The sequence below is a fragment of the Salinigranum sp. genome (genome assembly GCF_041641895.1).
In the GTDB taxonomy this organism is placed as follows: domain Archaea; phylum Halobacteriota; class Halobacteria; order Halobacteriales; family Haloferacaceae; genus Salinigranum.
In genome coordinates this window covers 1-40,714 of sequence record NZ_JBEPXO010000027.1, presented here as the reverse complement: position 1 = coordinate 40,714, position 40,714 = coordinate 1, and the positions used below count along the sequence as shown (strand labels likewise).

Annotated in this window: 42 protein-coding genes; 28 read left to right on the top strand and 14 right to left on the bottom strand. The window is 68.5% G+C overall.

Going from position 1 to position 40,714, the window contains the following annotated elements:
* Nucleotides 1-255 precede the first annotated feature (255 nt).
* The 3 genes from ACESK5_RS07880 to ACESK5_RS07870 form a co-directional block, all read right to left on the bottom strand.
* On the bottom strand, nt 256-447 hold the full coding sequence (locus ACESK5_RS07880; protein WP_372911007.1) for a UPF0175 family protein: 192 nt from the start codon (nt 445-447) through the stop codon (nt 256-258).
* 270 nt (nt 448-717) lie between these two features.
* Nucleotides 718-2,565 carry a helicase C-terminal domain-containing protein gene (locus ACESK5_RS07875; RefSeq protein ID WP_372911005.1) on the bottom strand — a complete coding sequence of 616 codons (1,848 nt, stop codon included), beginning with the start codon at nt 2,563-2,565 and terminating at the stop codon, nt 718-720.
* A gap of 30 nt (nt 2,566-2,595) precedes the next feature.
* Entirely contained in the window at nt 2,596-2,817 is a 222-nt protein-coding gene (locus ACESK5_RS07870; RefSeq protein WP_372911004.1) for a hypothetical protein, read from the bottom strand.
* A gap of 78 nt (nt 2,818-2,895) precedes the next feature.
* Here ACESK5_RS07870 and ACESK5_RS07865 point away from each other — a divergent pair, with 78 nt between their 5' ends.
* From ACESK5_RS07865 to ACESK5_RS07855, 3 genes are read left to right on the top strand one after another with little or no spacing between them, the layout of a single operon-like run.
* On the top strand, nt 2,896-3,774 hold the full coding sequence (locus tag ACESK5_RS07865; protein WP_372911003.1) for a YkgJ family cysteine cluster protein: 879 nt from the start codon (nt 2,896-2,898) through the stop codon (nt 3,772-3,774).
* A gap of 26 nt (nt 3,775-3,800) precedes the next feature.
* Nucleotides 3,801-4,817 carry an NAD(P)H-binding protein gene (locus ACESK5_RS07860; protein ID WP_372911002.1) on the top strand — a complete coding sequence of 339 codons (1,017 nt, stop codon included), beginning with the start codon at nt 3,801-3,803 and terminating at the stop codon, nt 4,815-4,817.
* Between the two features lie 16 nt (nt 4,818-4,833).
* Complete coding sequence (locus ACESK5_RS07855) at nt 4,834-5,544, top strand: hypothetical protein (RefSeq protein ID WP_372911001.1); 711 nt, start codon at nt 4,834-4,836, stop codon at nt 5,542-5,544.
* Nucleotides 5,545-5,556: 12 nt separating this feature from the next.
* Here the strand turns inward: ACESK5_RS07855 and ACESK5_RS07850 are convergent, their stop codons facing one another.
* Nucleotides 5,557-5,730 carry a DUF5786 family protein gene (locus ACESK5_RS07850; protein WP_372911000.1) on the bottom strand — a complete coding sequence of 58 codons (174 nt, stop codon included), beginning with the start codon at nt 5,728-5,730 and terminating at the stop codon, nt 5,557-5,559.
* A gap of 142 nt (nt 5,731-5,872) precedes the next feature.
* Here ACESK5_RS07850 and ACESK5_RS07845 point away from each other — a divergent pair, with 142 nt between their 5' ends.
* A complete protein-coding gene (locus ACESK5_RS07845) occupies nt 5,873-6,862 on the top strand; it encodes a DUF5784 family protein (RefSeq protein WP_372910999.1) in 990 nt (329 codons plus the stop codon).
* A gap of 116 nt (nt 6,863-6,978) precedes the next feature.
* On the opposite strand, the gene ACESK5_RS07840 is transcribed toward ACESK5_RS07845, so the two are convergent.
* Entirely contained in the window at nt 6,979-7,263 is a 285-nt protein-coding gene (locus tag ACESK5_RS07840; protein WP_372910998.1) for a DUF2795 domain-containing protein, read from the bottom strand.
* Between the two features lie 186 nt (nt 7,264-7,449).
* Between ACESK5_RS07840 and ACESK5_RS07835 the strand changes: the two genes are divergently transcribed.
* The 3 genes from ACESK5_RS07835 to ACESK5_RS07825 all read left to right on the top strand — a co-directional run bounded on the left by ACESK5_RS07835 (nt 7,450) and on the right by ACESK5_RS07825 (nt 9,899).
* A complete protein-coding gene (locus tag ACESK5_RS07835) occupies nt 7,450-8,259 on the top strand; it encodes a PHP domain-containing protein (protein WP_372910997.1) in 810 nt (269 codons plus the stop codon).
* Between the two features lie 88 nt (nt 8,260-8,347).
* On the top strand, nt 8,348-8,512 hold the full coding sequence (locus ACESK5_RS07830) for a DUF6757 family protein (protein ID WP_201740311.1): 165 nt from the start codon (nt 8,348-8,350) through the stop codon (nt 8,510-8,512).
* 184 nt (nt 8,513-8,696) lie between these two features.
* Entirely contained in the window at nt 8,697-9,899 is a 1,203-nt protein-coding gene (locus ACESK5_RS07825; RefSeq protein WP_372910996.1) for an anion permease, read from the top strand.
* Between the two features lie 6 nt (nt 9,900-9,905).
* Here ACESK5_RS07825 and ACESK5_RS07820 read toward each other — a convergent pair whose 3' ends face one another.
* On the bottom strand, nt 9,906-10,337 hold the full coding sequence (locus ACESK5_RS07820) for a universal stress protein (RefSeq protein WP_372910995.1): 432 nt from the start codon (nt 10,335-10,337) through the stop codon (nt 9,906-9,908).
* Between the two features lie 53 nt (nt 10,338-10,390).
* Nucleotides 10,391-10,927, bottom strand: a complete 537-nt coding sequence (locus tag ACESK5_RS07815) for a DedA family protein (RefSeq protein WP_372910994.1) — start codon at nt 10,925-10,927, stop codon at nt 10,391-10,393.
* Between the two features lie 189 nt (nt 10,928-11,116).
* Here ACESK5_RS07815 and hemB point away from each other — a divergent pair, with 189 nt between their 5' ends.
* The 8 genes from hemB to ACESK5_RS07775 all read left to right on the top strand — a co-directional run bounded on the left by hemB (nt 11,117) and on the right by ACESK5_RS07775 (nt 19,590).
* Nucleotides 11,117-12,097, top strand: coding sequence for a porphobilinogen synthase (gene hemB, locus ACESK5_RS07810; RefSeq protein WP_372910993.1), 981 nt, complete (start codon nt 11,117-11,119; stop codon nt 12,095-12,097).
* Between the two features lie 310 nt (nt 12,098-12,407).
* Complete coding sequence (locus tag ACESK5_RS07805) at nt 12,408-13,790, top strand: ammonium transporter (RefSeq protein WP_372910992.1); 1,383 nt, start codon at nt 12,408-12,410, stop codon at nt 13,788-13,790.
* The gene (locus tag ACESK5_RS07800; RefSeq protein WP_372910991.1) at nt 13,787-14,140 is read left to right on the top strand and encodes a P-II family nitrogen regulator; all 354 of its coding nucleotides are present in this window, start codon (nt 13,787-13,789) and stop codon (nt 14,138-14,140) included. The genes ACESK5_RS07805 and ACESK5_RS07800 overlap by 4 nt, the downstream gene beginning before the upstream one ends.
* A gap of 412 nt (nt 14,141-14,552) precedes the next feature.
* Nucleotides 14,553-15,881, top strand: a complete 1,329-nt coding sequence (locus ACESK5_RS07795; protein WP_372911006.1) for an ammonium transporter — start codon at nt 14,553-14,555, stop codon at nt 15,879-15,881.
* Nucleotides 15,878-16,231 carry a P-II family nitrogen regulator gene (locus ACESK5_RS07790; protein WP_372910990.1) on the top strand — a complete coding sequence of 118 codons (354 nt, stop codon included), beginning with the start codon at nt 15,878-15,880 and terminating at the stop codon, nt 16,229-16,231. Before ACESK5_RS07795 ends, ACESK5_RS07790 begins: the two co-directional genes overlap by 4 nt.
* 122 nt (nt 16,232-16,353) lie before the next feature.
* Nucleotides 16,354-17,691 carry a glutamate-1-semialdehyde 2,1-aminomutase gene (locus tag ACESK5_RS07785; protein ID WP_372910989.1) on the top strand — a complete coding sequence of 446 codons (1,338 nt, stop codon included), beginning with the start codon at nt 16,354-16,356 and terminating at the stop codon, nt 17,689-17,691.
* Nucleotides 17,692-17,793: 102 nt separating this feature from the next.
* Nucleotides 17,794-18,822: an amidohydrolase family protein gene (locus ACESK5_RS07780; RefSeq protein ID WP_372910988.1), complete on the top strand. Its 1,029-nt coding sequence runs from the start codon at nt 17,794-17,796 to the stop codon at nt 18,820-18,822.
* 150 nt (nt 18,823-18,972) lie between these two features.
* A complete protein-coding gene (locus ACESK5_RS07775) occupies nt 18,973-19,590 on the top strand; it encodes a hypothetical protein (protein WP_372910987.1) in 618 nt (205 codons plus the stop codon).
* Between the two features lie 16 nt (nt 19,591-19,606).
* Here ACESK5_RS07775 and ACESK5_RS07770 read toward each other — a convergent pair whose 3' ends face one another.
* On the bottom strand, nt 19,607-20,032 hold the full coding sequence (locus ACESK5_RS07770) for a hypothetical protein (protein WP_372910986.1): 426 nt from the start codon (nt 20,030-20,032) through the stop codon (nt 19,607-19,609).
* A gap of 133 nt (nt 20,033-20,165) precedes the next feature.
* On the opposite strand from ACESK5_RS07770, the gene hemC reads away from it, so the two are divergent.
* Genes hemC through ACESK5_RS07755 form a run of 3 tightly spaced genes read left to right on the top strand, consistent with a single transcriptional unit; the run spans nt 20,166 to nt 22,815 of the window.
* Nucleotides 20,166-21,248 carry a hydroxymethylbilane synthase gene (gene hemC / locus ACESK5_RS07765; protein WP_372910985.1) on the top strand — a complete coding sequence of 361 codons (1,083 nt, stop codon included), beginning with the start codon at nt 20,166-20,168 and terminating at the stop codon, nt 21,246-21,248.
* Nucleotides 21,245-22,075: a uroporphyrinogen-III C-methyltransferase gene (gene cobA / locus ACESK5_RS07760; RefSeq protein WP_372910984.1), complete on the top strand. Its 831-nt coding sequence runs from the start codon at nt 21,245-21,247 to the stop codon at nt 22,073-22,075. Before hemC ends, cobA begins: the two co-directional genes overlap by 4 nt.
* The gene (locus ACESK5_RS07755; protein WP_372910983.1) at nt 22,072-22,815 is read left to right on the top strand and encodes a uroporphyrinogen-III synthase; all 744 of its coding nucleotides are present in this window, start codon (nt 22,072-22,074) and stop codon (nt 22,813-22,815) included. The genes cobA and ACESK5_RS07755 overlap by 4 nt, the downstream gene beginning before the upstream one ends.
* Before the next feature lie 91 nt (nt 22,816-22,906).
* On the opposite strand, the gene ACESK5_RS07750 is transcribed toward ACESK5_RS07755, so the two are convergent.
* Nucleotides 22,907-23,296 carry a hypothetical protein gene (locus tag ACESK5_RS07750; protein ID WP_372910982.1) on the bottom strand — a complete coding sequence of 130 codons (390 nt, stop codon included), beginning with the start codon at nt 23,294-23,296 and terminating at the stop codon, nt 22,907-22,909.
* A 167-nt stretch (nt 23,297-23,463) separates the two neighbouring features.
* Between ACESK5_RS07750 and ACESK5_RS07745 the strand changes: the two genes are divergently transcribed.
* From ACESK5_RS07745 to ACESK5_RS07700, 10 genes are all read left to right on the top strand, one after another.
* Nucleotides 23,464-24,981 (top strand): MarR family transcriptional regulator, encoded by a 1,518-nt coding sequence (locus tag ACESK5_RS07745; RefSeq protein WP_372910981.1) that lies wholly within the window; start codon nt 23,464-23,466, stop codon nt 24,979-24,981.
* 63 nt (nt 24,982-25,044) lie between these two features.
* On the top strand, nt 25,045-25,767 hold the full coding sequence (locus ACESK5_RS07740; protein WP_372910980.1) for an enoyl-CoA hydratase/isomerase family protein: 723 nt from the start codon (nt 25,045-25,047) through the stop codon (nt 25,765-25,767).
* Between the two features lie 181 nt (nt 25,768-25,948).
* Nucleotides 25,949-27,376 carry a DHHA1 domain-containing protein gene (locus tag ACESK5_RS07735; RefSeq protein ID WP_372910979.1) on the top strand — a complete coding sequence of 476 codons (1,428 nt, stop codon included), beginning with the start codon at nt 25,949-25,951 and terminating at the stop codon, nt 27,374-27,376.
* 83 nt (nt 27,377-27,459) lie between these two features.
* Nucleotides 27,460-28,368: an extracellular solute-binding protein gene (locus ACESK5_RS07730; RefSeq protein ID WP_372910978.1), complete on the top strand. Its 909-nt coding sequence runs from the start codon at nt 27,460-27,462 to the stop codon at nt 28,366-28,368.
* Nucleotides 28,343-29,152: an ABC transporter permease gene (locus ACESK5_RS07725; protein WP_372910977.1), complete on the top strand. Its 810-nt coding sequence runs from the start codon at nt 28,343-28,345 to the stop codon at nt 29,150-29,152. Before ACESK5_RS07730 ends, ACESK5_RS07725 begins: the two co-directional genes overlap by 26 nt.
* Nucleotides 29,153-29,155: 3 nt before the next feature.
* Nucleotides 29,156-30,184: an ABC transporter ATP-binding protein gene (locus ACESK5_RS07720; RefSeq protein ID WP_372910976.1), complete on the top strand. Its 1,029-nt coding sequence runs from the start codon at nt 29,156-29,158 to the stop codon at nt 30,182-30,184.
* Between the two features lie 189 nt (nt 30,185-30,373).
* Nucleotides 30,374-30,703, top strand: coding sequence for a DUF5783 family protein (locus ACESK5_RS07715; RefSeq protein WP_372910975.1), 330 nt, complete (start codon nt 30,374-30,376; stop codon nt 30,701-30,703).
* 96 nt (nt 30,704-30,799) lie between these two features.
* Nucleotides 30,800-31,159: a NifU family protein gene (locus ACESK5_RS07710; protein ID WP_372910974.1), complete on the top strand. Its 360-nt coding sequence runs from the start codon at nt 30,800-30,802 to the stop codon at nt 31,157-31,159.
* A gap of 245 nt (nt 31,160-31,404) precedes the next feature.
* A complete protein-coding gene (locus ACESK5_RS07705; RefSeq protein WP_372910973.1) occupies nt 31,405-32,955 on the top strand; it encodes a sulfatase in 1,551 nt (516 codons plus the stop codon).
* Nucleotides 32,956-33,023: 68 nt separating this feature from the next.
* Nucleotides 33,024-33,428, top strand: coding sequence for a tautomerase family protein (locus tag ACESK5_RS07700; protein ID WP_372910972.1), 405 nt, complete (start codon nt 33,024-33,026; stop codon nt 33,426-33,428).
* Nucleotides 33,429-33,460: 32 nt separating this feature from the next.
* Here the strand turns inward: ACESK5_RS07700 and ACESK5_RS07695 are convergent, their stop codons facing one another.
* The 5 genes from ACESK5_RS07695 to ACESK5_RS07675 form a co-directional block, all read right to left on the bottom strand.
* A complete protein-coding gene (locus tag ACESK5_RS07695; RefSeq protein WP_372910971.1) occupies nt 33,461-33,778 on the bottom strand; it encodes a hypothetical protein in 318 nt (105 codons plus the stop codon).
* A gap of 93 nt (nt 33,779-33,871) precedes the next feature.
* Complete coding sequence (gene polC / locus ACESK5_RS07690) at nt 33,872-38,956, bottom strand: DNA polymerase II large subunit (RefSeq protein ID WP_372910970.1); 5,085 nt, start codon at nt 38,954-38,956, stop codon at nt 33,872-33,874.
* A gap of 13 nt (nt 38,957-38,969) precedes the next feature.
* Entirely contained in the window at nt 38,970-39,389 is a 420-nt protein-coding gene (locus ACESK5_RS07685) for a PPC domain-containing DNA-binding protein (RefSeq protein ID WP_372910969.1), read from the bottom strand.
* Between the two features lie 62 nt (nt 39,390-39,451).
* On the bottom strand, nt 39,452-40,204 hold the full coding sequence (locus ACESK5_RS07680; protein WP_372910968.1) for a TrkA family potassium uptake protein: 753 nt from the start codon (nt 40,202-40,204) through the stop codon (nt 39,452-39,454).
* Between the two features lie 102 nt (nt 40,205-40,306).
* Nucleotides 40,307-40,471, bottom strand: coding sequence for a hypothetical protein (locus tag ACESK5_RS07675; RefSeq protein ID WP_201740309.1), 165 nt, complete (start codon nt 40,469-40,471; stop codon nt 40,307-40,309).
* Nucleotides 40,472-40,714: the final 243 nt, after the last annotated feature.

The window sequence follows — 40,714 nt, the reverse complement described above, 5'->3', positions numbered from 1 at the left end:
AGGTGCTCGACCCGGAGACGTACGAGGCCAAGACCGTATCACGCCCCGACTACTTCGACCCCGCGGCCGAGACGGTTCCCGTGCTCAAGAGTCGAGCGGGACTCCACATCTTGCCGGCCGACGACGGTGAGGCGAGCGAGTAACGGGACGGGCTGCGCAGGCGAGCGCGTGGCGTGGCGAAGAACGGGGAGAGACGGGGACGGAGACGAGGAAGAACGACGGAGTCTGGACCGGAACCGCTGTCGGACGGGACGGTCAGTCGGCGCTGGCGGAAGGATTGTTAAGGGATGTGTGGGAGGCGAACGGTTCACGAACGACGATTCCGTGCCTGCCGAGGGTCCGCACCATCTCGCGCTCCGAGCAGCCGGCCCGGTGGGCGGCCTGTGAGAGGGAGAGCGTTCTGCTGCGGTACAGGGTGAGCGCCGTGTTGAGGGCGTGTGGGTTCATCGTCGTACACTCACCCATACAGGTAGCTAGTTGTTAAGTATACCGTGAGATACCGTCACAGAGCAGTGGTTATTGGCGCACTTACTGCGTCAAATCCCAAATTTTTTCGCGCTTGTGGTGGACATACACGCACAGTAATTAACGTTCGTGTTAGTTACGTCGAGTCCGGTCGAGCAACGCCGACGATTCGTTCTATTCCAGAGAACGTTCGACACGGAGTAGCGTGGGTCTCCGTCACGAAACCGCACGGTAGCGCCGAGACGGAGAGGGTCACTCGCCCCAGACGTCCGAGAGCGGGTGGCGGTCGTCGCGGTCACCGCCAGTCGACGAGGCGGACGTCGATGGGGACGAACGCGACGCTCGGGAGGGAGTGGACGACCCCGACGAGTTTGTGGTCGACGTCGCGGATGTGGACGCCGACCGGGACGAGCGGTCGACGCGACCCGGGGTTGGGGTCGCGTCGACACCGGCGAGCGCGGCCGCCGGGTCGAAGTCGGGGAGGGCCGGCGACCGCATCGCGTCGACCTGCTCGCGGAACCACGGCGGGAGGTCGCTCCGGGCGCGGTCGAACAGGTCCAACAGGCTCGAGTCCGCGAGATACGTCGCCCCGTGGTCGTCGGGCGCGCGGACGACGCGCCCACACGCCTGGATGACCGTCCGGAGCGCGGCGCGGTGGTACCACGACCACTGGCCGTCCTCGAGGCGACGCGCCACGCGCGAGTCGCTCGTGTTGAGGTACGGCGCCTTGCAGAGCACCTGCCAGCGACACAGGTCGCCCTTCAGGTCCAGCGCCTCCTCCATCTTCACCGAGAGGAACAGCGTCGGCTTCGAACTCGCTTTCCACGCGTCTAGCGCGTCGTTGCGGTCGTCGCGCCCGTGAGCGCGGACGCGGGCCCCGACGCCCATCCCCGCGAGTCGCTCGTGGAGGCGCTCCTGGATGCTGTAGGAGTGACAGTGAACGAGTCCCTTCTCGTCGGGGTGTTCGGCCATGAGACGGACGAGCAGGCGAGCGATTTTCGGAACCGTCTCGTCGCGGTGGTCGTACGTCATCTTCCCCTGGGTGACGTCGAACAACGGGCGGTGTTCGAGCGGGAAGGTGTGGGGGACGTCGACGAGCGCGACGCGCGCCGGGTTCAGCCCGACGCCGCGGCAGAACGCTTCCTTGTTCAGAATCGTGGCGGAGAGCAGGGCGAACCGGTTGCCCCGGTCCCAGACGGTGTGTTTCAGGTAGCGCGCGGGGTCGAGCGGCTTGATCGACAGCGAGGTGCCGGCCCCGTCGGGCTGGTCGACGACCCACGTCGTCGGCGACTGGGGGTCGCGGGCGTCGTCGACGAACCACTTCAGCTCCGAGACGAGTTCCTGCAACCGGTCGCGACGGGCCGCCTCGTCGGGCGAGAGTTCGTTCTTCGCCAGGAGGTCGTCCTTGGCGTTCTCACAGACGCCGACGAGCGCGTCGGCGAACCGGACCGTGCGCTCGAGGGGGTCCTCGGCGTCGGCGACGGCGGGTACGCGCAGGTCGTCCCAGACGGGGACCGTGCGCGGGGTCAGGTCGATGGTCGCGTACATCTCGGCCCACTCGGCGAGGCCGTGTGCCTCGTCGACGACGACGACGTCCCGCTTCCGGAAGACGTCCGACCCGGCGGTCTGCATGAAGTACGCGAGCGTCATCGCCGCGATGCGGCGGTTGGAGGCGATGGCGCGCGCCGAGTAGTACGGACAGCGGTGTTTGACCGAGCAGTCGAAGCCGCGCTGGCGGGCACACGGGGCCTGGTTCACTGGCGTCTCCTCCTCGCCGTTCAGGATGCAGGTGTAGTTGCGCTTGCCGCGGATGACCTGGAAGTCGTCGAGCAGAGAGTCGGCGGCGACGTCGTCGAGTTGCGACACCTGCGGCGTGGTGTAGTACGCGTCGGTCGCGTCCCGGGGGCGGGACTCTTCGACAGTCGCCGCCGCGCCGCAGATGGCTCGGGCGAGCAGCGACTTGCCGCTCCCGGTCGGTGCCCGGACGAGCACGACGTCGTTGCCGGCGGCGAACGCGTCGCGGATGTCGACGAGAGCCTGCTCCTGTGCGCCCCGGTGGGAGGGAGCGGGGAACTCGTCGACGATGCGAGCGGGGTCCACACCGGAGCGTCGTCGCTCCGGCGGGTAAATCTAGCGTTCGTCTCCGTCCCCGAGTGCGGCGACGTCCGCGCTCGTCACGTCCCGGTCGTCGGGGAGGCGCTCGATGCAGTCGAAGCAGAGGAAGTGGTCGGTGCCGTCGGCGAGTTCGAGGTCGATGCCGCCCGACGTCTCGCTCGAGAACGTCCAGAAGTCGCCGATGCCGCCGGCGATTCTGACCGTCGACCCGCAGCCGTCACACCGTTGGGAACCCATCGACGGGAGTACGGTGGGACGGCGGATAAGCACGGCGGGAGGGAGAGGAGCTATGTCACGTGACAGCGAACAGCAACTATGGAGGTGAACTGCGCGGGCTGTGCGGGCTGTTGTCTCGACTGGCGGCCCCTCTCGCCCGAACCGCTGGACCACGAACGCCGCGGGGGGCGCGTCCCGCTGGACGACGCGTACAACCTCGTCCCGCTCACCCGCGACGAAGTGAAGCGGTTCGTCGACGCGGGTTACGGCGACGCGCTGACGCCGCGGCTGTTCGAACCGGGCGAGGGGGACGACCGGGTCCGACTCGGCGGCCACGACGTGGCCGCCATCGAGGGGCGCCCGGCCTTCTTCGTCGGCCTGCGGAAGCCGCCGAAACCGGTCACACCGTTCGGGGGTGACCGGCGGTGGCTCCGCGCCTGCGTCTTCCTCGACCCCGAGACGCTGCAGTGCCGTATCCACGGCGCCGACCACTACCCCGGCGAGTGTGCGGACTACCCCGGGCACAACCTCGTCCTCGACCAGGAGACGGAGTGTGAGCGGGTCGAGCGCGTCCACGGCGGGAACCGTCTGGTCGACCGAACCGAGCCACCCACGGGGACGCTCCTCCTGGGACCACAGGCAGTCGGGACGAAGGTGTTCGTCCACCCCGTACCGGACCGACTCGACGACACCGTCGCCCGTCTCGTCCGGGGAGTGCCCCGGGACGCGGACAGGGCGGAGTTCGTCGCGAGCGCCGTCGCGTCGTCGGCCGGGTCGCTCGCCGTCGACGAGTCACGGGTCGCGGCGGTCCGCGACCGGGTGGTGGCGGCGGCGTCGTGGGTCGGACGGGCGTTCGCGGAGTGGGAGTCGGTGGCGGCCCCCTGTGGCGAGGACGCGACGGAAGCGGACACGGGTGTCGAGGACCGCCTCGGCGCGCCGTCGACGCCGGGGTGGGGGGCGGACGGCGGCAAGGGTTAATTCGTTTCGGCCCCGTCGAGCAGTGTATGAAGGTATTCGTGACGGGTGCGAGCGGCTTCGTGGGGAGTCAGCTCGTCCCGGCCCTCCTCGATGCGGGTCACGAGGTGGTCGTCCTGACCCGCGACGCGACGCGGTACGAGGGGCCTCCGGTGGGGCAGGTGATCGAGGGAGACCTGCTCGACCCGGGGTCGTTCCACCTCGTCGACAGGGCGTCTCCGGAGGCGGGAGTCGAGGGGCAGTCGCTCGGCGCACTCCTCCGCGAACTCGGCGTCGAGGCGGCGTACTACCTCGTCCACTCGATGGGGTCGGACGGCGACTTCGAGGCCAGAGACCGGACGGCGGCACGGACGTTCGTCCGCGGACTCGCCGAGGGCGGCGTGCGGCGCATCGTCTACCTCGGCGGGCTGGGTGGCGAGCGCGACCGGTTGTCGCCGCACCTCCAGTCCCGGCGAGAGATCGAACGCATCCTCGCGGAGGGGGAGGCCGAACTGACGACGCTCCGCGCCGCCATCGTCATCGGCGAGGGGAGTGCGAGCTTCGAGCTCATCCGTCAGCTCTCCTCGCGCCTGCCGGTGATGGTGACGCCGCGGTGGGTCGAGACGCCCTGCCAGCCAGTCGCCATCGACGACGTCGTCGCCTACCTCGTCGGCGTGCTCGACGTGGAGGAGACGGTGGGCGGGACGTACGAGGTCGGCGGGCCGGAGGTGCTCACCTACCGCGAGATCATGCGCCGGACGGGCCGGCAACTGGGCCGGGAGCCACGCATCGTCTCGGTGCCCGTGCTGACGCCGCGCCTGTCGGCGTACTGGCTCGACCTCGTGACCGACGTCCCGCGGTCGGTCGCACGACCGCTCATCGAGGGGCTGAAGAACCCCGTCGTGGTGACCGACACCCGCATCCGCGGGCTGGTCGACGTCGACCTGACGCCGTTCGACGTGGCGGTCGCTCGGGCGCTCGGCCGCGATGCCGACGAGGAGACGGTGTCCATCGAGGTGCGCACGCCAGTCGAACCGGACCGGGCAGTCGGGACGGAACCACAGTGACGACCATCGTGAGGCGATGACAGTCGCGAACGAAGACGGCCCGCAGTACGGCGAGACGTGGGTGTACGAGAGCATCGTCGGGGCCCTGCCGGGGGCGTCGCTGTCGGGGACGGCCGCCGTCGCCCTCCAGGTGGCCATCTTCCAAGTCAGCCTGTTCGTCCTCGCGTGGGTGTACGACCTCTGGTCCGTCGTGCCGGCGGGGACGGCCGCCATCGGCGTCGCGGCGGTGGGGAGCGTGCTCATGCTGCGGTTCAGCGCCGCCACCCGACGGCTGGACCTGCCGCCCACGTACAGCCGCTTCCTGTTCGCGTCGGGTGTCGAGGTGGTGCTGGGCGTGCTGGCGTTCGTCGCGCTCGTCACCCACCTGTTCGTCTTCGCCCCCCGGACGGGCGAGCCGACGCTCCTGACGGTGCTGTTCGGACCGGAGCCACCGGTCGTCGTCGTCTACCTGATGCTGCTCGTCCTCTGGGACCTCTGCTATCGCATCGGGACATCGTGGTGGGCGGCGGTGGTCGCCGCCTGGCGCTCTTACCGGTACACGTTCGACGCCGAGACGGGGGCGGCGCTCCGGCGGACCGACGCGACGAACGTCGCGTTCGGCCTGACCCAGGTGGTGCTCCTGCCGTTCCTCACGGGCGAGCCAGTCCTCTTCGCGGCCGTGGCGGGACACGTCGTCGCGGTGACCGGCGTCTCGACAGTCGCGCTGCTGACGGTCGGAACCGAGTGAGGAACGGTCGCGTTACTGCTCTTTGATGCGCTTGAACTGGTCGAGAAGTGCCTCTGTGGACTCGCCGGAGTCGTACTCGAGGGTCCCCTGATACACAACTCGCTCGTCGTCGAAGGCGGCGTCGACCTGCGAGGTCTTCTGTTCACGTCGCTCGTGTTCGTCCTCGTCATAGGCACCCATTGACATGGTACGTTTTGTCTTGGAAAGTTGCCAATATATAGGTTCCGGTGACCATTCGAAACGATAATGAAGATTGCGGTGTCGGCGAACGGTTCGGGCGGACCCGTAGCACGGAACGCATAACCGTCCCGGTCGAGTAGTCACTCTCGTGGCACGACCGCTCCGCTTCCGACACGCCCCCGGTCGCTGGACACTCGACCGGGTCCAGCGCGACATCCTCGCCGACCTCGACGGGAACCTGGGTGCGACGATGTCGCACCCGTGGTACCGCCACCCCGACGGTTACGACGCCCGGCGGTTCGACATGGACAACGGCGACACGGCGCTGTTCGCCTGGACCGGCGACGAGGCCTACTGGGTCGGCAACACCGAGACCCCCTCGGCGCTGTGGCGGACGGACAAGATCGCGCTGGAGGAAGCGCCCGGAGACGTCACCGAGTGGGTGGAGCGGGAACTCCTCGCCGAACTGCACGACCAGTCGCCGTGGCTGGAGCCGTACGACCACCTGTCGTGGTTCTTCCTCCCCGTGTTCTGCTCGAAAGACGGCCGGGAGACGACACGACAGTTCTTCTCCGAGCACGCGGCGGGCTTCCCCGACGCCACCGCCGAGGCGGCGCTGGAGTATTACGAGTCGTTCCTGTCGACCGGCGTGCTGGACCCGTACCGGGAGCTGATGGCGGGGAAACTCGGCACGTCGAGGTCGCTCGACCTGGTCCGGATGACCGCGGCGATGGGGGAGTTCAACGCCGCAAAACTCCTCCACGACGCCGGCTACGCCCTCGAACCAGAAGCGGAGGTGACGACGGGTCACTCGCTCGACTTCCGGGTCGAGAAGCGAGAGACGGTGACGCTCGTCGAGGTGACGCGCCCGCTCCCGCCCAGTCGGCGCACGGCGAACAGCCCGGTTACCGCGGTCCGCGACACGGCGCAGACGAAGACCGACGGCCAGCTGGAGAAACACGCCGGAGGTGCGGTGCTGTTCGTCGACTGTTCCTCGTTCCCGGACGACGACTGGCACGCGGTCCGCGGGGAGCGGCCGGAGGTCAGACATCGGCCGGCCGTCGTCTTCCGGGTGCGACCCGACGGCCGCGTCGACGGCTACACGAAGGGGAGCGCCCCGCTCGACCTGCCGTTCTGACCGTTCATCGCTGGGCGAAAACGCCCACGGAGGGAGCGGCGGTCCCGTAGCTCCGCGGTCGGTGGTCGAAACCGGGGAGCGGCCCCGGGTCCAGAAGAGTCAGGACGAGTGTCGTCTCAGAACGATTCGGGGGTCGGGCCGTCCTCGCCGATGGTGTACACGTCGCGGTCGCTGTAGAAGCGTCGGCCGATGCCCTTGTGCGAGACCGCAGAGTAGAGGGAGGTGGTGACGTCCTCGGCGGACGCGAAGGTCTCCGGACCCAGTCGACCGAGTACGTCGGCGACCGTCTCCGTCCCGTTGGCGAGTTCGATGGTGTGGTCGCCGTGCTGTGTGATGAACTCCTCACTGCTGAGCGGGTACTCGGCCGCGTCGATTGCCTCTTGGGTGCCGTTCAGGCGCATTACATTCATCCCGAACTGCCGCACAACTATAATGGTTTTCCATGTACGACCTTAGTCGCTTGCAAGCCCCTTTGAGTGTTAAAATGCCATGGACTGTCATGACGTAGTTTCTCTCACCCCCCGTCGGGGACGAGATTATGCGAGGCCGACACAAGCGCTTTGCGTCGTGGCACCTCACGGCCGGGTATGACGCGTACCGAGGGGCCCGGAGAGGTCGACGCCGACCTCCACGTCCACACGACGGCGTCGGACGGGACGCTGACCCTCGACGAGGTGCCGGCGGCGGCACGGCGGGCCGGTGTCGACACCGTGGCCATCACCGACCACGACCGGGTCCACCCCGGCCTCAACGCGCCCGTGACCGTCACCGAGGACGTCCGACTCGTCCGGGGCGTGGAACTCCGGGTCGACGCCGGTGACCTCCGCGTCGACCTTCTCGGCTACGCGGTCCGCGACGACGGGGCGCTCGAGCGCGAGTTGGACCGGCTCCAGCGGGACCGCATCGAACGGGCCCGCGCCATCGTCGACTGCGTCGAGGACGAACTGGACGTCACGCTCGCCATCGACCCCGCCGAAGGCGTCGGCCGGCCGCACATCGCGCGGGCGGTCGAGCGGAGCGACGCGCCGTACGACTACCAGGGAGCGTTCGACCACCTCATCGGGAGCGACTGCGCCTGTTACCGCGCCCGCGACCTCCCGACGTTCGAGACGGGGGCCGCGCTCCTCCACGACGCCTGCGCCGTCGTCTCGCTGGCCCACCCGTTCAGATACCGGAACCTCGACCGGGCGCTCGACCTCGCCCGCGACTTGGGCGCGGTGGAGCGCTACTACGCGTACGGACGCCCGGTGGACGCGGCGCGAGTCGAACGTGTCGTCCGCGAGGCCGACCTCCTCCGGACGGGGGGGAGCGACGCCCACGACCGGACGCTCGGCCGAGCAGGGCTCTCCGGCGAGGAGGCGGGGTCGTTCCTCGCGCGCATCGACGGCGACTCGTGACCGACGCGGGGCCCGGACGACGCGCCCGCGGACCCACCAAGCGTGCCGGAGAAGGCAGGCTTATCCCGCCGGGGTTCGGAGTGCAACTATGCGCTGTCACTACTGCGACCGGGAGGCCGCGTACGCCGCCGAGAAGGACGGGGTGAAGGTCGGCCTCTGCGACACACACTTCCACGAGCGGCTTGAGACGCTCGCGGAGTCAGAGGAGCTCTCGGCCCTCCGGGAGCAACTCGACATCGACCGCACCGAGTAGCGGCCCCACTCTTCTCGTCGACACGTCCGACGGAACGCTTATCCCTCGGCCGATGAGTTACCGCGTCAATGGAGACCGGAAGTGGCGTCCGCTGCCGGTCGGGCGGGAACGACGACGACGGCCAGCGCCGTGACCGGACCGGGCGGAGCACACGTCGACAGCCGATGGAGCGTGGGCAGCCGTGATGAGCGTCACCTTCTGGGTGCTGGTCGTGCTCGCGACGGTGACGGGGCTGGCAACGGCGTGGGCCCTCGGGGCGAACAGCAACTCACCGCCCTTCGCGCCCGCCATCGGCGCCAACGCCATCTCGACGATGCGTGCCGCCTTCCTCATCGGCATCCTGGCGGCGCTCGGGGCGCTCGCACAGGGGGGGAGCATCTCCGAGACGGTCGGCGCCGGGTTGATAGACGGCGTCGCCATCACGTCGCTCGCGGCGACGGCGGGACTGCTGACCGCGACGGCGTTCATGGCGTTCGGTGTCTACACCGGCTACCCGGTCCCCGCCGCGTTCGCCACGACGGGCGCGATGGTCGGCGTCGGGCTGTCGCTGGGTGGGACGCCCGCGTTCGACACCTACCGGCGCATCGCGACGTTCTGGATACTCGTCCCGCCAGTGTCGGGCGGGCTGGCGTACCTCACGGCGACCGTCCTCCGGCGGGACGACATCCCCGAGACGGTCGGGGTACCGCTTCTGGCGGCCGTCGTTGGCGGAATCGTCGCCAACGTCCGGCTGAGTGTCATCCCGGACCCCGCCGGGGGTGACCAGGGGTCGCTCGCGGCGTTCGTCGGGAGCGCCGTCGAGACGCCCCCGGTGCTGGGCGTGGAACTCGACGTCCTCGTGGTGACGCTCGTCGCCGCGGCCCTGAGCTTCCGGTTCATCCAGCGCCGCACGCAGGAGTCGGTCGACCGCGGCGTCCGGACCTTTCTGGTCCTCCTGGGGAGCGTCGTCGCGTTCTCCAGCGGGGGGAGTCAGGTGGGACTGGCGACCGGCCCCCTCGAGAACCTCTACCGGGCCGAACTCGGCCTCCCGGGCATCGCCCTGTTGGCGGTGGGCGCGACCGGAATCCTCGGCGGGGCGTGGATGGGTGCACCGCGACTCCTCCAGGCGACTTCCCGCGAGTACGCCCAGCTCGGGGTGCGGCGCTCCATCGCGGCCCTCGTCCCGGGTTTCATCATCGCGCAGGCCGCCATCGCGCTCGGCATCCCCATCTCGTTCAACAACATCATCATCTCGGGCGTCATCGGCGGCGGCCTCGCCGGCGGATCGGCGGGCGTCTCGCGCCGGAAGATCGGCGTGACGCTCCTCTTCTGGGTCCTGACGCTCGTCACGTCCGTGGCTGTGGGGTTCGGCCTCTACCGCGCCTTCGCCGTCGCGCTCGGCGGCTGAGCCGGGTCAGCGGACGACCGTCACCGTCACGGGGGCCTCACCCACGACGACGGTGGCGACGGTTCCGAGCAGTCGGCGCGCGAGGTCGCTCTTCGTCCCGCCGTGGCCGCCCATGACGACGTGGTCGACGTCGTGCGCCTCGACGTACGCGAGGATGGTCTCGGCCGGGTCACCCGTCTCGACTGCCGTCTCGACCACGCCGTCGAGTTCGGTCGCCCGCTGCTCGGCGCGGGCGACGAGCGTCTCCGCGCGGTCACGCGCGTCGGCCAGTCGCTCGTCGTCGGGGGTGAGTACGCCCCCCTCGCTCATCCCCGAGTCGAGCGGCTGAACCACGTTCAACACGGTCGTCCGACAGTCGAACGTCTCCAGCGCGTGGACCAGCGCCTGGTCCGCCAGGGGAGAGCCGTCGAGCGGGACGAGCACGTGAGAGGGAGGCATCGACTCACACGTGGGCGGGCGCGTGCAAGGAGCGTTTCGGTTCGTACACCCGTTCAGAACAGGAGTGACGACCCGGCGAAGTAGAGTGCGGCCAGTACCGACTCGAAGACCAGGGTACCAGCAGCGGAGTAGACGACGAACTGTCGGTCGTCCATCTCGGCGAACCCCGCCGGGACGGTGAGCATACCACGGGTGAACAGCAGCGCGTTGCTCACCGGCACCGCGACGGGGCCCCAGCGGTCGAACCAGCGGTCGAAGCGGTCCAGCCGTTCGGGGGAGATACGGAACCAGCGCTTCTCCTCGAGGTACGCCCGGCCGCCGCGCTTTGCGGCGAGAAACAGCGCGTACTGCCCGAGCGTCGCGCCGAGGACGGCGACTGCCAGTACGGGGAGCAGCGCGTCGGCGCCGAGGAGGACGATGGAGCCGGGGACGATGAGTTCGCTCGGCATGAAGTACATCAGCATCGCTCCCTCGAGGACGAACACGCCGAACAGCGCGACGAGCGCCCACTCCGAGTCGAGGAGCGCACGGAGGGTCGGGGGCATCTCGCCGACGAACTGGGCGAACACCGGGGGCGAGATGAGTTCCATCGTCCGGTGCTCACAGTGGCGACGGTCAAATCCGTTGTGGTCCGGGTCGCGGATGCGAGAGCGAGAACGGACGGGAGAGGTGAGGACGGGCGCGTTAGGGACGAGCGGGGAGCGAGTCTACGACACGACGGGAGGAACGGGGCGGCGCGGAACGATGCGTCTTTGACACGCACCGTCTAACCCACGCGCATGAACCTCACCGACCGCCCGCGACGGCTCCGGACGGACGGCGTCCGGCCGCTCGTCTCCGAGACGAGCGTGGAAGCCACGGACCTCATGGCACCGGTCTTCGTCGACGCCACCGCCGACGAGCGCGTCCCCATCGAGTCGATGCCGGGACACGAGCGTGTCCCGGTGGACGAGGTGGTCGCGCGGGTCCAGGAGGTACGAGACACCGGCGTGCGGGCGGTGATGCTGTTCGGCATCCCCGAATCGAAAGACCCCGAGGGGTCACGGGCGTGGGCCGAGGACGGCGTGGTTCAGGAGGCCACGCGGCGCATCACTCGCGAGACGGACGCGTACGTCGTCACGGACGTCTGCCTGTGCGAGTACACCGACCACGGTCACTGTGGGCTACTGGAGCCTCACGCACGCGAAGAGGGGAACCTGACCGTCGACAACGACGCGACCCTGGAACTGCTCGCACGCACCGCCCGGTCACACGCCGCGGCCGGCGCGGACATGGTCGCGCCGAGCGGGATGATGGACGGGATGGTCGGCACGATTCGCGAAGCGCTCGACGCGGCGGGGCACCAGGACGTCGCGGTCATGTCGTACGCTGCGAAGTACGAGTCGGCCTTCTACGGGCCGTTCCGCGACGCGGCGGACGGCGCACCGGCGTTCGGTGACCGCCGCCACTACCAGATGGACCCCGCGAACGCCCGGGAGGCGCTCAGAGAGGTCAGACTGGACGTCGAGCAGGGTGCAGACGTGCTGATGGTGAAGCCCGCTCTGCCCTACCTCGACGTCGTCCACCGCGTCAGGACGGAGTTCGACCACCCGGTGGCGGCGTACAACGTCTCCGGAGAGTACGCGATGCTGCACGCCGCCGCCGAGAAGGGGTGGCTCTCGCTAGAGGAGACGGCCCTCGAGTCGCTCCTCTCTATCAAGCGAGCGGGCGCGGACCTCATCCTGACCTACTTCGCCGAGGACGTCGCCGACCACCTCTGAGCGGTCTCCCACACTCGTCCAGCGAGGGGTGGCGGCGCGGGCGCGCACAGCGTCCCGTCGGACGGGAGAGCGCGTCGATGAACGTCCAGATTCTCGTGCAACATTTGCGTTCGTTCGCAACGAATCCGGACCTTATACACATATTATTGTTCCCCATATTAGACGTTCGTATATTAATCGGAGAATGAATGGACGTTTGTCAACACTATGATTTATGTATTCCCTGTTCATGACGATGAGGCGTGATGCAGATGTCCAATCCACTGTGTATCGGACCAGAAATAGACGTTCGTCCAGGAGGTGAACGGGCGTGACCGTCGACCTGCTCCTCCAGCTCGACGCGGGCGCCATCGCCAACGGCGTCAACAACGTCTGGATCCTCGTGGTCTGTTTCCTCATCTTCTTCATGCAGCCGGGGTTCGCGCTGCTCGAAGCGGGACAGGTCCGCGCGAAGAACGTCGGGAACGTCCTGATGAAGAACATGACCGACTGGACGCTCGGAGTCCTCGTGTTCTTCGCCATCGGGGCCGGCGTCAGCTCCATCGTGGGGATGCTGACTGCACCCGGCACGGCACTCGACGTCGGGAGCGCGTTCGCGTACATCAACGACCCGACGGCGTACATCGGCTGGTTCTTCGGCGCGGTGTTCGCGATGACCGCCGCGACCATCGTCTCCGGGGCCGTCGCCGGGCGCATGAACTTCTCGGCGTACGTCTTCGTCGCGGCGGCGATGACGGCGTTCATCTACCCCGTCGTGACCGGGATGACGTGGGCCGGCGGCCTCCTCTCGGGGAGCGGCTACGTCGGGCAGGCGCTCGGGACAGGCTACCTCGACTTCGCGGGTGCGACGGTCGTCCACATGGTCGGTGGCATCGCCGGCCTCGTGGGCGCGAAGATGGTCGGCCCGCGTCAGGGCCGGTTCGACGAGAACGGCAACTCCACGCCGATTCCCGGTCACTCCATGCTGCTCGCGGTGCTTGGGACGCTGTTCCTCGCGTTCGGCTGGTACGGCTTCAACGTCGGCACGCAGGCGACGGTCCTCTCCGCCAACGACGGGACGCTCACGTTCATGGGCGGCGCGCTCGGTCAGGTCGTGCTGAACACGACGCTGGGCATGGCGGCCGGCGGCGTGGCCGCGATGATCGTCTCCGCGGCCTGGCAGGGCAAGCCCGACCCGCTGTGGGCGGCGAACGGACTCCTCGCGGGACTGGTCGCAGTCACCGGCGCGGTCCCGCACGTCACGTGGTGGGGCGGCGTCATCCTCGGCGCCATCGCCGGCGCGCTCGTGCTGCCGACGTTCCGCTGGGTCGTCGACTCGCTGAAGATCGACGACGTCTGCGGCGTCTTCGTCGTCCACGGGAGCGCGGGTGCCATCGGGACCGCACTCATCCCGGTGTTCGGTGTCACCGCGTCCGGCGGCTACACGTTCCTCGGCGTGAACCAGCTCGTCATGCAGGTCGTCGGCGTGCTCGTCATCGGCACCTGGACCGTGCTGGCGACCATCGTCGCGTTCAGCGTCGCCGGCGCCCTCTTCGGCCTCCGCGTCTCGGAGGAGGAGGAGGAACTCGGCCTCGACGAGAGCGAACACGGCGTGTCGGTCTACCCCGAGTTCGTCCCCAACCAGTCGTCGTCCGAGCGGCCGACCGTGACCGCCGACGGGGGCGTCCGCACCGACGGAGGTGAGCACGAATGAGCGACTCGGACATCGAGATGGTCGTCGCCGTCGTCCGCCCCGACAGACTGGGCGAGGTGAAGAAGGCGCTCGCGGAGGCGGGAGCGCCCTCGCTGACGGTCACGAACGTCTCGGGTCGCGGCTCTCAGCCGGCGAAGAAGGGCCAGTGGCGCGGCGAGGAGTACACCGTCGACCTCCACCAGAAGGTGAAAGTCGAGTGCGTCGTCGCGGACATCCCCGCCGACGACGTGGTCAAGGCCATCGCCGACGCGGCCCACACCGGCGAGAAGGGCGACGGGAAGATATTCGTCCTGCCCGTCTCCGACGCCGTCCAGATTCGCACCGGGACGGCCGGCACGGAAGCCGTCTGAGCGGGCCAGTCACCCGCACCCGTCGACGACGATTTCTTCACCGACACCGACTGCGGAGCGTCGTCCGTCCGCTGTCGGCGCGCGCGCCGCTCGCGCGACGGCTCGTGTCCTTCGACGCCGCCGCGAAGAGGGTCGACGTACGTCCAGTTCCGTGGCAACATTTGTGATCGAAAGCTCATAGATACGACCTTATATACCATATATCTGATTTCAGATTAGACGGATGACCATTAAGGCCACCGTATTTCCGCGTTTGTAAAGACCAATCATTATATACTCGGATGTAGATACGTACTCTCGTGTTCCGCGGTACAAATCCGCGGAAATATTGGAAAATCATGACCAATTGTCCAAGCCTTACGATCGACGCACCACCCGCGGAGGTATCGTCCCAATGAACGTGAACGTCCTGATGCAGTCGGACCTCGCAGCCATCGTCGAGGCGGTGAACCTCGTGTGGGTCCTCACCGTCACGTTCCTCATCTTCTTCATGCACGCCGGCTTCGCCATGCTCGAAGCCGGGCAGGTGCGCTCGAAGAACGTTGCGAACCAGTTGACGAAGAACCTGCTCACCTGGTCGGTGGGCGTGATCACCTTCTTCCTCGTCGGTGCCGCCATCTCGACTATCGTCGGTGGTGCCACCGGCGGTGGCTCGTACTCGGTCGGCGGCGCGTTCACGGACATCTGGTACCCCGGTGAGTCCACGGCGTGGGTCGGCTGGCTCTTCGGCGCGGTGTTCGCGATGACCGCCGCGACCATCGTCTCCGGGGCCGTCGCGGGCCGCGCGAAACTCCGCGCGTACGTCGCGTACACCATCGCGCTCGCCGCCGTCATCTACCCGGTCGTCGTCGGCTTTACCTGGGCCGGCGGCTTCCTCTCGAACTTCCACGACTTCGCGGGCGGCATGATCGTCCACGGCATGGGCGGCATCGCCGGCCTCACCGCGGCGTGGATCATCGGCCCGCGCATGGACCGCTTCAACGAGGACGGCTCGGTGAACGTCATCCCCGGCCACTCGCTGACCTTCGCCGTGCTCGGCACCCTGGTACTGGCGTTCGGCTGGTACGGCTTCAACGTCGGCACCGCCGCCGCGCCGCTCGCCATGGCGGACGACGGCAGCGTCACCCTCGGCTCGTTCAGCTACGTGGGTCGCGTCGCGCTCACCACGACGCTCGCGATGGGCGCGGGCGCCATCGGCGCCGCCGCGCTCTCGGTCGTGAAGACCGGCAAGGTCGACACGCTCTACGTCGCCAACGGTCTCCTCGCGGGCCTCGTCGGCATCACCTCGGTGACCGACGCCGTCGTCTGGCCGGGCGCGCTCGTCATCGGCCTGCTGGCCGGCGCACAGCTGCCCATCGTCTTCGAGTTCGTCGAGAAGCGCCTCAAAATCGACGACGTCTGTGCGGTGTTCCCGGTCCACGGCTCCGCCGGGGTGCTCGGTGCGGTGCTGTTCCCGTTCTTCAGCGTCGACGGGTTCACCGTCGGCTCGCTGGTGAACCAGGTCGTCGGCGTGGCCGTCATCGCGCTGTGGACGTTCGCCGCGACGGCGACGGTGTTCACCGTCCTGAAGGCCATCGGCCAGGCGCGCGTCACCCCCGAACACGAGCGGGCCGGCCTCGACACCTCCGAACACGGCGTCGACACCTACCCCGAGTTCGGCAAGCCCGACGTCGCCGCCGACGGCGGCATCAGCTTTGAGTCGGACGACGTCGTCCGGACGGACGGAGGCTCCGAAGAATGACAGACAGCGAAATCGAGATGGTCGTCGCGATGATTCGTCCCGAGAAACTCGGCGAGGTGAAGAAGGCGCTCGCGGAGGTCGGCGCACCGTCGCTGACGGTCACGAACGTCTCGGGCCGCGGCTCACAGCCGGCGAAGAAGGGCCAGTGGCGCGGCGAGGAGTACACCGTCGACCTCCACCAGAAGGTGAAGGTCGAGTGCGTCGTCGCCGACGTCCCGGCCGACGACGTCATCGACGCCATCAGCGACGCCGCCAACACCGGCGAGAAGGGCGACGGGAAGATATTCGTCCTGCCCGTCTCCGACGCCGTCCAGATTCGTACCGGGAAGCGCGGTCCCGAAGCGGTCTGAGGCGACGGCCGACCCGACTCCGTTCTCGACATCTTTCGACACGCTGCCCGACAGTGGCGACACTACCAAGTCAGGGCCAACCCAAGCGGGGTCATGAACTACGCTCGCTCCGGTGGTGACCCATGAACCACGACCGCTCCCGCGCCCTGTACGACCGGGCGCTCTCCGTGATGCCCGGCGGCGTCAACTCCTCCGTCCGTGCGACCCGTCCGTACCCGTTCTTCGTCGAGCGCGGCGACGGCGCCCACGTCGTCGACGCCGACGGCAACCGCTACATCGACTACGTGATGGGGTACGGCCCGCTGCTGTACGGCCACGACATGCCCGACCCCGTCCGCGCGGCCGTCCAGTCGTACGCCTCCGAGGGCCCGATGTACGGCGCGCCCACGGAGATCGAGGTCGACCACGCGGAGTTCGTCGCTCGCCACGTCCCCTCGGTGGAGATGATCCGGTTCGTCAACTCCGGCACCGAAGCCACAGTCTCCGCCGTCCGACTCGCCCGCGGCTACACCGGGCGGGACAAAATCGTCGTCATGCAGGGCGGCTACCACGGCGCACAGGAGTCGACGCTCGTCGAGGGCGGCCCCGAGAACCCCCGCCCCTCCACCGCAGGAATCCCCGAGTCGTTCGCCGAGCACACCATCCCGGTGCCGTTCAACGACGAGGAGACGGTCGAGGACGTGTTCGAAGAACACGGTCACGACATCGCGGGCGTCCTAGTCGAGCCAATCCTCGGGAACTACGGCATCGTCCAACCAGTCGAGGGCTACCACGAGACCCTGCGCGAACTGTGTGACGACCACGGCTCCCTCCTCGTGTTCGACGAGGTCATCACCGGCTTCCGGGTCGGCGGCCTCGGCTGTGCGCAGTCGAAACTCGGCGTCACGCCCGACGTGACGACGTTCGGGAAGATCATCGGCGGTGGGTTCCCCGTCGGCGCCATCGGCGGCAAGGCGGAGATACTCGAGTCGTTCACCCCGTCCGGCGACGTCTTCCAGTCCGGCACCTTCTCCGGCCACCCGGTGACGATGGCGGCGGGCCACGCGTACCTCACCTACGCCGCCGAGAACGACGTGTACGACCACGTCGACGAACTCGGGGAGACGCTCCGGGCGGGCATCACCGACATCTGCGAGGAGCGCGCGCCGGAGTACACCGTCGTCGGCACCGACTCGATGTTCAAGACTGTCTTCACCAGGCGGGCACCTAGCAGCCTCGGCGACCAGTGTTCCAGCGGCTGTGAGCAGCGGACCGACTGCCCGCGGTTCGACCACTGCCCGAAGACCGGTCACGACGTCGCCGACGCCGAGACCGAACGCTGGGAGCGCGTCTTCTGGCAGGAGATGAAGGACCAGGGCATGTTCCTCACGGCCAACCAGTTCGAGTCGCAGTTCGTCTCCTACGCCCACACCGAGGAGGACGTCGAGGCGACGCTCGAAGCGTACAAGGAGGCGCTCTGATCGGCCGTCTCCCGGGACGCACCGTCCGACCGCGTTCCGAGGTCGGACCGCTCCGGGCCGTGTGACGAGAACCTATATCGGTACAGGCGCGTGTGACTCGGCATGGAGCAGTTCGAGGGAACGATACTCGCCGGGGAGTCGTTCGAGCCGATTCGCGGCCGCGTCGTCGTGGAGGACGGCCGCATCGAGGCCGTCGAGCGAACCGACACGACGTCGACGGACATCGTCCTCCCGGCGTTCGTCAACGCCCACACCCACATCGGGGACTCGGTCGCGAAGGAGGCGGCGGTCGGTCTCTCTCTCGACGAGGCCGTCGCGCCGCCGGACAGTCTGAAACACCGACGGCTGGCGGCCGCGAGCAGGACAGAGCTCGTGACCGCGATTCGTCGGACCCTGCGGTTCATGGAAGGGACGGGGACCACCGCGTTCCTCGACTTCCGCGAGTCGGGCGTCGAGGGCGCCCGCGCGCTCCGCGAGGCCGCACGGGGGCAGTCCATCGACGCGTTCGTCTTCGGGAGCGACGACCCGTCGGTGCTCGAGGTGGCCGACGGCTTCGGCGCGAGCGGCGCGGCCGACGACGATTTTACCGAACGGCGCGCTGCGGCCCGCGAGGCAGACGTCCCGTTCGCCATCCACGCCGGCGAACCGAACGCCGACGACATCCACCCCGCGCTCGACCTGGAGCCGGACCTCCTCGTCCACATGGTCCACGCCGGACCGGAACATCTGGCCCGCGTCGCCGAGGGCGAGATACCCATCGCGGTGTGTCCGCGGGCGAACCTCGTGCTCGGCGTGGGTCGGCCACCGCTCCGGGACCTACTCGACCACACGACCGTTGCCCTCGGGACGGACAACGTCATGCTCAACGCGCCGTCGATGTTCCGGGAGATGGCGTACACCGCCAAGTCCTTCGACGTGACGTCCCGGGAGGTGCTCCGGATGGCGACGACGGCCGGGTGCGAGGTCATCGACCGGAACGCCGGTGTCGTCGAACCCGGTCGAGCCGCGGACCTCCTCGTGCTCGACGGGGATTCGGACAACCTCGCGGGGTGTACCGACCCACTGCACGCCGTCGTCCGCCGTGCGGGGGCGAGCGACGTCGAGACGGTCGTGTCGTCATCGGGCGACTGAACGCCCAGTCTGTGGGGGCGCACTCGTGATCTACGGCCGTCGGCGGGGCCCGTCGACCGACGCGTCCGTCACGGAATCGGAGTGGGTGGTCGTGCTGTACGGGACGACCCGACCGAGAGAGTTGAGTTCACGGACGCCCTCCGACCCCACATGAGCCCTCCACGCGACGAAGACGGTGACCGAGACGACGTCGACGAACCGTCGTCGGTCGAGTTCGACCCGCCCACGGGGACCGACGCCGCGAACGGCGACGAGAGAACCGAATCCGGTCGGGGCGGCGGGACGGTCACCCCGTCGGAGGGGTCCGCAGACGCCTCCGAGACGACGAGCGAGAGCCTCCGGCGGACGCTCGACGACCTGCTCCCCGAGGCGAGCGTCGACTCGAAGTGGTGGTACTGGATCGCCGCGGTGCCGCTGTACTTCGTCGTTACCCTCGTCGGAGGGGCAGTCGCCGCCGGCCTGTTCGTCTTCGCGGGCCTGCTCGACGTGGTGGGGTTCGGCGGACTGGCGAGTCTCTCGACGTTCGTCCTCCTGGGTGGCGTCGCCGCACTGTTCGGTCTCGTCGGCGTCGCAATCGCGTTCGCGTTTCCCGTCGCGATGTACGTCGACGCCCGGGCGGTCGAACGAGAGGGTCGAGAGTGGGCGCCGGACCCCGTCCTCTGGGGGCTGCTCGCCGTCGTCGCCGTCCTCGTGACGAACTTCGTGGTGAGCGTCCCGCTCGCGCTGTACTACCTCTACAGGCGGCACGAGGAACTCGGCACCCCGTGAGGAGAACCCGGGCGCGCTACGAGCGCGACCGGAGGAGAACCCGGGCGCGGAACGCCCGCCACAGCGTCGGCGACGTGAGCGCGACACCGACGCCGACCGAGAGGAGCCACCAGCCGGTTGCGGCCGCGACGGAGACGAGCACGGCACCGTCGTCGAGCGGGAGGAAGACGAAGCCGACGACGGACCCCACCGTGACGACGACGCCGCAGAGCCACGCGCGGCCGACCAGTCGCCAGGAGAACCGGCCGACGGACCAGTAGACGACGCTGGTGAGGACCGCGGCGACGGCCGGGACGAGCCACGGCGGGAGTCGCTGGCCGGTGGCGGCCGAGAGGACGGGACGGAGCGGGCTCGTCACCGAGCCGAGGCCGGCCCAGAGCAGGACGAATCGGACGAACTCGCCGACCGCACCGGCGAGTCGGTCGAGCGGGTCGGCCGTCATCGGAGGGGACGGCGGCGGACGTGAGGGGAGGGTGCGCGGGACACGAGGGCTGGTCGAGACGGGCAGACAAGAGCGTGACGGCGGCGAGCGGCGAAGTGGTGGGCTTTTCACCGTCGGTCGCGCATCTTCGCGTATGACTACACGGACGCTCCGACTGGCGACGCGCGGGTCGGACCTCGCCCTCCGACAGGCGGCGAGCGTACGGGAGGCGCTCGAGGACCGCCGGTACGAGGTCGAACTCGTCGAGGTCGAGACGGAAGGAGACCGCATCACCGACGAACTCATCCACCGCCTGGGGAGGACGGGAGCGTTCGTCCGCGCGCTCGACGAGCGCGTCCTCGACGGAGAGGTCGACGCCGCGGTCCACTCGCTGAAGGACATGCCGACCGAGCAGCCCGACGGCCTCGTCGTCGTGGGCGTCCTCGAACGCGCACCGGCGAACGACGTCCTGATCACGCCCGACGGCGCGACGCTCAACGAACTCCCGGAGGGCGCGACGGTCGGCACGTCGTCGCTGCGGCGACAGGCACAGCTACACCACGCCCGACCGGACCTGACGGTCGAACCGCTCCGCGGGAACGTCGACACGCGAATCGAGAAGGTGCTGGCGCCGTCACTTCAGGCGGAGCACGAGGCGCGCGTCGAGGCCGACAAGGAACGGAAGGGTCACATCGGCGACGACGACTACGAACCGGAGTACGACCAGCGGCCCGAGGAGTGGTTCGACTCGCTGACCGAAATCGAGCGGAACGCGCTCAGCCGCGAGGAAAGCGTCGAGTACGACGCCATCGTCCTCGCGGAGGCGGGGCTGCAGCGAAGCGGCCTCGACCACCACGTCCCCTTCACGAGACTGTCGACGACGGAGTTCGTCCCGGCCCCCGGACAGGGAGCCATCGCCGTGACGGCGACGGAGAACATCACAGAGCTCAACGAGGTGCTCGACTTCCCACGGACGCGCGTCGAGACGACCGTCGAGCGGACGCTCCTCGCGGAACTCGGCGGGGGCTGTATCGCCCCCATCGGCGTCCACGCCGTCCTCCAGGGGTCGTACGTCCACGCGACCGTCCAGGTGTTCGGCCCCGACGGCGACCTCGTCGAGGCGTCGCGCGACCTCCCGGTCGAACAGCACGGAACCGCCGCGGCCGACTTCGCCGCCGACCTCCGTGACCGCGGCGCGGCGGAACTCGTCGAACGGGCGACGGAGGCGGCCGAATGAGCGACACGACGGGAGACGGGGACGACGTCGGCCACGTCTCACTCGTCGGGTCAGGGCCAGGCGACCCGGACCTGCTGACGGTGAAGGCCCGGCGCCTGCTGGAGGAGGCCGACGTCGTCCTCCACGACAAACTCCCCGGCCCCGACATCATCGCGCTCGTCCCCGACGAACGCCGCGAGGACGTGGGGAAGCGCGCCGGCGGGGAGTGGACGCCGCAGGAGTACACCAACCGTCGCCTGGTCGAACTCGCCCGCGAGGGCAAGCACGTGGTGCGACTGAAGGGCGGGGACCCGTTCGTCTTCGGTCGGGGCGGCGAGGAGATGGAACACCTCGCGCGCGAGGGCGTCCCGTTCGAGATCGTTCCGGGCATCACCTCGGCCGTCGCCGGGCCGGCGGCTGCGGGTATCCCCGTGACTCATCGCGACCACGCCTCCTCCGTGTCGTTCGTCACGGGTCACGAGGACCCGACGAAGGAGGAGTCGGCCGTCGACTGGGCGGCGCTCGCGGCGACCGGCGGGACGCTCGTCGTGCTGATGGGGGTCGGAAAGCTCCCCGACTACACCGCCGCACTCCGGGCGGCGGGCATGGACCCCGAGACACCCGTCGCGCTGGTCGAACGGGCCACGTGGCCGGGGATGGACGTGGCGACGGGGACGCTCGACACCATCGTCGACGTCCGCGACGAGGCCGGAATCGAACCACCGGCCATCACCGTCGTCGGCGACGTCGCGTCGACGCGCGACCGGGTCCGGACCTTCCTCCGGAGCGGCTACGAGGACGGTGAGACCGAGGACGGAGCGGCCGTCGAGAGCGGAGGGGACGAATGACCCGGGAGGTCCGGGTCGCCGTCTTCCGTCCCGACGACGAGCGACTCGCCGACGCGGTCGAACTGCTCGACTCGCTGGGCGCGACACCGGTTCCCGACCCCATGCTGGCCGTCGAACCGACCGGGGCCGTCCCCGACGCGGCGTCGTACGTCGTGCTCACGAGCAAGACCGGGGCCGAACTCCTCGCGGAGTCGGGGTGGTCGCCGGGGGCGGCGACGCTCGTCTGCATCGGCCCGACGACCGCCGAGGCCGCACGGACAGCGGGGTGGACGGTCGACCTGCTGCCGGAGAAATACTCCTCGACGGGACTGGTCGACCTCCTCGCCGACGACGTCGCGGGCGAGACGGTCGCCGTCGCGCGGTCGGACCACGGGAGCGACGTGCTCCTCGACGGCCTCCGGGCGGCAGGCGCGACGGTCGAAGAGACGGTCCTCTACCGACTGACGCTCCCCGAGGGGGCGGGGCAGTCGACGGTGATGGCCGCCAGTGGCGACCTGGAGGGGGTCTGCTTCACCTCGTCGCTCACCGTCGAGAACTTCCTCGCAGCGGCGGCCGACCGCGACGTCCGTGACGAGGCGGTCGCCGGACTGAACGACGCCGTCGTCGGCGCCATCGGTGACCCGACACGCGAGACGGCCGTGGCGAACGGCGTCGACGTCGACGTCGTCCCCGACCGGGCCGACTTCGAGGAACTGGCGTGCCGCGTCGTCGAGGCGGCGGCACCGACGCACCACGACTAGAGTGGTCACTGGCGTCGGGGGTGGGTCACAGAAAAGGGTGAACGTCGGCGAGACCGTCGTCAGTCAGAGGCGAATCGTACGAGACCGGTAGTTACGCCGACTCCTCGTCTTCGGTCGTCGTCTCGTTGGTCAGCGTCTCGTTAGTCGTCGTCTCGTTGGTCAACGACTCGTTCTCCATCGAATCCGTCTCGTTGGTCAACGACTCGTTCTCCATCGAGTCCGTCTCGGTCATCATCTCCGTCTCGGTCTCCGTCTCCATCTCCGTCTCGGTCTCCGTCTCCATCTCCGTCTCTGTCTCCGTCTCGGTCACGGCCTGGTCTTCCTCGGCCGTGTCCGTGACGCCTTCTGCGCCCTGACTCTCTGTCGTTCCGTTCGCCGCGGCACTGTCGCTGCCCGAACCCGAGCAGCCTGCAATCGCTGCAGCGAGTGTCGTCGTTGCGCCGGCTACGAACTTCCGTCGAGAGTAGCTGTCGTCAGTCATGTCGCAGTCGTCTGCGACGGGCGACGGGTGCAAAAACCGGGGCGACCGTCCCGACTGTTGGTTCGTGGGAGCCGGATTGTTTCGACTGTTTCGAACGGAAACTCAGGTTAAGTAGACGAATAACAAAGCGTTAAACCGCCGGTACGAGTAGGTGTCGCGACAGAGTCATGAGCGCACGTTTCGCCGCCCCTGCCGGTGTCGTCGTCGCCGTCGTCGTCGTGCTCGCGCTCACCGGCGGCGCCGTCGCCGCCGGCTCCAGCGCTGTGGCCGTGAACAGCGTCACGCTATCGGGGCCGGGCGTCGTGGCGGACGGAGAACGGCCGACGATCGCCGGATGGCGTACGGTGAACGTCACCACCTCGGTCACGACGGGGACGGACACGTACGACGTCTGTGCCGGCGTGGGCGGTGACGCGGCCGGGTCGCCCACCTGTCGACAGGTGGATGGGACGAACGCGACCACGAACGTCACGCTGACGCTCGACCGCTTCCCGGAGAACGCGACAGGGGAGCAGGACCTGACCGTCACCGTGCGGGCCGCGAACGCCACCAACACGAGCGGCGAACCGCTGGCGAGCGAGACGGTCGGCGTTCGGGTGCTCGGGGCGGCGGGCGATGTCGACGACGACGGACTCACCAACCGGGAAGAGTTCGAGCGCGGGACGGCGTTCAACGCGATGGACACCGACGGCGACGGCCTCGCCGACGGCCCCGAGGTGAACACCCACGAGACGGACCCGACGAGCACCGACACCGACGGTGACGGCCTCGCGGACGGTGTCGAGGTGAACAAACAGCAGACCAACCCGACAAAACCAGACACCGACGGTGACGGCCTCGACGACGGCGTCGAGGTGACCACACACGGGACCAACCCGACGGACACGGACACCGACGGTGACGGCCTCGACGACGGGGCCGAAGTGAACGAGTACCAGACCGACCCGACGGAGGTGGACACCGACGGTGACGGCCTCGACGACGGGCCGGAGGTCAACGTCCACGAGACGGACCCGACGAACCCCGACACCGACGGTGACGGCCTCGACGACGCGGCGGAGGTCCGCCGATACGACACCAACCCGACGCGAGCAGACACCGACGGCGACGGCCTCGCCGACGGGCGTGAAGTGAATCAGCTCGGGACGGACCCGACACGAGCCGACACTGACGGGGACGGGGTCGACGACGCCGCCGAGGACGCGAGCGGAGGGGCCGTCCCGACAGGCGACTCGGGACTGGTCGGTTCGCTCACGCCCACACCGAGCGTCGCCGTCGGCGCGCTGGTCGGCGTCTCACTCGCGCTCGGCCTCGGAGCCGTGTTGTTCTATCGGACGCGCGGGTCGCCGTGGACCGACTCGTCCAACGACGGGACGACCCGGGTCGACGTGGAACCGAGAGCACACACCGACGGTGAGACGGAAGGCGAGACGCCTCCCGTCGCGACGGCGGTTACCGACGAGCAGCGGGTGCACGAGGTAATCGACGACCACGGAGGACAGGTGCGGCAGTCGGTCGTCGTGAGCGAGACGGGCTGGTCGAAGTCGAAGGTCAGCCGGGTGCTCTCGCGGATGGCGGACGACGGCGCAATTCAGAAGATACCCATCGGACGGGAGAACATCGTCGCCCACCCCGACAACGTTCCCGAGGGTGCGGAACCACCGTTCGAACCGTCCGACGAGTAGCGAGAGAGCGCCACCGGGTCGGTGGCCCGAGCGTTCTTGCCGCGGACCGACGTGTGTCAGAGCATGATCAGCGCAGAGACCCGCGGCGACGCGCGCTGGGTGACCATCGACCGGCCCGAGAAACGGAACGCTCTCCATCTGGAGGGGTGGCGTCGGCTCGGCGAGGAACTCGCGCGGGCGGAGGCGGAGTCACGAGTGGTAGTTCTCACGGGCGTCGAGGACGTCTTCTGTGCGGGCGACGACATCGCCGTCATCGACGAGGCGGAGTCGGCCGCCGAGGTCGAAGCGCTGGCTGACGCGCTGTACGAGGCGTTCTGGGGTATCGAACGGCTCTCGGTGCCCGTCGTCGCCGCGGTCAACGGTCTCGCGTACGGCGGCGGGTTCGAGCTCGTCTGCGCCGCCGACCTCGCGGTGGCTGTCGACGACGCGGTACTCGCGCTTCCCGAGACGACGATCGGCGCGTACCCGCCGTACGCCGTCGAGCGCGTCGGGGACATCTGCGGTCGGAAGCGCCTCATGGAGCTGGTGCTCACGGGTGACCCCATCGACGCGGAGACGGCTCACGAGTGGGGACTCCTCAACCGCGTCGTCGAGCCCGGGGGCCTCGAACCGGCCGTCGAGGCGTATGTCGACCGCATCGGGAGGTCGCCGAAGCGAGCGACTGCGACCGCCAGGCGGTTCGCACGGTCGACCGACGGCGGAGCACGGGACCGGATCCGCGGGGCGCTGTCACAGCTACGGCGCGACGAGGCGTGTCGGGCGGCCACGCGGGCGTTCACGGAGTGACCGAGGACGGAGGGCGAACGGACGGTGCGGTCGAACCCGGCGGACGACGCACCGTCACGTCGCGACTCGCCCGCCGGTGGCTGTCAGCGCACGGCACGCGGTGAGTCCGTCCTCGTACGTGAACCCTCGCCCGCGGACGCGAGACCGAGGTTTATAGCAGAGAGGGCGCTAAGAGGAGTCCATGAGCGCGGACGTAGACACGGACGGCGCGGCGACTGACCCGGTCCCTGCACTCGCGGCGCGTGCCACGGCGTGTGCGGACCGGCTCCGCGCGGCCGACCGCGTCCTCCTCGCCTCCCACATCGACGCCGACGGGCTGACGAGCGCCGCCATCGCCGCGCGGGCGCTCGAGCGGGCGGGCATCCGCTTCGAGTCGACCTTCGAGAAACAGCTCGACAGGGCCGCAGTCGAGCGCATCGCGCGAACCGACTACGACACGGTCCTGTTCACCGACTTCGGCAGCGGACAGCTCGACGTCATCACCGACTTCGAAGACGAGTTCACACCCGTCGTCGCCGACCACCACCAGCCGGCGGACGCCGAAACCCAGTACCACCTCAACCCCCTGCTCGAAGGCATCGACGGTGCCTCGGAGCTGTCGGGGGCAGGCGCGAGCTACGTCCTCGCCCGCGCACTGGGTGGCGAGGCGAACCGTGACCTGGCGGGGCTGGCCGTCGTCGGCGCCGTCGGCGACATGCAGGACGGCGACGGTGGGCTCTCGGGGGCGAACGAGAGAATCGTCCGCGAGGGGGTCGAGATGGGGGTCCTGTCGGAGGAGACGGACCTCCTGCTGTACGGTCGACAGACCCGTCCACTCCCCAAACTCCTCGAGTACGCGAGCGAGGCGCGCATCCCCGGCATCTCGAACGACGAGGCGGGGACCGTCTCGTTCCTCTCGGACCTCGACCTCGACCTCAAGTCGGACGGGGAGTGGCGCCACTGGGTCGACCTCACGGGCGAGGAACGACGAACGCTCGTCAACGCGCTCGTGCGACACGCCATCGGGCGTGGGGTCCCCGCCGACCGCATCAACTCCCTGGTCGGGACGACGTACGTTCTCACCGACGAGACGCCCGGGACGGAGTTACGGGACGTGAGCGAGTTCTCGACGCTGTTGAACGCGACGGCCCGGTACGAGCGGGCGGACGTGGGACTCGCGGTCTGTCTCGGTGACCGTGGACCGGCGCTCGACCGGGCGCGCCACCTGCTCCGGACCCACCGTCGGAACCTCTCGGAGGGGCTCCAGTGGGTCAAGACCGAAGGCGTCACCGTCGAAGAACACGTCCAGTGGTTCGACGCCGGGTCGCGCATCCGCGAGACCATCGTGGGCATCGTCGCCGGGATGGCTGTCGGAGCCAGCGGCGTCCGCCACGACCTCCCGATTCTCGCCTTCGCCGACGCGGGCGACGAGGAGCTGAAGGTCTCCGCACGCGGGTCGCACGCACTGGTCCGCCGCGGACTGGACCTCTCGGTCGTGATGCGCGAGGCATCGCAGGCAGTCGGCGGCGACGGTGGCGGCCACGACGTCGCCGCGGGGGCGACCATCCCGGCCGACGCGCGGGAGGCGTTCCTCGAACACGCCGACCGCATCGTCGGCGAACAGCTCTGACGCGTCGTGCGCGGACGGCAGCGAAAGTGTAACTAGTATCAGTTACTCAAAGCCTTTTTCTCAACCACGGGTGACTACGTCACATGGAACGGAGCCCGGTCAGTCGTCGGCGCGCCCTGGCCGGGATGGCCGTCGCGCTCGGGGGGGCCGGATACGTGGGCGCGTCCGGCGTGTCCGGCGGGTCGGAGACGGTCTCGATGCTCGCCGCCGGGAGCCTGAACAACGCCCTCGAGAACGGGCTTCGGCCCAGCGTGGACGCGAGGCTCGAAGTCGAAGCGCACGGCTCGGCACAGGTCGCCCGCCTCGTTGCCGAGGGTGCGAAGACGCCCGACATCGTCTCGCTCGCCGACGTGGCACTGTTCGACGCGTGGGTGAAGCCGGCGTGGTACGCCGAGTTCGCGACGAACGCCGTCGTCGTCGCGTACAACCCCGAGACGGAGGGCGGGAGACGACTGTCGGCGGTCGGTGCCGACGAGTGGTACCGACCACTCCTCGACGGGAGCGTCGCGCTCGGCCGGACCGACCCCGACCTCGACCCGCTCGGCTACCGGACGCTGTTCATGCTGGAACTCGCGACGGCGTACTACGACCTCGACGTCGACCTCCGGGAGACGATTCCCCGTCGAGAACAGGTCTATCCGGAGACCCAACTCATCAGCGGCTTCGAGACCGGGGCCATCGACGCCGCCGTGGCCTACCGGAACATGGCCGTCGAACGCGGCTACGACTACGTCGAACTCCCGGCGGAGATAGACCAGAGTGACCCACGACTCGCCGACCACTACTCGCGCGCGAGGTACGAACTCCCGGACGGAACCGTCGTCACTGGCCGACCCATCAGCTATGGGTCGACGATGCTGCGCGAGTCGCCCGTCGTCCGTGACGTGTTCGAGGCGCACGTCTCCGGGCCGTATCTGGAGTCGTTCGGCTTCGGCGTCCCCGCCGACTACCCACGCTACACGCCACATGCTCCCGACACGCTCGCGAACTGAGGTCGGTGCCGGGCGCCTCGACTGGCTCTCTTTGACCTTCCTTCTGGGCGCGGTGCTCCTGTGTTACTACCTCGTCCCGCTCGTCTCGCTCGTCGTGACACAGCCGCCGGGTACCGTTCTCGAACGGCTGACGACGCCGGACGTCACGGCTGCAGTCCGGACGTCCGTCCTCAGTTCGACGGTGAGCACGGCGCTAGCGACGGTGTTCGGCCTCCCGCTCGCGTACTGGCTCGCGCGGACAGAGGGCCGCCTCTCGGCGCTCGTCACGGCACTCGTCGTGTTGCCGCTCGTCCTCCCACCCATCGTCAGCGGGATGGTGCTGCTGTCCGTCGTCGGACCGAACACGCCGCTCGGGAGCGCAGCCACGGCCGCCGGGGTCCCGTTGACCCGCTCTCTGGCCGGCATCGTCCTCGCACAGACGTTCGTCGCCTCGCCGTTCGTCGTCGTCACCGCGAAGGCGGCCGTCGAGAGTGTCGACCGGAGCCTCGAGTACGCCTCGCGCTCGCTCGGCAAGTCGCGCTGGACGACGTTCCGCCGCGTGACCCTCCCCATCGCGTGGCCGGGCATCCTCGCCGGCATCACGCTCGCGTTCGCTCGCGCCATCGGCGAGTTCGGTGCGACCATCATGCTCGCGTACTACCCCCGGACGATGCCGGTCCAGATCTGGGTCTCGTTCACCACGCTGGGACTCGACGAGGCGTTCCCCATCGCTGTCGTCCTCCTCGGCGTGGCAGTCGCGACGCTCGTCGTCATCAACGTCCTCGGCTCGTCGCCCTTGGAGTGAACGATGCTCGAACTCACCGCCCTCACCAGGTCGTACCCCGGATTCGACTTCGGCCCGGTCGACCTCTCGGTCGGGCACGAGGTCCTCTCGGTCCTCGGGCCGTCGGGGAGCGGGAAGTCGACGCTGTTGTCGCTCGTTGCGGGAATCGTCAGCCCCGACAGCGGGGAGGTAACCCTCGACGGTCGGTCGCTCGTCGGGCGACCACTCGAAGCCCGGCGGGTCGGCGTGGTGTTCCAGGACGGCGCGCTGTTTCCCCACATGACCGCCCGGGAGAACGTCGAGTACGCGGCGACGGGACGCGAGCGGGTCGACGAACTCGCCGGGATGCTCGAGATACGCGCGGTGCTGGAGCGCCGTCCGGAGGCGCTCTCGGGCGGCGAACGTCAGCGGGTCGCGCTCGCGCGCACCCTGGCGGCAGACCCCGACGCCCTGCTGCTGGACGAACCGCTGTCGAGCCTCGACACGCCGATTCGCCGCCGTCTCCGCGACCAGTTGCACGACCTCTTCGCCTCGCTCGACATCCCGGTGGTCTACGTCACACACGACCAGCGAGCGGCGACCGTTCTCGGGGACCGACTCGCGGTGCTTCACGCGGGACGGGTCGAACAGGTCGGCACCCCGGAGGCGGTGCTGAACCGGCCGGAGAGCGCGTTCGTCGCCCGGTTCACCGGGAGCGAGAACGTGTTCGAGGCGGACGTCGTCGAGGTTAGCGAAGACGGGACCGTCCTCCGTGTCGGCGACGCGACGTTCCGGACGACGGCCCGCGTTGCGGGCGAACAGCGGGTCACGGCCTGCGTCCGACCGTCTCGCCTGCGTCTCGTCGCGCCCGCGGAGTCCCCGACGACGCTCACCGGCGTGGTCCGGCGGGCGCTGAACGAGGGCGACGAGTACCGGGTGAGTGTCGCGGGCGAAGGCTGGGACCTGACGGTACAGGCGCGCCCGTCGACGGTCGAGCGGGTCGGCGCACGGGAAGGGTCGACGGTCCGACTCGCGGTCCCACCCGAGGCCGTCCACGTCGTCACCACGTCCTGAGGCGGAGCGACCGGGTCGTGGACACCCCCTCATCCCCGAGTTTCGTATCGCGAGATATGGTTTACGACCGAGTCGCGCGCGAACCGAGACGGTCCGCGTGAACAGCCGCGAGACGCGACGAGACTCTCGAATCACCGCTCGTGGTCGACGTATCGGCTGACTTTTGGTCCTGCCCCGAAAACGCCGGGTATGGCCGAGTTCGACCCCGAGAAGTTCGAGGACAAGTACGCGAACTACTTCACCGAACTCCAGCGGGCCTACAAGAACGCGTTCGAGACGATGCGGGAGTCGTACGACTCGGACCTCGTCCACGCCATCGACCAGTTCGTCCTCAACGAGTCGGAGCCGTTCTACGAGGACGGCGAGTTCCGCATCGAGCTCCCGGACGACCCGGTGGCGCGGCTGGAGGGCAGCGGCGTGCCGGTGAGCGAAGAGACGATCCACGCGGCGCTGGACGACTACACGGCGGCGATTAGGGCCGAACTCAGACGGATATTCGGGCTCGACGCCGGGGAGTGACGCCCGCGAGACGACTCCCCTGAGGACCGTACCCGAACGGCTCGCACCCCGGGGGTGAACCAAAGGCATAAGCACCGCCGTTTCCTACACGCAGACATGAGTACGGACGCCCAAGAGGCCGACGACGACCTGAAAGAGCGGGTGTCGAACTTCCTGCGCCGGAACTTCCCGCAGATCCAGATGCACGGCGGGAGTGCCGCCATCCAGGACCTCGACCGTGAGTCGGGCGAAGTCACCATCATGCTCGGCGGTGCCTGTTCGGGCTGTGGCATCTCGCCGATGACCATCCAGGCGATCAAGTCCCGCATGGTCAAGGAGATTCCCGAAATCGAAGTGGTCCACGCGGACACCGGCATGGGCGGTGAGGGCGGCCACGGCGGCGGGATGTCCCCCTCGTTCCCCGGCGACACGACCGAGGACTCCGACTCCGACGAAGGTCCGCAGGCCCCGTTCTGACGGGTCACGCGCCGTCGGCTTCTTCTTTCGAGCCGCGAACGACGAGCGGATAGCTCGCGGACCGTTCGGGGTCGGTCGCTTCCAGCGAACGACAGACACAGCCGTGTCTAGCGCTGGTTTCGCGGAACGAGCGACGGGCCGGGGGTTCGGTTCGTAAACCTTATGACGCGATAGAGAATGTCGGTCGGAGTCGTCGGCGAGTGTGAACAGAGGGGTTTATTCGGGTCAACACGCAAATCGGGGCTATGGCTACCGCGCCCACGAACGTCCTCTTCGTGGTGATGGACACGGTCCGGAAGGACCACCTGACGCCGTACGGCTACGACCGGCCGACGACGCCGGGACTCGAGGCGTTCGCCGAGGAGGCGACCGTCTTCGAACAGTGCGTCGCACCCGCACCGTGGACCCTCCCAGTCCACGCGTCGCTCTTCACCGGGATGTACCCCAGTCAGCACGGCGCCGACCAGGAGAACCCCTACCTCGACGGCGCGACGACGCTGGCCGAGACCCTCTCCAGCGAAGGGTACGATACGGCCTGTTACTCGTCGAACGCGTGGATCACCCCCTACACCCGCCTCACCGACGGGTTCGACGACCAGGACAACTTCTTCGAGGTGATGCCCGGCGAGTTCCTCTCGGGGCCCCTCGCGAAGGCGTGGCAGACGCTCAACGACAACGAGCGACTGCGCGCCGTCGCCGACAAACTCGTCAGCCTCGGCAACACCGCTCACGAGTACCTCGCGGGCGGCGAGGGCGCGGACTCGAAGACCCCCGCGGTAGTCGACCGGACCCAGTCGTTCGTCGCCGACTCGCAGTCGGACGCGGGGTGGTTCGCGTTCGTCAACCTGATGGACGCCCACCTCCCGTACCATCCGCCCGAGGAGTTCAAACGGGAGTTCGCCCCGGGCGTCGACTCGAGCGAGGTGTGTCAGAACTCCAAGGAGTACAACTCGGGTGCGCGCGACATCTCGGCGGAGGAGTTCGATGACATCCGCGGGCTGTACGACGCCGAAATCGCGCACATCGACGCCGAGCTCACCCGCCTGTTCGACTTCCTCGAGCGAGAGGACGAGTGGGACGACACGATGGTCGTGGTCTGTGCGGACCACGGCGAACTCCACGGGGAGCACGACCTCTACGGGCACGAGTTCTGTCTCTACGACCCGCTCGTCAACGTGCCGCTGATGGTCAAACACCCGGAACTCGACGGCGGACGGCGAGACGACCAGGTCGAACTGCTCGACCTCTACCACACGGTCCTGGACGCGCTCGACGTGGAGGGCGGCGTGCCAGCCAGCGCGGGAGAGACCGCTGTCGCACGCGACCGGACGCGGTCGCTGCTCTCCGAGTCGTACCGGGAGTTCAGTCGGTCGTCGGCCCCGGACCCCGGTCAGCGGGCCGCCCCCGAGGGCGGGTACGCGTTCGTCGAGTACTCCCGGCCGGTGGTCGAACTCAAGCAACTGGAGGAGAAGGCCGAAGAGGCCGGCATCACCCTCCCCACGGACTCGCGGTTCTACTCGCGGATGCGTGCGGCGCGACGGCCCGACGCGAAGTACGTCCGCATCGACCGCATCCCCGACGAAGCGTACCGGCTCGACCACGACCCCGACGAACTGGAGTCGCTCACCACCGACGACGGGGTCGTCGCCGCCACGGAGGCCGCACTGAGCGCCTTCGAGGACCACGCCGGGGGGGCGTGGACCGAGGCACTCGACGACGAGGTGAGCGACGAGACGGTCGAGGAGATGGACGACGAGGCACAGGCGCGGCTGCGGGACCTGGGCTACCTCGAGTGACCGACCGTCGCGGCGATGGACCGTCTCGGTGACGGGGCTTCTTTTCGCCGGGGCGTCTCGACTCCCGTATGCCACACCTGCGGTTCGAGACGACGGTAGAACCCGACGACCGAGCGACGTTCGCCGAGTGGGTCGCGGCGGAGTTCGCAGCGGTGATGGAGACTGGGACGGGCCACGTCGGCGTCTCCGTCCGCGTCTGTGACCGCTCGGGCCTCTCGCTGGGACGTGCGGCGAGCGACGAGGACGTCGTGCTCGTCGACGCCGACATCCGGACGGGGCGGAGCGAAGAACAGCGGCGAGCGCTCGCTACTTCGATTATCGAACGAACATCGGAGGAGTGGGACGTCGCCGCGTCGAACGTCTACCTCGTCTACACCGAACACGACGGGCGGGACTTCCACCTCGCGGAGGGTGCGCTCGCGTCGTGGGACGAGACGGAGACGGAAACCGGTGCGACGCGAGGCACGGAGTAGGCTGCTTCGAAGAGGGAACCTTCGGCTCTCGCTCAGTCTTCGGCCCAGTAGTACAGTTCCTCGCGCGGGGCGTCACAGGCCGGACACGCCTCGGGGAGGTCACCCTCGATCTGGCCCATCTCCCCGCACTCCCAACAGCGCCACATGACGTACCCCACGCCGAACGCGTCGCGTGCTTCCTCGAAGCCAACTCTACCGGTCCCTGCGGTGGACCGAACGTAGAACCCGACGTCGTCGAGGCCACGCACGGTCCCGAGTTCGTTCCCATCGGCGTCGTACACTGTCGTCCCAATCTCGACGTCGACGACGGAGTCGGCGTCGTTCCCGGAGCGCGCTGCGTCCTCGGACATACGTTCCTGTTAGAGGTCTGTCGACAAAAACCGTGATTGTTGGTAGCATACCACTGTCGAGAGTCGCTCGCACGAAATCCGAACCAGAACGAACTACATGAAGTCCGCGATTCCCGACTGCTTGTTTTGGTCGTTCTCGAACACCGATTCGAGCGACTTCTCGAGCACTTCCAGGCGTTGTTTGGTGTAGGGACGGCAGTCGTACTCGTCGGCGACCCGAATGGCCGTCTCCATGTACTTGTTCACCGACCCACGGTGGACCGTGAGGTTCACCCGGCCGCCGCACTCGCGGCAGTCGCCCGTCAGCGGGACGCGTCGGTACTTCTCACCACAGTCGAGACAGCGCGTCTCCTGCCGTGAGAACGCCCGGAGGTTGCCGATGAGGTCCGGCAGGAAGTGGTACTCGATGACCCGTTCTGCGACGTCCGTCTCGTCGACGGCGCGGAGCTTCCGCGCGAGTTCGAGCTGGGCGTCCATCTTCTCCATCATCGACCCGAGCGTCTTGTACGCCGAGAGGTCCGGCCCGAGGGCGATGTTCGAGGTGTCGTGGCTGTGCTCGAAGCCGTGGTACTCGTGGTCGGTGTCGAGCGTCTCTTCCGCGATGGTGATGTCGACCGACCCGGGGTCGGCCATCTCCAGCGTGGCCTCGTAGAACTCCCGCGGGTACTCGCGGACGATGTCGACGTTGTGCGCCTCGTCGTCGATTTCGGAGGGGTCGATGCGCGAGGACATCACGAGGGGTGCGTCCATCTGTCCGCCCCGCTTGTCCGGGAGGAACTCCTTCGAGAAGTTCAGCAGACCGTCCATGAGGAGCATGACGCAGTCCTCGTCGCCGTCGCACTGCGCGACGTGGAGGTCGTTCGCGACGAGCGAGTGCGTGTCGGAGACGGTCACGTTGTAGGTGAAGTCGACGTCGGAGGCGACCGGTTCGACCGACGTCACCTCGTCGAGCCGGACGTCCGTACTCCCACCGTCACCGAAGAGGCGCTGCGGTCGGAGTTCCGTCGACGCCAGCGCGTCCGTGAGGGTGTCCTGTTTCCGGTCGAGGTCGAACCCGATACGCTCGGCGAAGCGTGCAGCGTTCTCCGAGGTGACCTTCACCACCCACGATTCGAACACGGGTGTGCCGTCGTAAAACTCGGCGATGACCCCCCTGTCGTACGTTCGAGTCTCCCGGTAGACGTTCGTCGCGATACCGAACCGCTTCAGGGCCGCCACCAGGTCGGCTTTCAGTTCGTCACTGACAGTGTGGGCTCGAATCTCGACGCGGTCACCGGAGGCGCTCCCGTCACCACTGAAGTAGCCGGCGAGGAAGGCGGCGAGGGAATCCGAAGAAGCCGACAAGACGGCGTCGGGGATGCGCTTCGAAGCCGCGTCACACCCGACGTCGAGGACGTCGTCGAACAGGGCCGTGACGAGGCGACTCGAGACGGTGACGTTCCACCGGTTCTCCTCGTACGCGTCGACGGAGAGCGCCCGTCCGAACGTTTCGATGATCCGGTCTCGTGCGGACCGGTCCGGGATGCAGATGGTCGTCTGGTAGCACTCGCCGGGTTCACGGCGAGTGAATCCCTCTGCCGCGTAGTAGCCGAGGAGCCTCGCGAACGGCTCGTCGATTTCGAGATAGCGGTTCATCTCGGCGGTGTCGCGCCTGACAGCGAGTGTGACGTCGTCGGGAACCCGCTCGAGCAGCCCTCGCTCGCCGAACAGTTCGATCAACACCGAAACCGGAACACTATCGCGGCTGATCCAGTTGTACACTGTCGACGTACCGACCCCCAGCGTCACTGCGACGGGTGTCAGGTACTCGTCGGCGTCGGTTGCACTGTCGAGGAGGTGTTTCAGCCGCTCCGTGCCGATGCCCCGGACGACAAGGTCGTCGGGTGGGATAGCCCCGGCGTCGAGCAGTTCTTCGAGCAAATCGTACCGGGGGCGAGTCCCCTCGAAGTCGACACGCCGCGGGGTGGGAACCGTCCGCCCCGGTTCTAGCTCGGTGGCGGAGACCCGTTCTAGCGAGTCACCGGACCACTGCAGCACGTCGTGGTCGGGCGTCACGGTCAGTTCTCGACCGCTCCGTGTCTCGATTCGGACCAGATGCTCGGACGGTCGATGCCTCGAGACTGCCTCGACGGGTTTCACGACCGCGTTTCCGTTCGTATCGACCGATGGCACCCGAATTTCGCAGTCGAGTTCCTGAACGAGCGTCCCGAAGTCGTCGGTCCGGGGGTTCTCGAGGCGGTCTTCGACGACCGTCTCGATACGTTCGTAGTGCCAGTCGCCGGACTCGTCCTCGTACCAGATTTTGGTATCCGGGTGGAAGCAGTTCCGTCGTTTCGCGGCGTGGAAGTACGGATGCGCGTAGCCGACTGCCGCGGAGGTGAAGCCGACGACGCGGCCGACGACGGCCGCGGAGGTGTGCGGCGCCATCCCGAACACCAGTTCGCCGACGAGGTCCTGACGCTCCTCGACGTCGTAGAAGGGCGGCAGGTCGTAGAACCGGGTCAGGAGGTCGTCGACGAAGTCGGCGGTCTTGAGCATGTGCTCTGCCGCGCCGTCCGACAGCACGATGTCCTGCACCTTCAGTTCGACCAGCTGGTCGTCGAACTGGAGGGGGTCGCCGTCGACGTCGGTGTCGTACCCGAGGTCACGGAAGTCGTCGGCGGTGACGTCGAGTTCGGCGGGACGGACGGCGGTGACGGGGAGGTCCGTCATGTCGTAGCGGACGGTGCCGTCCTTGAACGAGGTCACGCCGTGCTTCGCCCGCAGGATTCCCTTCTGGATGGGTTCGGGGGTCTTGTTCGAGGAGGTGAGCCCCTTGACGCCCTTTAGAATGTCGAACGACGACTCGCGCTCGCCGACGTCCTGGAGGGCCTCTCGGAGGTCGGTGTTGAGGTCGACCGACTGCCACGCGACGGAGGAGACGTCGCGGTCACACCGGTCGCAGTGGACGCGTCCCCCCTCGTCGGGTTCGACGACCTGTCCGCAGTCGTCGCACTCGTAGTGAGGGTCGGTGTGGCCGCCGCAGTCGGGGCAACGCGTCCGGTAGGTGTCCGTCCCGCACCCGGCACAGCGGCGACGGCCGAGCTGGACGTCGAAGTGCCCGCGCCTCCCGTTCTCGCCGCGCTCGCGGGCCGCGGCGCTCACGTCGCGCTGGCTGCCGCCCGCCTCGCTGATGGGGAAGAGGGTGTGGACCGCCGGGGAGAGGTCGCGACTCTCCGACTTCTCGGGACGACCCATTCGCGCGCCGACGCGCGTCGGCGCGCGCTCTCGAATCCGGAACGGAGCCACCTCGTTGACGGCTTCGACGGCGTTCTCGCCGCCGTCCCAGGTGCGGGCGCGCTCGGACAGGTCGTCCCACGTCCGCTCCAGGTCGCGCGTGAAGCCGAGCGAGCGCACGAGCGGTTCCCACTGTCCGACCCGGAGGTCGTCCGCCGTCTGGCTGTGTTCGACGAGGAGCGTCTCGAGCGCTCGCGTCACCGTCTCGGTGCGGGGGAGCACGAGGGTGCCTGTGGGGGCCGCCTCGCCGGCCGTCGGGTCGAGCGCGACGCCGCCGTCGGCAGTCGCCTCCGTGACGTGTCCGGCCGCGACGGCGTCGGCGAGCGCCTCGAACGAGTCGACCGAGAGGTCGTGCCACAGGTAGGTGTACGCCGGGTGGAGCGGGCAGTCGTACTCGGTCGCCCAGGTGAGCGCCTCGGCGGGAGTCGGGTTCGAGAGGTCGACGTGCGGGTCGTCCTCGAGCGCCTGGAGGTCCCCGCCGGCGTGGGCGAGGTCCTGCCGCCACCACTCCACCGTGTAAGAGGCGGGCGCGAGCGGGTGGTTGTTCTCGACGAACTCGCCGTAGTTGACGAGGTACTCCCCGAGGTCGAGGATGGCCTCCACGCCGTTGCGGAGTTCGAGCGCCTCCGCGGGGTCGTCGATGCGGCGGACGTCGCCGTTCGCCAGTCTGACCGTCGGTCCCTCGATGGAGTCGACGGGGACGACCCCCGCGGCCTTGCCGGGCCGTTCCGTCTTTATCTGCGTCCCGGTGGCGAGGAAGTCGTCGACGAGGTGCATCGTCGCGGGGTGGACGCCGGCGGTGGCGAACCCGTGGTTGCGGGCGCGACCGTATCGCAAGCGGAAGCCGCCGGGCATCGACGGGTGGCCGAACACGGGTCGGCCGGCGATGAGGTCACGGAGGAACTTCGTCGCGGGTTCGACCCGCGGAGGACCAGCGGGGTCGTCGGTCGGAGCCTCGTCGGAGACGTCTCCGTCCCCGTCTGCCGCTCCGTCGTCGGTCTCGTCGCCGTCGCCATCCACGTTGCCGTCGTCGGTCTTCGCCGCCCCCTCGGCGTCGTCCGTCCCGATGGTCCCGTCGATGAGGTCCTGGAGCCAGGGCCAGTCGACCTCGTCGAGCTTTCGAGTGTAGCGCTGTATCTTGGGTGCCTTCAACGCGATTCCCTCCGCGAGGACGAGACACATGCCGCCGCGAGGGTTGTTGGTGTCGACGCGTTCGAGGTCCCGGTAGCCGGAGACCTCCTCGTCGCCCGTCGCCTCCCCGTCGAGCATGATGGGCATGTTCCGGGCGATGAAGCGGGTCTCCTTGTCCTTCGGCGAGTACTGCAGGCCGGTGTCCTTGTCGTAGAGGTTGACCTCCTCGACGTAGCGTTCGACCTCCTCGTCGCGAGGCTTGTACTCGTCGATGTCGAGGAGCGTCCGGGCGTAGTCGGCGACGAGCACCGAGAGCGCCTGTGCGGTCCCGCCCGCCGAGCGGATGGGACCGGCGTAGTAGACGTTGACGAACTCGGTGCCGTCGTCGTTGTCGAGGACCTCGACGCGGTCGATTCCCTCGATGGGCGCGGCGACGACGCCCTCGGTGAGGAGCGCGACGGCCGTCCGGACCGCCCCCTCGATCTTCCCGGCCTTCGACTCGTAGTCCCCCACGGTCCCCTCGACGAAGTCCGTGACGAGTTCGAGGGCGGCCTCCTCGCGCGACATCTGCCCCTCGAGTTCGCGGACGCGCTCGGCGACGTCCGGAATCCCGAGGATGTTCTCGACGCGGTCGGCCATGTCCCGCGCGACGGGTATCTCGACCTCGCAGGTGGGGTCCCACCCCTGCGCCTTGGCCGCCTCAGCTCGCTCGAACGCCTCGTCGAGGCGCGTCTCGATGCGCTCGAAGTAGCGTTCGTCCGCCGGTCTCATCCCTGCCTCCCGCTCACAGCCAGAGGTCCAGGTCCGTCACGTCGTCGTGTTCGCGTGCCAGGGGTTCCTCGAACGCCCGGAGGTACACCTCGCCGGCGAACACGGTGCCGGCGTTGAGGTGGCCCGCGAGCGACTGCCCCGACCGCCGCGAGAGCACGGCGTGGGTGTGGGCGAACGGTTCGCCGTCGAGGAGGGCGACGTTGCCGACGCAGGCGGCGACCTCCAGCGGTTCGTCGAACTGCACCGAGAGGTACTCCTTCTCGGCCTGGTCGTAGAACCAGACCTCGGCGTCCTGCACGGCGCCCATGGCGTTGAACCACGCTGACTCGACTCCCTCGCGCGCGGCGAACTCCTCGATTTCCTCGCGCCAGTCGGTCCCGTGTTCGAGCGAGCAGAGGAACTCCCGTGTCGGCGTGACCTCCCGATAGTTCATAGGCTGGGTATCGGGAGTGGTCGACAAAAAAGTTCAGTCACCGGCCGCCGAACCCACAGGTGTCAGAGCGACTCGATGACCTGGCGGCCGCTCACGACTTCGGGGATGACCACCTCGTCGGCGCCCGCCCGCCGCGCGAGTGACTCGTACATCTCCTCGCCGACCCGGACGACGAGCGTGACTTCGGGAGCCAGTTGGCTCGCCGCGATGGATATCTGGATGTTGACGTTGGAGTCGTCGATGGCCGCGACGACCGTGTCGGCCCGGCGGATCCCCGCGTCGACGAGTGTCTGCTCGCGGCGGGCGTCGGCGTTCACCGCCAGGACGTCCTCGCTGTCGAGGGCGCGTTCGTACTGCGTCTCGTCCGTCTCGACGACGACCACGTCGCGGTCGGCCGACCGCAGGCTGTCGGCGACGGTCCGGCCGAACATCCCGTAGCCGCAGATAACCACGTGGTCGTCGAGGTCGGCGATGGCTCGGTCGTTCTGCATTCGTTCGAGTTCCTCCGTTATCTGGCCGCCGAACGCCGCCGCGAGTGCCGTCTCGCCGGTCCACAGACCCGCGAGCACCAGCCCGGAGAGCACGAGGACCGCGTACATCTTGACGAGGCGTTCGGGACCCGCGTGCTCGCGGAAGTGGAGTTCGATGCTGGTGGGGTCGACGAGCCAGAAGAGCGCGTCGACGACGCCGACGCCACCGAGGAGGGTGAAGCCGGCGACACCTGCGACGACGACGCCCGCGAACGCGGTGAGCGGACGGGCCGCCCGTCGAACCAGCGGTCGTCCGGCGGACGTGTCGAGGCTGTCGGACGACATAACCGTATCAACCGTTCGTTATGTATGTGTCTGAACGCTCACGCAAGTACTGCCAGCGGTGGCTCGAGCGTGGGAACTACGGGTGAGGGTCCGAGAACCGACTCAGCGCCACTCCGGGAGTGTCGAAGCCTCTTCGAGTCGTACTGCCATCCAGGCGTCGTCGCGGGTCACGTCCGCGATGATGAACTGCGACCGACCGGGGGCAGAGTCCACAGAGGCCATGACCTCAGTGTTCGAGGCGTCGACGGGAGTGGTCGCGTCCGTCATGTTTGGTACAAAGTACCACCCTCTTATAAATTCGTCGATGTATCGGAGACGAATCTCCGGAACGACTCGCTAGTTTCGGACGTTCGATTCGGTTGTCTCCCACTTCCACCACATACCTGCACAAATCTCGCCAGTATCTGTGACATCAATCGATTCGGTACCCGTCGGTACCGGAACGTTGTGACAGTCGCGAGAGGTGACGGCGAGCGAGGCGTCGAAAACCACCCCACGACAGGGCGTGTG

Excerpts from the sequence above, each read along its gene's own strand:
- ACESK5_RS07750 (WP_372910982.1), bottom strand. The coding sequence starts at position 23,296 with ATGACTGACGACAGCTACTCTCGACGGAAGTTCGTAGCCGGCGCAACG.
- ACESK5_RS07735 (WP_372910979.1), top strand. The coding sequence starts at position 25,949 with ATGAGCGCGGACGTAGACACGGACGGCGCGGCGACTGACCCGGTCCCT.
- ACESK5_RS07715 (WP_372910975.1), top strand. The coding sequence starts at position 30,374 with ATGGCCGAGTTCGACCCCGAGAAGTTCGAGGACAAGTACGCGAACTAC.
- ACESK5_RS07775 (WP_372910987.1), top strand. The coding sequence starts at position 18,973 with ATGAGCCCTCCACGCGACGAAGACGGTGACCGAGACGACGTCGACGAA.
- ACESK5_RS07835 (WP_372910997.1), top strand. The coding sequence starts at position 7,450 with ATGACGCGTACCGAGGGGCCCGGAGAGGTCGACGCCGACCTCCACGTC.
- ACESK5_RS07840 (WP_372910998.1), bottom strand. The coding sequence starts at position 7,263 with ATGCGCCTGAACGGCACCCAAGAGGCAATCGACGCGGCCGAGTACCCG.
- ACESK5_RS07795 (WP_372911006.1), top strand. The coding sequence starts at position 14,553 with ATGCAGTCGGACCTCGCAGCCATCGTCGAGGCGGTGAACCTCGTGTGG.
- ACESK5_RS07785 (WP_372910989.1), top strand. The coding sequence starts at position 16,354 with ATGAACCACGACCGCTCCCGCGCCCTGTACGACCGGGCGCTCTCCGTG.
- ACESK5_RS07865 (WP_372911003.1), top strand. The coding sequence starts at position 2,896 with ATGGAGGTGAACTGCGCGGGCTGTGCGGGCTGTTGTCTCGACTGGCGG.
- ACESK5_RS07745 (WP_372910981.1), top strand. The coding sequence starts at position 23,464 with ATGAGCGCACGTTTCGCCGCCCCTGCCGGTGTCGTCGTCGCCGTCGTC.
- ACESK5_RS07815 (WP_372910994.1), bottom strand. The coding sequence starts at position 10,927 with ATGGAACTCATCTCGCCCCCGGTGTTCGCCCAGTTCGTCGGCGAGATG.
- hemB (WP_372910993.1), top strand. The coding sequence starts at position 11,117 with ATGAACCTCACCGACCGCCCGCGACGGCTCCGGACGGACGGCGTCCGG.
- ACESK5_RS07870 (WP_372911004.1), bottom strand. The coding sequence starts at position 2,817 with ATGGGTTCCCAACGGTGTGACGGCTGCGGGTCGACGGTCAGAATCGCC.
- ACESK5_RS07685 (WP_372910969.1), bottom strand. The coding sequence starts at position 39,389 with ATGAACTATCGGGAGGTCACGCCGACACGGGAGTTCCTCTGCTCGCTC.
- ACESK5_RS07800 (WP_372910991.1), top strand. The coding sequence starts at position 13,787 with ATGAGCGACTCGGACATCGAGATGGTCGTCGCCGTCGTCCGCCCCGAC.
- ACESK5_RS07740 (WP_372910980.1), top strand. The coding sequence starts at position 25,045 with ATGATCAGCGCAGAGACCCGCGGCGACGCGCGCTGGGTGACCATCGAC.
- ACESK5_RS07680 (WP_372910968.1), bottom strand. The coding sequence starts at position 40,204 with ATGTCGTCCGACAGCCTCGACACGTCCGCCGGACGACCGCTGGTTCGA.
- ACESK5_RS07855 (WP_372911001.1), top strand. The coding sequence starts at position 4,834 with ATGACAGTCGCGAACGAAGACGGCCCGCAGTACGGCGAGACGTGGGTG.
- ACESK5_RS07720 (WP_372910976.1), top strand. The coding sequence starts at position 29,156 with ATGCTCGAACTCACCGCCCTCACCAGGTCGTACCCCGGATTCGACTTC.
- ACESK5_RS07695 (WP_372910971.1), bottom strand. The coding sequence starts at position 33,778 with ATGTCCGAGGACGCAGCGCGCTCCGGGAACGACGCCGACTCCGTCGTC.
- ACESK5_RS07710 (WP_372910974.1), top strand. The coding sequence starts at position 30,800 with ATGAGTACGGACGCCCAAGAGGCCGACGACGACCTGAAAGAGCGGGTG.
- ACESK5_RS07790 (WP_372910990.1), top strand. The coding sequence starts at position 15,878 with ATGACAGACAGCGAAATCGAGATGGTCGTCGCGATGATTCGTCCCGAG.
- ACESK5_RS07830 (WP_201740311.1), top strand. The coding sequence starts at position 8,348 with ATGCGCTGTCACTACTGCGACCGGGAGGCCGCGTACGCCGCCGAGAAG.
- ACESK5_RS07705 (WP_372910973.1), top strand. The coding sequence starts at position 31,405 with ATGGCTACCGCGCCCACGAACGTCCTCTTCGTGGTGATGGACACGGTC.
- polC (WP_372910970.1), bottom strand. The coding sequence starts at position 38,956 with ATGAGACCGGCGGACGAACGCTACTTCGAGCGCATCGAGACGCGCCTC.
- ACESK5_RS07770 (WP_372910986.1), bottom strand. The coding sequence starts at position 20,032 with ATGACGGCCGACCCGCTCGACCGACTCGCCGGTGCGGTCGGCGAGTTC.
- cobA (WP_372910984.1), top strand. The coding sequence starts at position 21,245 with ATGAGCGACACGACGGGAGACGGGGACGACGTCGGCCACGTCTCACTC.
- ACESK5_RS07730 (WP_372910978.1), top strand. The coding sequence starts at position 27,460 with ATGGAACGGAGCCCGGTCAGTCGTCGGCGCGCCCTGGCCGGGATGGCC.
- ACESK5_RS07850 (WP_372911000.1), bottom strand. The coding sequence starts at position 5,730 with ATGTCAATGGGTGCCTATGACGAGGACGAACACGAGCGACGTGAACAG.
- ACESK5_RS07780 (WP_372910988.1), top strand. The coding sequence starts at position 17,794 with ATGGAGCAGTTCGAGGGAACGATACTCGCCGGGGAGTCGTTCGAGCCG.
- ACESK5_RS07825 (WP_372910996.1), top strand. The coding sequence starts at position 8,697 with ATGAGCGTCACCTTCTGGGTGCTGGTCGTGCTCGCGACGGTGACGGGG.
- ACESK5_RS07700 (WP_372910972.1), top strand. The coding sequence starts at position 33,024 with ATGCCACACCTGCGGTTCGAGACGACGGTAGAACCCGACGACCGAGCG.
- ACESK5_RS07725 (WP_372910977.1), top strand. The coding sequence starts at position 28,343 with ATGCTCCCGACACGCTCGCGAACTGAGGTCGGTGCCGGGCGCCTCGAC.
- ACESK5_RS07820 (WP_372910995.1), bottom strand. The coding sequence starts at position 10,337 with ATGCCTCCCTCTCACGTGCTCGTCCCGCTCGACGGCTCTCCCCTGGCG.
- ACESK5_RS07755 (WP_372910983.1), top strand. The coding sequence starts at position 22,072 with ATGACCCGGGAGGTCCGGGTCGCCGTCTTCCGTCCCGACGACGAGCGA.
- ACESK5_RS07675 (WP_201740309.1), bottom strand. The coding sequence starts at position 40,471 with ATGACGGACGCGACCACTCCCGTCGACGCCTCGAACACTGAGGTCATG.
- ACESK5_RS07860 (WP_372911002.1), top strand. The coding sequence starts at position 3,801 with ATGAAGGTATTCGTGACGGGTGCGAGCGGCTTCGTGGGGAGTCAGCTC.
- hemC (WP_372910985.1), top strand. The coding sequence starts at position 20,166 with ATGACTACACGGACGCTCCGACTGGCGACGCGCGGGTCGGACCTCGCC.
- ACESK5_RS07880 (WP_372911007.1), bottom strand. The coding sequence starts at position 447 with ATGAACCCACACGCCCTCAACACGGCGCTCACCCTGTACCGCAGCAGA.